General features: G+C 71.6%; 37 protein-coding genes and 1 rRNA gene (1 of these 38 running past the window's edge). 22 read left to right on the plus strand and 16 right to left on the minus strand.

Annotated features, from left to right (window positions below; all coding sequences use genetic code 11):
* A 5S ribosomal RNA gene (gene rrf, locus ACIQM3_RS11830) occupies positions 1-88 on the plus strand; the annotation flags it as partial.
* Between the two features lie 120 nt (positions 89-208).
* Here rrf and ACIQM3_RS11835 read toward each other — a convergent pair.
* The 5 genes from ACIQM3_RS11835 to ACIQM3_RS11855 are packed head-to-tail and all read right to left on the minus strand — an operon-like array spanning position 209 to position 5,674.
* Positions 209-1,522 carry a DUF58 domain-containing protein gene (locus ACIQM3_RS11835; protein ID WP_401622444.1) on the minus strand — a complete coding sequence of 438 codons (1,314 nt, stop codon included), beginning with the start codon at positions 1,520-1,522 and terminating at the stop codon, positions 209-211.
* 10 nt (positions 1,523-1,532) lie between these two features.
* Positions 1,533-2,552, minus strand: coding sequence for an AAA family ATPase (locus tag ACIQM3_RS11840; protein ID WP_401622447.1), 1,020 nt, complete (start codon positions 2,550-2,552; stop codon positions 1,533-1,535).
* The gene (locus ACIQM3_RS11845; protein ID WP_401622450.1) at positions 2,549-3,778 is read right to left on the minus strand and encodes a DUF4350 domain-containing protein; all 1,230 of its coding nucleotides are present in this window, start codon (positions 3,776-3,778) and stop codon (positions 2,549-2,551) included. The genes ACIQM3_RS11840 and ACIQM3_RS11845 overlap by 4 nt, the downstream gene beginning before the upstream one ends.
* A complete protein-coding gene (locus ACIQM3_RS11850; protein ID WP_401622453.1) occupies positions 3,775-4,461 on the minus strand; it encodes a DUF4129 domain-containing protein in 687 nt (228 codons plus the stop codon). The genes ACIQM3_RS11845 and ACIQM3_RS11850 overlap by 4 nt, the downstream gene beginning before the upstream one ends.
* Before the next feature lie 4 nt (positions 4,462-4,465).
* Positions 4,466-5,674, minus strand: coding sequence for a glycerophosphoryl diester phosphodiesterase membrane domain-containing protein (locus ACIQM3_RS11855; protein WP_401622456.1), 1,209 nt, complete (start codon positions 5,672-5,674; stop codon positions 4,466-4,468).
* A gap of 140 nt (positions 5,675-5,814) precedes the next feature.
* On the opposite strand from ACIQM3_RS11855, the gene mtnA reads away from it, so the two are divergent.
* From mtnA to ACIQM3_RS11890, 7 genes are all read left to right on the plus strand, one after another.
* On the plus strand, positions 5,815-6,963 hold the full coding sequence (mtnA, locus tag ACIQM3_RS11860) for an S-methyl-5-thioribose-1-phosphate isomerase (RefSeq protein WP_401622459.1): 1,149 nt from the start codon (positions 5,815-5,817) through the stop codon (positions 6,961-6,963).
* Positions 6,964-6,967: 4 nt separating this feature from the next.
* Positions 6,968-7,657 (plus strand): two-component system response regulator MtrA, encoded by a 690-nt coding sequence (gene mtrA, locus ACIQM3_RS11865; RefSeq protein WP_187281934.1) that lies wholly within the window; start codon positions 6,968-6,970, stop codon positions 7,655-7,657.
* A 1-nt stretch (position 7,658) separates the two neighbouring features.
* Positions 7,659-9,692 (plus strand): MtrAB system histidine kinase MtrB, encoded by a 2,034-nt coding sequence (gene mtrB, locus ACIQM3_RS11870; protein WP_401622462.1) that lies wholly within the window; start codon positions 7,659-7,661, stop codon positions 9,690-9,692.
* Positions 9,682-11,541, plus strand: coding sequence for an LpqB family beta-propeller domain-containing protein (locus ACIQM3_RS11875; RefSeq protein ID WP_401622465.1), 1,860 nt, complete (start codon positions 9,682-9,684; stop codon positions 11,539-11,541). The genes mtrB and ACIQM3_RS11875 overlap by 11 nt, the downstream gene beginning before the upstream one ends.
* 120 nt (positions 11,542-11,661) lie before the next feature.
* Complete coding sequence (locus ACIQM3_RS11880; protein WP_401622468.1) at positions 11,662-12,378, plus strand: ComF family protein; 717 nt, start codon at positions 11,662-11,664, stop codon at positions 12,376-12,378.
* A 329-nt stretch (positions 12,379-12,707) separates the two neighbouring features.
* Positions 12,708-13,397, plus strand: a complete 690-nt coding sequence (gene hpf, locus ACIQM3_RS11885; protein WP_401622471.1) for a ribosome hibernation-promoting factor, HPF/YfiA family — start codon at positions 12,708-12,710, stop codon at positions 13,395-13,397.
* 194 nt (positions 13,398-13,591) lie between these two features.
* Positions 13,592-14,344 carry a response regulator gene (locus ACIQM3_RS11890; RefSeq protein WP_401622473.1) on the plus strand — a complete coding sequence of 251 codons (753 nt, stop codon included), beginning with the start codon at positions 13,592-13,594 and terminating at the stop codon, positions 14,342-14,344.
* A gap of 23 nt (positions 14,345-14,367) precedes the next feature.
* On the opposite strand, the gene ACIQM3_RS11895 is transcribed toward ACIQM3_RS11890, so the two are convergent.
* Positions 14,368-15,543 carry a winged helix-turn-helix domain-containing protein gene (locus tag ACIQM3_RS11895; protein WP_401622474.1) on the minus strand — a complete coding sequence of 392 codons (1,176 nt, stop codon included), beginning with the start codon at positions 15,541-15,543 and terminating at the stop codon, positions 14,368-14,370.
* Between the two features lie 10 nt (positions 15,544-15,553).
* Entirely contained in the window at positions 15,554-16,144 is a 591-nt protein-coding gene (locus ACIQM3_RS11900; RefSeq protein WP_401622477.1) for a GNAT family N-acetyltransferase, read from the minus strand.
* 241 nt (positions 16,145-16,385) lie between these two features.
* Between ACIQM3_RS11900 and secA the strand changes: the two genes are divergently transcribed.
* Positions 16,386-19,208 carry a preprotein translocase subunit SecA gene (secA, locus tag ACIQM3_RS11905; RefSeq protein WP_401622480.1) on the plus strand — a complete coding sequence of 941 codons (2,823 nt, stop codon included), beginning with the start codon at positions 16,386-16,388 and terminating at the stop codon, positions 19,206-19,208.
* A 253-nt stretch (positions 19,209-19,461) separates the two neighbouring features.
* On the opposite strand, the gene ACIQM3_RS11910 is transcribed toward secA, so the two are convergent.
* A complete protein-coding gene (locus ACIQM3_RS11910; protein WP_401622483.1) occupies positions 19,462-19,878 on the minus strand; it encodes an Rv3235 family protein in 417 nt (138 codons plus the stop codon).
* Positions 19,879-20,159: 281 nt separating this feature from the next.
* On the opposite strand from ACIQM3_RS11910, the gene ACIQM3_RS11915 reads away from it, so the two are divergent.
* The 3 genes from ACIQM3_RS11915 to ACIQM3_RS11925 all read left to right on the plus strand — a co-directional run bounded on the left by ACIQM3_RS11915 (position 20,160) and on the right by ACIQM3_RS11925 (position 26,819).
* Positions 20,160-20,666 carry a DUF6912 family protein gene (locus ACIQM3_RS11915; protein WP_401622486.1) on the plus strand — a complete coding sequence of 169 codons (507 nt, stop codon included), beginning with the start codon at positions 20,160-20,162 and terminating at the stop codon, positions 20,664-20,666.
* 63 nt (positions 20,667-20,729) lie between these two features.
* A complete protein-coding gene (locus ACIQM3_RS11920; RefSeq protein WP_401622489.1) occupies positions 20,730-21,401 on the plus strand; it encodes an HAD family hydrolase in 672 nt (223 codons plus the stop codon).
* Between the two features lie 384 nt (positions 21,402-21,785).
* Entirely contained in the window at positions 21,786-26,819 is a 5,034-nt protein-coding gene (locus ACIQM3_RS11925; RefSeq protein ID WP_401622492.1) for an NAD-glutamate dehydrogenase, read from the plus strand.
* A gap of 88 nt (positions 26,820-26,907) precedes the next feature.
* Here ACIQM3_RS11925 and ACIQM3_RS11930 read toward each other — a convergent pair whose 3' ends face one another.
* Positions 26,908-27,708, minus strand: coding sequence for an ABC transporter ATP-binding protein (locus ACIQM3_RS11930; RefSeq protein ID WP_401512176.1), 801 nt, complete (start codon positions 27,706-27,708; stop codon positions 26,908-26,910).
* The gene (locus tag ACIQM3_RS11935; protein ID WP_401622495.1) at positions 27,701-28,642 is read right to left on the minus strand and encodes an ABC transporter permease; all 942 of its coding nucleotides are present in this window, start codon (positions 28,640-28,642) and stop codon (positions 27,701-27,703) included. The genes ACIQM3_RS11930 and ACIQM3_RS11935 overlap by 8 nt, the downstream gene beginning before the upstream one ends.
* A gap of 144 nt (positions 28,643-28,786) precedes the next feature.
* Between ACIQM3_RS11935 and ACIQM3_RS11940 the strand changes: the two genes are divergently transcribed.
* Positions 28,787-29,392, plus strand: coding sequence for a TetR/AcrR family transcriptional regulator (locus tag ACIQM3_RS11940; RefSeq protein ID WP_187355758.1), 606 nt, complete (start codon positions 28,787-28,789; stop codon positions 29,390-29,392).
* A gap of 4 nt (positions 29,393-29,396) precedes the next feature.
* On the opposite strand, the gene ACIQM3_RS11945 is transcribed toward ACIQM3_RS11940, so the two are convergent.
* Positions 29,397-32,828 carry a CDP-glycerol glycerophosphotransferase family protein gene (locus ACIQM3_RS11945; RefSeq protein WP_401622498.1) on the minus strand — a complete coding sequence of 1,144 codons (3,432 nt, stop codon included), beginning with the start codon at positions 32,826-32,828 and terminating at the stop codon, positions 29,397-29,399.
* Positions 32,829-32,928: 100 nt separating this feature from the next.
* Between ACIQM3_RS11945 and ACIQM3_RS11950 the strand changes: the two genes are divergently transcribed.
* The 6 genes from ACIQM3_RS11950 to ACIQM3_RS11975 all read left to right on the plus strand — a co-directional run bounded on the left by ACIQM3_RS11950 (position 32,929) and on the right by ACIQM3_RS11975 (position 44,188).
* On the plus strand, positions 32,929-34,938 hold the full coding sequence (locus ACIQM3_RS11950) for a CDP-glycerol glycerophosphotransferase family protein (RefSeq protein WP_401622501.1): 2,010 nt from the start codon (positions 32,929-32,931) through the stop codon (positions 34,936-34,938).
* A gap of 91 nt (positions 34,939-35,029) precedes the next feature.
* Positions 35,030-35,764, plus strand: a complete 735-nt coding sequence (locus tag ACIQM3_RS11955) for a methyltransferase domain-containing protein (protein ID WP_401622504.1) — start codon at positions 35,030-35,032, stop codon at positions 35,762-35,764.
* 11 nt (positions 35,765-35,775) lie between these two features.
* On the plus strand, positions 35,776-36,648 hold the full coding sequence (locus ACIQM3_RS11960) for a TylF/MycF/NovP-related O-methyltransferase (RefSeq protein ID WP_401622507.1): 873 nt from the start codon (positions 35,776-35,778) through the stop codon (positions 36,646-36,648).
* Positions 36,649-36,747: 99 nt separating this feature from the next.
* Positions 36,748-40,200, plus strand: a complete 3,453-nt coding sequence (locus ACIQM3_RS11965) for a CDP-glycerol glycerophosphotransferase family protein (protein ID WP_401622510.1) — start codon at positions 36,748-36,750, stop codon at positions 40,198-40,200.
* Positions 40,197-43,043 (plus strand): CDP-glycerol glycerophosphotransferase family protein, encoded by a 2,847-nt coding sequence (locus ACIQM3_RS11970; RefSeq protein ID WP_401622513.1) that lies wholly within the window; start codon positions 40,197-40,199, stop codon positions 43,041-43,043. Before ACIQM3_RS11965 ends, ACIQM3_RS11970 begins: the two co-directional genes overlap by 4 nt.
* Positions 43,040-44,188 carry a glycosyltransferase gene (locus ACIQM3_RS11975; RefSeq protein WP_401622516.1) on the plus strand — a complete coding sequence of 383 codons (1,149 nt, stop codon included), beginning with the start codon at positions 43,040-43,042 and terminating at the stop codon, positions 44,186-44,188. The genes ACIQM3_RS11970 and ACIQM3_RS11975 overlap by 4 nt, the downstream gene beginning before the upstream one ends.
* A gap of 83 nt (positions 44,189-44,271) precedes the next feature.
* Here ACIQM3_RS11975 and ACIQM3_RS11980 read toward each other — a convergent pair whose 3' ends face one another.
* The 5 genes from ACIQM3_RS11980 to ACIQM3_RS12000 form a co-directional block, all read right to left on the minus strand.
* Positions 44,272-46,506, minus strand: a complete 2,235-nt coding sequence (locus ACIQM3_RS11980) for a CDP-glycerol glycerophosphotransferase family protein (protein ID WP_401622519.1) — start codon at positions 46,504-46,506, stop codon at positions 44,272-44,274.
* Between the two features lie 180 nt (positions 46,507-46,686).
* Positions 46,687-47,565, minus strand: a complete 879-nt coding sequence (locus ACIQM3_RS11985; RefSeq protein ID WP_401622522.1) for a carbohydrate ABC transporter permease — start codon at positions 47,563-47,565, stop codon at positions 46,687-46,689.
* A 100-nt stretch (positions 47,566-47,665) separates the two neighbouring features.
* Positions 47,666-49,045 carry a carbohydrate ABC transporter permease gene (locus ACIQM3_RS11990; RefSeq protein ID WP_401622525.1) on the minus strand — a complete coding sequence of 460 codons (1,380 nt, stop codon included), beginning with the start codon at positions 49,043-49,045 and terminating at the stop codon, positions 47,666-47,668.
* Between the two features lie 4 nt (positions 49,046-49,049).
* Entirely contained in the window at positions 49,050-50,414 is a 1,365-nt protein-coding gene (locus ACIQM3_RS11995; protein ID WP_401622528.1) for an ABC transporter substrate-binding protein, read from the minus strand.
* A 407-nt stretch (positions 50,415-50,821) separates the two neighbouring features.
* Positions 50,822-54,130 carry an FHA domain-containing protein gene (locus ACIQM3_RS12000; RefSeq protein WP_401622531.1) on the minus strand — a complete coding sequence of 1,103 codons (3,309 nt, stop codon included), beginning with the start codon at positions 54,128-54,130 and terminating at the stop codon, positions 50,822-50,824.
* Positions 54,131-54,549: 419 nt separating this feature from the next.
* Here ACIQM3_RS12000 and ACIQM3_RS12005 point away from each other — a divergent pair, with 419 nt between their 5' ends.
* The 3 genes from ACIQM3_RS12005 to prfB all read left to right on the plus strand — a co-directional run.
* The gene (locus ACIQM3_RS12005; RefSeq protein WP_401622534.1) at positions 54,550-56,199 is read left to right on the plus strand and encodes a serine/threonine-protein kinase; all 1,650 of its coding nucleotides are present in this window, start codon (positions 54,550-54,552) and stop codon (positions 56,197-56,199) included.
* A 146-nt stretch (positions 56,200-56,345) separates the two neighbouring features.
* Positions 56,346-57,584: a protein kinase gene (locus tag ACIQM3_RS12010; RefSeq protein ID WP_401622537.1), complete on the plus strand. Its 1,239-nt coding sequence runs from the start codon at positions 56,346-56,348 to the stop codon at positions 57,582-57,584.
* Between the two features lie 70 nt (positions 57,585-57,654).
* Positions 57,655-57,671, plus strand: partial view of a peptide chain release factor 2 gene (prfB, locus tag ACIQM3_RS12015; RefSeq protein WP_401622540.1) — the beginning only. The gene runs 1,090 nt beyond the window's last position; 17 of the gene's 1,107 nt are visible here — the first part of the coding sequence; it begins with the start codon at positions 57,655-57,657; its stop codon lies off the right edge, out of view.

A 57,671-nucleotide genomic window follows, 5' to 3' on the forward strand; every position in this document is an offset into this window, starting at 1 on the left:
CGGTTACATTCCGAACCCGGAAGCTAAGCCTTTCAGCGCCGATGGTACTGCAGGGGGGACCCTGTGGGAGAGTAGGACGCCGCCGAACAATTATTACGGACTAGCCCCGTGCCCTTGTGGCACGGGGCTTTTCTGCGTTCAAGGGCGGAATCCGAGTCGGCAGGCGGCGCACCATTCCCCGGAACAGTGCGCCGCCTGCCCGTACTTTCTACAGTCGGCCGGCCGCTTTCAGCGCAAGGTAGGCATCAGCGAGGGCGGGGGCGAGGTCGTCGGGGGCGGCGTCGACGACCGTGACACCGTGACGTCGGAGCTGGTCCGCGGTGCGGCGGCGCTGGGCTTGTGCCTGCGTGCCGGCGGCGGCCTCGTAGATCGCGTCCACTGTGCCTCGCGCGTGGGTCATCACTTCTACGTGGGGGTCCGCCACCGCTGCGACCAGAACCGTGTGGCGCTGGGTGAGTTGTGGGAGGACGGGCAGGAGGCCTTCCTCGATAGGCGCGGCGTCCAGACTCGTGAGCAGGACGATCAGGGAGCGGCGGGGAGCGCTTGCCAGCGCGGCCGTGCTGAGACCACGTGCATCGGTCTCCACGAGTTCGGGCTCCAGAGTGGCCAGGGTGCTGACGAGAGTCGACAGGATGTCCCCTCTCGCTGTTCTCCCCTGTACCTGGGCCCGGACACGCCGGTCGTAGGCGATCAGATTCACACGGTCGCCGGCGCGGGTGGCGAGGGCGGTGAGGAGAAGGGTCGCGTCCATGGCTGCGTCGAGTCGAGGTACGTCACCTACCCGGCCCGCCGATGTGCGGCCGGTGTCGAGGATGACGAGGATGTGGCGGTCGCGCTCAGGGCGCCAGGTGCGGACAGCGACTGCGGACTGGCGTGCGGTGGCCCGCCAGTCGATGGAACGGGTGTCGTCTCCCGGAACGTAGGCGCGCAGGCTGTCGAACTCCGTGCCTTCTCCACGTGTGAGAACGCTGGTCCTGCCGTCGAGCTCACGAAGCCGGGCCAGACGCGAGGGCAGGTGCTTCCGGCTCGTGAAGGGCGGCAGCACGCGGACCGTCCAGGGGACGCGGTGGTACCCCTGCCGGGCCGCGAGACCGAGGGGTCCGAACGACCGGACAGTGACACGGTCGGTCTGGCGGTCTCCACGCCGCGACGGACGCAGGAGAGTGGTCAGGCGGTGTCGTTCCCCGGCGGGTAGGCCGAACTGATGGCGGGACGACGCCTGTTCGGACTCCGAGGTCCAACTGCTGGGGGGCCAGGCGTCGCGGAGGTGGGCACGGAGCCGGCGCCGGGACGGATTGGTCACTGTGAGTTGCACTGCTGCGGTGTCGCCGAGTCGAACGGATGTATCACCGGATCGGGTGAACTGCAGCGTACGCACTGGCGCAGCCAGGGCGTAGTCGCACAGAATTGCCAATGAGAGCGGGACATTGACCGCGAGCAGGCCCGTCCAGCTCGGGGCCAGTATGCCTACGGGGAGTGACCCCAGAGCCGCCACCAGGGCGGCCCGTCCGGTGAGGGCCATGGTCACCGCCTCACCGGGGGACGGGGACGTGGGCGAGGACAGAGGTGATGACGGAGTCCGGGGTGACTCCCTCCATCTCCGCTTCCGGCCGCAGCTGTATGCGATGACGGAGTGTGGGCAGAGCGAGGGCTTTCACATCGTCCGGGATGACATAGTCCCGGCCCGTGAGCCAGGCCCATGCCCGTGCGGTGGAGAGCAGTGCGGTGGCTCCTCGGGGGGAGGCTCCGAGGGTGAGTGAGGGGGATTCACGCGTGGCACGACAGATGTCCACGACATAGGCGGCGATCTCGGGGGAGACCGAGGTCTTGGCGACGGCGGCGCGCGCCGCTTCGAGGTCGGCGGGGCCGGCGACGGGCTGTATGCCTGCCGCCTTGAGGTCACGAGGGTTGAACCCGTCCGCGTGGCGGGTGAGCACGTTGATCTCGTCCTCGCGTGAGGGGAGGGGGACTGTCAGTTTGAGGAGGAAGCGGTCCAGCTGCGCCTCGGGCAGCGGGTAGGTGCCCTCGTATTCGACCGGGTTCTGGGTTGCAGCCACGAGGAAGGGGTCGGGCAGCGGACGCGGGGACCCGTCGATGGTGACCTGACGTTCTTCCATGGCCTCCAGCAAGGAGGACTGCGTCTTGGGCGGGGTTCGGTTGATCTCGTCGGCGAGCAGGAGATTGGTGAACACCGGGCCGGGCTGGAAGGAGAACTCGGCGGTGCGGGCGTCGTAGACGAGTGAGCCCGTGACGTCGCTCGGCATGAGGTCGGGGGTGAACTGGACGCGCTTGGTGTCCAGTTCGAGCGAGGCGGCAAGTGCGCGGACCAGGAGGGTCTTCGCCACTCCGGGCACGCCCTCCAGGAGTACGTGGCCTCGGCAGAGGAGAGCGACGACCAGTCCGGTGACGGCCGGGTCCTGGCCGACCACAGCCTTGGCGATCTCGGAACGCAGGGCTTCCAGGGATGCGCGGGCGCTGTCGGAGTTCGCCGGAGCCACAGGGGACCCTGCTGTTGCCGCAAGCTCGGCGGTCTCCGGGGTCGGGGCGCTCATGACGTGCGTACCTCTCTTTCGAGGGCGTCGAGTTGATCGGTCAGAAGAACGAGCGCGGCGTCATCAGCCGGCGCAGCGCCGAAGAGGAGGTCGCTGAGGTCGTCGCCCGGGTTGCTGAGGCGTCTGGCGACGGCGGGAAGGAGCACCGCGCGGGAATCGGTATCACGGGGGGAGACACCGAGGAGGGAGGAGATGCGGTTTCGGGTGGCGGAGCGCAGTTCGGCCGCGGCACGGTCACGGGCGTCGGCCTTGCGGTAGAGGCGGGCCCGTCCTTCAGCGGATTCGGAGGCCCGGACGGCCACCGGCAGGTGCTCGGTGACCAGGGGGCCGAAGCGACGGGCGCGCCAGACGGCGGCGAGCACGGCGGCCAGGGCCAGTTGGAGAGTGCCCCAGAGCCAGCCTGAGGGGATGAGGCCGAGGAAGCCGCTCTCTCCTTCGGTTCCGCCGTCACTGTTGTCGTCCTGGCCGGCCGCGCCGCCTTCGGCCGCGGAGGGATCGTCGAGTGAGGGGAGGTACCAAACGAGATGCGGGCGGGAGCCGAGGAGTTGCAGGCCCAGCGAGGCGTTGCCCTGCTGGTCGAGCCGGTCGTTGTAGAGGAAGTCGGGGGAGCCGAGCAGCACGGTGTCGCCGGTGCTCCGCCCCGGCAGGACAAGGAGGGAGGCGAGTCCGTTGTCCGGGTAGCAGGCGGTGGCCCGGCGTGCGTCCGTCGCGTAGTGGATGCCGCCCATGTCGGAGGTGCCCGCGGTGCGGGCCGCGGGGAGTTCGCAGCGCGGGGGGCGTGCGGTGACCGGTCCGTGGGCTTCCGGGTGCACGCCGGGGGCGAGCCGAGCCACGGAGGGGCTGCCAGGGGCGATGAGGACGGTGCGGCCCGCGGAGCCGGCGGTCGCCGTGTGGAGGCGCCGCTGCTGGTGTGCGGTGAGCACGTTGGGTCCGGTGACCAGCAGGGTGGCGTCGGGGCCCAACGCGCCGGTGGCCTCGTCGAGGGTGGTGACGACATCGACGGATATGCCGCGGTCCTTGAGGAGTTCGGCGACGGCCCGGCTGCCGTAGGGATCCGCGGAGCGGGGATCGAGCCGGCCGTGCTGGCCGCCGGAGCGGACGGCGGCAAGGGCGACCCCGGCGACGACGAGAATGAGGAGTGCGAGCAGCAGCCCCCGGACGCGCCGCCAGATCTGTTGGGGGCTGCGGGACTCCGAGGTGGTGGGAACGGCCGCGAGGGCGGTCATCCGGCGGCCCCTCGGGCCGCGCCGGTGGTCAGCAGGGGCTTTGCGGCCTCGAGTTCCAGGTCGAGGGTGCACAGGGTCAGGTACGCGGCCTCGTCGGCGGTGCGCCCCCCGTATGTGACGTCGTCGAAGACCCGGGCGGCGGCGCGGAGCCGGTCGGCGTGTGCGGGCATCAGCCGGCCGGCCTCGGCGGCCGCCTCGTCCGCGGTGCGGCCGGGGCGTGGGTCGAGCACGGCCCGGTCCTCCAGGGAGCGTACGAGGGCGCGCATCCGTTCCTGGACGGCTGCGGTCCAGCGCCGGGCTTCGGCGTGCGCGGCGGCGTCGGTGCGGTGGTCGGCCGCGCTGCGGGTGGTGCTGTCGAAGAGCGTCTCGGGGGCACGGGGGGCTCGTCGAGGTGTGCCGAGCCTCCACCACAGGGCGGCCCCAAGGCCGACGACGGCCAGGGCGAGTACGACGAGCCCCAGCGGGCCGCCGGGGGCGGCGTCGGCGGCACCGGCGAAGAGGTCACCGATCCAGTCCCAGAAGCGGTCGAGGCCGCGTTCCAGGAGGTTCGGGTCGTGTTCGTGGTACATCGGACGGGACAGTTCGTCCTGCGCCGCCTCGCGGGCGGGGACGCGTGAAGTGTCCACGGGTATGTCCTCGCCCGCCCGGATGAGTCGTACCGCTGCGGTGGTGCCCCCCGTCACCGCATCAGCTCCTGGGGGTGTCGTAGCCGGGCACGCCCGCGGCCCGGGCCAGTTCGAGGTCGAGGGCTTCACGGCGGATGCGCTGGTCGACGTAGAGCAGGGCCATCACTCCGGCGGTGAAGGGGTACGCGACCGTCGAGACGATCACTTCGCCGATGCCCGTGATGATGAGGAAGGGCCAGCCGAACTCCGTCGAGCTGCTGTTGAGGAACTCGCTCAGGCCGTCGCTGTCCACGGTCACCGCGATGATGCCGAACGGAATCGCGATGATCAAGGTCAGGACGATGACCAGCAGGTAGGTGAGGGCCAGGATGCCGAACGTCCGCCACCAGTTTCCTCTGACCAGCTTGGCGGACCGGCGGAGCGAGGTGATCACGGACTGCCGTTCCAGCATCAACGCCGGCGCCGCGAGCGTGAAGCGGATCATCAGCCAGAGAACGACGCCACAGGAGGCGAGGAAGCCGAGGAAGGTCAGAGCGATCCCGCCCGCACCGCTGCCGAGAGCCAGGCCGGGAAGCAGGCCCACCGCCATGATCGCGGCGCTCATCGCGCTCAGCAGAAGGGTCAGCCCGAGCAGGGGGAGAAGCCGGGGGCGGGCCTCGGACCATGCTTCGGAGAGTGTCAGGCTCCGGCCGAGCACGGAGCGGCTGATCACCACGGTGAGGACGGAGGTGGTGATGAGCGTGGCGATCATCGCGACGAGCGTGCCGGGGGCGCTGTTGATCAGCTGGGACTGTGCCGAGTCGGTGGCCTGGCGGAGCGCCTCCGCCCCGGTCGCGTTCGGGTCGACCGACTCCTGCTCGGGCAGTACATAGCGCTGCAGGAGGATGATCACGATCTCGGCGATCACGGAGACGGTGAGGCTGATGCCCAGCACCGTGCGCCAGTGGGTGCGCATGGTGGACACCGCGCCGTCGAGGATCTCGCCGACCCCCAGGGGGCGGAGCGGGATGACGCCGGGCTTCGCAGCCATGGGCGGGCGGCCCCCCCCGGAGCCCTGCGGCATGCCGCCCCAGCCCGGAGCGGGTGGTGGCGCGCCCGGGCCGGTGCCGGGGGCGCTCGGCGGCGACCACTGCCCCGGAGGCGGCTGTGCGGGAGACCACTGTCCGGCGGGCCCGCTTCCGTCGACGGGAGCGGAGGGTTTGGGAATGCCCGTCTCCTGGCCGTCGGAGGGGGCGGATCCGGGCGAAGCCCAGCCCGGAGAGTCGTTCATCGTCGCTCCTTCACAGTCCTGTCCGCTCATCGGGGCGGCAGGTTGCCAGCCATCGTGCCACGCGTCGGTCCGGTGCGGGTCTGGTGCTGTATCTCCTTCTTGCCTTCGTGCACGGGCGGTTCAGCGGGCAGACTGGGCAGATGGCTGATCAGGACGCGCAATCGCCGGTGGGCATCGAGCCTCCGGCCCTCTCCGTACTCCGCTGGGACGAGCCCCCGGAAGGACCTGCGGTGGTGCTCCTCGACCAGACGCGGCTGCCCGCCGAGGAGGCCGAGCTGGTGTGTGCCGATGTGCCCGCGCTGGTGCGGGCGATCCGGACTCTCGCGGTGCGAGGGGCACCTCTGCTGGGTATCGCCGGGGGTTACGGGGTGGCGCTGGCCGCTGCGCGGGGTGAGGACGTGGCTCAGGCCGCGGAGCTGCTGGAACAGGCGCGGCCCACCGCGGTGAATCTCGGGTACGGGGCGCGGCGGGTGGCGCGGGTGTACCAGGCGGCGGCCGGGAGCGGGTCGGGCCCGGAGGCGGCCGCGATGGCGGCCCTGGCCGAGGCGCGGTCTCTGCATCAGGAGGACGCGGCGGCCAGTGGGCGGATGGCGCAGTACGGTCTGGAACTGCTCGGGGAGCTCCTTCCGGGGGGAGGCGGGCACCGGCTGCTGACCCACTGCAACACCGGGGCGCTCGTGTCCGGTGGTGCGGGGACCGCGTTCGCGGTGGCGCTGAGGGCGCACCGGAAGGGCAGCCTGCGACAGCTGTGGGTGGACGAGACCCGGCCGCTGCTCCAGGGCGCCCGGCTGACGGCGTACGAGGCGGCGCGGAACGGGATGCCGTACAGCTTGCTCACGGACAGCGCTGCGGGTTCGCTGTTTGCGGCGGGGGAGGTGGATGCCGTAATCATCGGGGCGGACCGCATCGCCGCGGACGGCTCGGTGGCCAACAAGGTGGGGAGCTATCCGTTGGCGGTGCTCGCGAAATACCACCACGTGCCGTTCCTCGTCGTGGCACCCACGACCACGGTCGATCTGGAGACGGTGGACGGCACATCGATCGTCGTGGAGCAGCGTTCCGCGGCGGAAGTGACAGAGTTCACATCCAGGCCGGGTGCTCCGGTCGGGGGTGAGGGTGGCGGGACGGTCGTCGCGCCCCTGGGAACCCATGCGTACAACCCCGCATTCGACATCACGCCGCCCGAACTGGTCACGGCGATCGTCACGGAGGAGGGCGTCATTTCCCCGGTCACGGGGGTCGGACTGGCAGAGCTGTGTGCCAGGTCATCGCAGGTAACGATTAGCTAATGGGATGATGTCGTTTATGAAGGGACGCGTCCTTGTCGTCGACGACGACACCGCACTGGCCGAGATGCTCGGCATTGTGCTGCGGGGAGAAGGTTTCGAGCCGTCGTTCGTAGCGGACGGCGACAAGGCACTGGCCGCATTTCGTGAGGCCAAGCCCGACCTGGTGCTGCTGGACCTCATGCTGCCCGGAAGGGACGGCATCGAGGTCTGCAGGCTGATCAGGGCCGAGTCGGGTGTGCCGATCGTCATGCTCACTGCCAAGAGCGACACGGTGGATGTGGTGGTGGGCCTGGAATCCGGGGCCGACGACTACATCGTCAAGCCGTTCAAACCGAAGGAGTTGGTTGCCCGGATCAGGGCGCGTTTGCGGAGGTCCGAAGAGCCCGCGCCGGAACAGCTGGCGATCGGTGACCTGGTCATCGACGTGGCCGGTCACTCGGTGAAGCGGGAGGGGCAGTCCATCGCCCTGACCCCGCTGGAGTTCGACCTGCTGGTCGCTCTCGCCCGTAAGCCGTGGCAGGTCTTCACCCGTGAGGTGCTGCTCGAGCAGGTCTGGGGCTATCGCCATGCCGCCGACACTCGTCTGGTGAACGTGCACGTCCAGCGGCTGCGCTCGAAGGTGGAGAAGGACCCGGAACGGCCGGAGATCGTTGTGACCGTCCGTGGTGTCGGTTACAAGGCCGGACCGAGCTGACATGACCCTGGGCAGCGCTGCTCCGCCACCCGGGGTGCCCGGGGCCCGTACGGAGCGGGCTGCCGGTCCGGCACGGGGTGCTCCTCGTTTCGGCCGGGCCCCGTTGGGCGGCCGGTTGTTCCGTGCCCGGACGCCCGGCGGCCCCGTGCCGCGGCTGCTGATGCGGTGGATCCGTGGCCCGCTGCTGCCGGCTGTCCGCCTGTGGCGGCGCAATCTGCAGCTCCGCGTCGTGGCGGGCACGCTGCTGATGTCGATCGCCGTGGTGCTGCTCCTCGGGTTCGTCGTGATCGGGCAGGTCCGTAACGGCCTGCTCGAGGCGAAGGGCAAGGCCGCGCAGACACAGGCGGCCGGTGGCTTCGCGGCCGCCCAGACGAACGCCAACGCGCCTCTCGTCCCGGGTGACCAGAGCGAGGAGGGCGCCGACGGCATGACGGCCAACGCCTCCTGGCGCACCGAGCTCGTCGACCAGCTCGCCAGTGGAGGCACGAACGCCTTCAACGTGGTGGCGCTCAGCCCCGACTCCGCCGGGCAAGGCACCACCAGCCGCGCCCCGCGCGGCTCGGGCAGCGTGGACGCGTCCAGCATCCCGCAGAAGCTGCGGGACGACGTGGGCAAGGGCGCGGGTGCCTTCCAGACGTACTCGCTGATCAAGTACTCGCACGGGAAGCACGCGGAGCCCGGGCTCGTCGTGGGCAAGCGGCTCTACGACGTCGACCACAATCCGTACGAGCTGTATTACCTCTTCCCGCTCACGCAGGAGGAGAAGTCGCTGACGCTGGTGACGACGACCCTGGCCACGGCCGGCCTGTTCGTGGTCGTGCTGCTCGGTGCCATCGCCTGGTTCGTGGTGCGCCAGGTCGTCACGCCCGTACGGATGGCGGCGGGGATCGCCGAGAGGCTTTCCGCGGGGAGGCTTCAGGAGCGGATGAAGGTCACCGGTGAGGACGACATCGCGCGCCTCGGCGAGGCCTTCAACAAGATGGCGCAGAACCTCCAGCTGAAGATCCAGCAGCTGGAGGAGCTCTCCCGTATGCAGCGGCGTTTCGTCTCGGACGTCAGCCATGAGCTGCGCACCCCGCTGACGACCGTGCGGATGGCCGCCGATGTCATCCATGAGGCGCGTGTCGACTTCGACCCGGTCACGGCCCGGTCCGCGGAGCTGCTGGGGGACCAGCTCGACCGCTTCGAGTCGCTCCTCTCCGATCTGCTGGAGATCAGCAGGTTCGATGCGGGGGCCGCGGCGCTGGAGGCCGAACCGATAGATCTGCGTACGGTCGTCCGGCGGGTGATCGGCGGCGCCGAGCCGCTGGCGGAGCGCAAGGGCACCCGGATCCGGGTGCTGGGTGACGAACAGCCCGTGGTCGCGGAGGCCGACGCGCGCCGGGTCGAGCGGGTTCTGCGCAATCTCGTCGTCAACGCCGTCGAGCACGGTGAGGGACGGGACGTCATCGTGCGGATGGGTGTCGCGCAGGGTGCTGTGGCCGTGGCGGTCAGGGACTACGGCGTGGGGCTCAAGCCGGGGGAGGCGACCCGGGTCTTCAACCGCTTCTGGCGGGCGGATCCGGCACGTGCCCGCACCACCGGCGGCAGCGGTCTGGGGCTGTCGATCGCCGTCGAGGACGCCCGGCTGCACGGAGGCTGGCTGCAGGCCTGGGGCGAACCCGGTGGCGGCTCGCAGTTCCGGCTGACCCTGCCGCGCACGGCGGACGAGCCGCTGCGCGGTTCGCCGATACCGCTGGAGCCGGAGGACTCCCGGCGCAACCGGGAGGACCGTGAGCGTGCGGAGGCGGTGCCGGCGGTGAGCGAGCCGCGGCTGATGTCCGTACCGAGCCAGACGGGTTCCACGGCGCGTTCGCACCTGGCCGTGCCGGCGCACGGGCCCGCGGCGCCGCGGGTGGCGACGTCGGTCGACCCGACGGCTCTGCCGGGCAGCGGAGCACGTGTGGTGTCGCGTCCGGCCGGCGGCCGGCCGGGCGGGGGCGCCGATCCAGAGACGCAGGATCCGGAGCAGGAGGACACGACTCGTGGACACTGACCGCCGTCGGGGCGGGCGGGCGGTGCGGGTGTCCGTGCTGTTCGGCTGCGGCGTCATGGTGCTCGCCGGGTGCGGAGCGATGCCGGTCACCGGCGACGTGAAGGCGGTCGACGCCTCGCAGCCCGGCGATTCCCAGGTTCAGGTGTACGCCGTGCCGCCGAGGGAGGGCGCCACGCCCATCGAGGTCGTCGACGGCTTCCTGGAGTCGATGACCAGCGACGACCCCGATTTCGAGACGACCCGCAAGTATCTGACGGCGGAGGCGGGCCGGAGCTGGCGGCCGGGCGAGGGCACCACGGTGCTCGCGAAGGCGCCCAACCGCAACGGGCCCACGATCCACGACAAGGCACGCGGGAGCGCCGAGACCACCTACACGCTGACCGGCGAACAGGTGGCGGCGGTCGACGCGCAGAGTTCGTACCGGCCGCTGGCCCCGTCGGAGTACTCCCAGATGCTTCATCTGGTCCGGGAGAAGGGGACGGACGGCAAGCAGGAGTGGCGTATCGACATCGTGCCGGACGGGCTGGTGCTCGGGCAGTCCGACTTCAAGCGCCTCTACCGGTCCGTGAACAAGTACTACTTCGCCGCCGGGCGGGCGGACGACGAGGCCGCGCTGGTCGCCGATCCTGTCTACGTACGGAACCGCACGGACCCCGTCACGCGGATGGACACCGTCACGCAGACGGTGCGAACGCTGCTGGAGGGCCCGTCGAACTGGCTGCGGCCGGTGGTCGATTCACGCTTTCCCGCGGGTACGGCGCTGAAGAGCGGGGTCACCTCGCTGACGACCGACGACCAGAACGTCCTGAAGGTGCCGCTCAACAAGAAGGCCGACAAGGCCGGGCAGGACGCCTGCCGGATGATGGCGGCCCAGGTGCTCTTCACGCTGCGGGACCTGACGTCCGCCCGGGTGGGGCAGGTGGAGCTGCAGGGGCAGCAGGGTCCGTTGTGCTCCCTCGGGGCCGACGAGGCCGAGGATTTCGCCTCGGCCAAGGGCTTGGACGAGCCCGACAGCCAGTACTTCGTGGACGACAAGGGGCGCGTGCAGCGCATCCCCGGAAGCACCAAGGGCAGTGGCGATCCGGCGCCGGTGACCGGTCCGCTGGGCAGCGGGACGGTGGCCATGAGCGCCGTGGGCGTGGCCAGGGACGAGGAGAAGGCCGCGGCGGTCTCGGAGAACCAGCAGCATCTCTACGTGTCCTCCCTCACCGAGGAGAGCGAGCCGGCCGCCCCCGTGGTGACCAGTAGCGCGAAGAAGGCCGCGGACCGGCTGTCGGCACCGAGCTGGGACGGCAAGGGCGATCTGTGGGTCGCAGACCGTGACCCGTCGGATCCCAGGTTGCTGCGCCTGGTCGACGGTGCCGGAGAGCCGCAGGAGGTGTCGGTGCCCGGTCTGAGCGGCGGGCGGATCGAGGCCCTGCGGATGTCCTCGGACGGGGTGCGGATCGCCCTGCGGGTCTCGAGGGACGGGCACACGACGCTGCTCATCGGCCGGGTCGAGCGTCATGGCTCGGGAGAGACCGAACAGGTCTCGGTGGAGGACCTGCGCCAGGCCGCGCCCCAGCTGGCCGATGTGACAGCTGTTTCCTGGTCCGGCCGCAGCCGTCTCGTGGTGGTCGGCAAGGAGGAGGGCGGTGTGCAGCAGGTGCGTTACGTCCAGGCCGACGGATCCACGTCGTCCTCCGGGGTCCTGCCCGGTGTGAACCAGGTGACGGCTGTCGCGGCTGCCGACGACGACCAGCTTCCGCTGATGGCGGACACCGAGAGCGACGGGATAGTGAAGCTGTCGCCGGGGGACAACTGGCAGACCGTCCTCAAGGAGGGCTCCTCGCTGGTCTACCCGGGCTGAGCGGCTGGGCCTGGGCCCGGGCCTGTCGGGGCTGCCCTTGCCGTCGGCGGGCGGAAAACCCTGTCCACAGGGTTATCCACAGGGATGGCCGAGTGCCCGCCGTCCGGTCACAGTGGGACCGTGCGGGGTTGGTGGCAGGAGGTCGTGGGACTGGTGCTGCCCGTGGCCTGCGGGGGCTGCGGCAGACCGCGGACAGAGCTGTGCGAGGAGTGCGCCGCCGGTCTGGCGGCCGGCCCGCGCCGGGTGAGGCCGACGCCCGAGCCGGCGGGTCTGCCGGCGGTCCACGCGGCGGCGCCGTACGAGAACGCCGTACGCGCGATGCTGCTGGCCCACAAGGAGCGAGGGGTACTCGGCCTTGCCGGGGTGCTCGGCGGGGCGCTGGCGGCTGCTGTGAGGGCCGGAGCGGGGCATGCGGGTGACGCGGGCCCGCTGCTGCTGGTTCCCGTCCCCTCGGCGCGGCGGGCCACGGCCGGGCGCGGCCATGACCCGGCGCGCAGGATCGCGGCCGCGGCCGCGGCCGAACTGCGGCGTGGGGGCACGCGGGCGCGGGTGTCCGCCGTGCTGCGGCAGCGCCGTGCGGTGGCCGACCAGGCGGGGCTGGGGGCCCGGGAGCGGCTGGCGAATCTGGCGGGTGCTCTCGTCGTCGCGGACGGCGCCCGGAGGCTGCTCGACGGAGGCCGCGTCGTGCTGGTGGACGACCTGCTGACGACGGGGTCGTCGTTGGCGGAGGCGGCCCGCGCGGTCCGTGGAGCGCGCCCCGGCGACGGTCCGGCGGAAGGGCTTCGTGCCGCGGTTGTCGCAGCTTCTCCGTCTGCCTTCGAAATAAACCGGAACTGACAGATTTCTTGCGTCGTTGCAGGTGGCGAGTGGGTAATGGGGCCCGATCGGAGGTACGCGTGAGTAGCGGGTGCCGACACAGTGGTGGTCAGGCTATGTTCGGTTGTGAGGGACGGTGAATTCCGTGCCTCCGTGAATGCGCCACCAGGTTTCGGGCAGGTAACTCACCGATGGACCAGAAGCATGGAAATCGGTGGGGTGGAGACCCGGCCGATGGGGGAGGAGGAGGTGACAGCCACCGAGTCCGCGGCTCCGGCGATCACCGGAGCCTGGTGCAAAAGGGAGATGCTCCGCCGCCGAAGCGGAGCGATCCGGGAACGGAGTTCTGCGTGGACATCGTCGTCAAGGGCCGCAAGACCGAGGTGCCCGAGCGGTTCCGCAAGCACGTGGCCGAGAAACTGAAGCTGGACAAGATCCAGAAGTTCGACGGCAAGGTGATCAGCCTCGACGTCGAGGTGTCCAAGGAGCCCAATCCCCGTCAGGCCGACCGTGCGGCAAGGGTGGAGATCACGCTCCGCTCGCGTGGCCCGGTCATCCGGGCGGAAGCGGCAGCAGGCGACCCGTACGCAGCGCTTGACCTGGCCACCGACAAGCTGGACACCCAGCTGCGCAAGGAGCACGACAAGCGCTACAGCAGGCGCGGCAACGGCCGTCGGTCCGCAGCCGAGGTCGGAGAGGTCGTGCCGGATGCCGCCTCGTTCAACGGGGACGGCGAACTCATCCCGACGGAGCCGGAGCCGGCCGTGCCCACGACCAGGATCGGCTCGCTCGAGGTCCAGGGCGAAGGGCCGCTCGTGGTGCGTGAGAAGACGCACGTGGCAGCGCCGATGACGCTCGACCAGGCGCTCTACGAGATGGAGCTGGTCGGGCACGACTTCTACCTGTTCGTCGACTCCGAGACCAAGGAGCCCAGTGTCGTCTACCGTCGGCACGCCTATGACTACGGTGTCATTCACCTGAGGACCGACCCGCTGGCCTCCGACGAGGCGGGCGGCGCGGGCGGTGCGCTCGGCGGCTGACACCCACCGCTCACAGCCGATCCGCGGTGCCCCTGGAAGCGTTTGCGCGCCTCCGGGGGCACCGCGCGTGACGCGGGGGCGCCGCTTCGGCGGCCAGGCATGAAAGCATGGCGCCCCAGGCCAATCAGTGCTCTGTGCACTGGCGTTGGCTGACAGCCTGTGACCTCAGGCAGTGGCCTTCAGGGGGAGGAACGATGGCGGACACCTTCGGGCCCGTGCGCGTGACGAACGATGCCGGCGGCACTGCCGGTGCGGACTCCGTTGCGGACGACGGCAGTTCCCGCAAGGAACCCATCAGGGTTCTTGTGGTGGACGACCATGCGCTGTTCCGCAGAGGTCTGGAGATCGTCCTCGCGCAGGAGGAGGACATCCAGGTCGTCGGAGAGGCGGGCGACGGGGCGGAAGCGGTCGACAAGGCGGCTGACCTGCTGCCCGACATCGTGCTGATGGACGTGAGGATGCCCAAGCGGGGCGGCATCGAGGCCTGCACCTCCATCAAGGAGGTGGCCCCCAGTGCGAAGATCATCATGCTGACGATCAGCGATGAGGAGGCCGACCTCTACGAGGCGATCAAGGCGGGCGCCACCGGCTATCTGCTCAAGGAGATCTCGACCGACGAGGTGGCCACGGCCATTCGCGCGGTGGCGGACGGCCAGTCCCAGATCAGCCCGTCGATGGCCTCCAAACTGCTCACCGAGTTCAAGTCGATGATTCAGCGCACCGACGAGCGCAGGCTCGTCCCCGCGCCGCGGCTCACCGAGCGGGAGCTGGAAGTGCTCAAACTCGTGGCCACAGGCATGAACAACCGTGATATCGCCAAGGAATTGTTCATTTCCGAGAACACGGTGAAGAACCACGTCCGCAATATCCTGGAGAAGCTCCAGCTGCACTCCCGGATGGAAGCCGTGGTCTATGCCATGCGGGAGAAGATCCTCGAGATCAGGTAGCGGGAGGGCGCGGTCCGTCCGGCCTATGCGAGGGCGCGGGCGATTTCCGCCATGAGCGGCTCGCGCAGTTCCGCTGCGCCGACGCGCTCCAGTCGCACATCCGTGCAGCCGACCCAGGACGCCGCCTCCACGAGGGCCTCGGCCATGGGCGCCACGGACTTCCCGCCGTCCAGGGACACCTGGCGGGCGACCAGCGTGGCTCCGTCCCTGGCCGGATCGACCCGGCCCTGCAGCCTGCCGCCGGCCAGCAGCGGCATCGCGAAGTAGCCGTGGATCCGCTTGGGCCTGGGGACGTACGCCTCGAGGCGATGGGTGAAGCCGAAGATCCGCTCCGTGCGCGCCCGTTCCCAGATCAGTGAGTCGAAGGGGGACAGCAGCGTCGTACGGTGCCGCCCGCGCGGCTCCGAGGCGAGGGCCTCCGGGTGGGCCCAGGCAGGCTTCGCCCAGCCCCGCACCGAGACCGGCACCAGACCGGAGTCCGCCACCACGGCGTCGAACTGCTCGGCCTTGAGCCGGTGGTAGTCGGCGATGTCCGCCCGGGTACCCACGCCCAGCGACCGTCCCGCCAGGGCGACCAGTCGGCGCAGGCACTCCGTGTCGTCCAGGTCGTCGTGGAGCACGGCGTCCGGGATCGCGCGCTCGGCCAGGTCGTAGACCCGCTTCCAGCCGCGCCGCTCGGTGCACACCACCTCGCCGAACATCAGGGCCCGCTCCACGGCGACCTTGGACGCGGACCAGTCCCACCACTCCCCGCCGTTCTTCGCGCCGCCGAGCTCGGTCGCCGTCAGCGGTCCCTCGGCGCGCAGCTGTTTGATCACCGTCTCGTACGCGCCGTCGGGCAGGTCGTGGTTCCAGTGGGGGCGGGCCCGGTAGGCGCGGCGGCGGAACGCGAAGTGCGGCCACTCCTCGACGGGCAGGACACAGGCGGCGTGCGACCAGTACTCGAACGAGCGGCCGCCCGACCAGTAGGCCTCGTCGACCGCGCGGCGGCCGAGCGCGCCGAGGCGGGCGTACGGCACGAGCTCGTGCGATCTGGCCAGGACCGAGATGGTGTCGAGCTGGACCGCTCCGAGACGGCGCAGCACTCCCGGGACCCCGCCCCGGCGGTCCGGGGCGCCCAGGAGGCCCTGGGCGCGCAGGGCGATGCGGCGCGCCTGGTCGGCGGAGATTTCCAGGACGGGCGGCGGCACGGACGTCATGTGTCGAACCCTAGAGCGCGCCACTGACATCGGGGGCCGGACGGTAGGGATGGGTGCCGGGCAGTCCCAGATCGGCCGGGAGCAGCGCGGCGTTCCACGTGTCGCGCCGTATCCCCTTGTTGAACAGGGCGGACCGCTGGTCACCCTCCATGCGGAAGCCCGCACGCAGAGCGACCGCCCGGGACGGGGTGTTGCCGATCTCGGTCCGCCACTCGACGCGGTCCGCGGCGAGGGTGGTGAAAGCCCAGCGGGCCACCTCCATCAGCGCTTCCGTCGCGTAACCGGTGCCGCGGTGCTCCTTGGCCGTCCAGAAGCCCACCTCGTACGTGCCCGGCAGGACGCGGCGCATGACGCCGAGCGCGCCGACGAGCTGCCCGTCGTCCCGCCGTAGTACCGCGAAGTTGTACGTCGTGTCCTCCTGCCAGCCCGCGGGCGAGAGCTTCCCGGTGAAGAGCTCCGCGTCGGCACGGGTGTACGGCGAGGGGACAACTGTCCACCGCTGGATGTCGGGGTCCTGGCACGCGGTGTGGACCGCGTCCGCGTCCTCGGGCGCGAAGGGGCGCATGAGCAGGCGTTCTGTGGTGAGCGTGGTGGGTTCCATGCATGGATTCTGGTGACGGGGAGCACGGGACGCGAGCACTTTTCGGTGCTTCCCGGCACCTTCCGTCCACTCCGGCCGTTGTCCTGGAAGGGCGCGGTGGGGAGAACGCGGCGGCAGCCCTCCCGGCGTGGCGGGGTCCTCGCTTACGATGGCCGTTGCGGTGGGGCCCACCTGCCGTGCCCGCGCCAGAGTCCATCACACGACCCAGTGCCAGGCCCGACCGGCAAGGAGACCAGCCTCAGTGTCCGTCTTCAACAAGCTCATGCGTGCAGGCGAAGGCAAGATCCTGCGCAAACTGCACCGCATCGCGGACCAGGTCAGCTCCATCGAAGAGGACTTCGTCAACCTCTCCGACGCCGAGCTGCGGGCGCTCACCGACGAGTACAAACAACGGTACGCGGACGGCGAGAGCCTGGACGACCTGCTTCCCGAAGCATTCGCGACCGTCCGTGAGGCCGCCAAGCGCGTTCTCGGACAGCGCCACTACGACGTCCAGATGATGGGCGGTGCCGCCCTGCACCTCGGCTATGTGGCCGAGATGAAGACCGGTGAGGGCAAGACCCTCGTCGGTACCCTGCCCGCGTATCTCAACGCGCTCTCCGGCAAGGGCGTGCACCTGATCACGGTCAACGACTACCTGGCCGAGCGCGACTCCGAGATGATGGGCCGGGTGCACAAGTTCCTCGGCCTCGAGGTCGGCTGCATCATCGCCAACATGACTCCGGCCCAGCGCCGCGAGCAGTACGCCTGCGACATCACGTACGGCACGAACAACGAGTTCGGTTTCGACTACCTCCGCGACAACATGGCGTGGTCCCAGGACGAGCTCGTCCAGCGCGGCCACAACTTCGCCATCGTCGACGAGGTCGACTCGATCCTGGTCGACGAGGCCCGTACCCCGCTGATCATCTCCGGCCCGGCCGACCAGGCCACCAAGTGGTACGGCGACTTCGCCAAGCTGGTCACGCGTCTCACCAGGGGTGAGGCGGGCAACCCGCTGAAGGGCCTCGAGGAGACCGGCGACTACGAGGTCGACGAGAAGAAGCGGACCGTGGCCATCCACGAGCCCGGCGTCTCCAAGGTCGAGGACTGGCTCGGGATCGACAACCTCTACGAGTCGGTGAACACCCCGCTCGTCGGTTACCTGAACAACGCGATCAAGGCCAAGGAGCTCTTCAAGAACGACAAGGACTACGTCGTCATCGACGGCGAAGTCATGATCGTCGACGAGCACACCGGCCGTATCCTCGCCGGCCGCCGCTACAACGAGGGCATGCACCAGGCCATCGAGGCGAAGGAAGGGGTGGACATCAAGGACGAGAACCAGACGCTCGCCACGATCACCCTGCAGAACTTCTTCCGTCTGTACGGCAAGCTCTCCGGCATGACCGGTACGGCGATGACCGAGGCGGCCGAGTTCCACCAGATCTACAAGCTCGGCGTCGTGCCGATCCCGACGAACCGGCCCATGGTCCGCGCCGACCAGTCGGACCTGATCTACCGCACCGAGGTCGCGAAGTTCGCCGCGGTCGTCGACGACATCGCGGAGAAGCACGAGAAGGGTCAGCCGATCCTGGTCGGCACGACCTCCGTCGAGAAGTCCGAGTACCTCTCGCAGCAGCTGTCGAAGCGCGGTGTGCAGCACGAGGTCCTCAACGCCAAGCAGCACGACCGGGAAGCGCCGATCATCGCCCAGGCCGGCCGTAAGGGTGCCGTCACGGTCGCGACGAACATGGCCGGCCGCGGTACGGACATCAAGCTGGGCGGGAACCCCGACGACCTGGCCGAGGCGGACCTGCGTCAGCGCGGACTCGACCCGGTCGAGCACGTCGAGCAGTGGGCGGCCGCGCTGCCCGCGGCGCTGGAGAAGGCCGAGCAGGCCGTCAAGGCCGAGCACGACGAGGTCAAGGAGCTCGGCGGGCTCTACGTCCTGGGCACCGAGCGGCACGAGTCGCGGCGTATCGACAACCAGCTGCGCGGTCGTTCCGGCCGTCAGGGCGACCCGGGTGAGTCCCGGTTCTACCTGTCGCTGGGCGACGACCTGATGCGGCTGTTCAAGGCGCAGATGGTCGAGCGCGTCATGTCGATGGCGAACGTGCCCGACGACGTCCCCATCGAGAACAAGATGGTGACCCGGGCGATCGCCTCCGCGCAGTCGCAGGTCGAGCAGCAGAACTTCGAGACGCGTAAGAACGTCCTGAAATACGACGAGGTGCTCAACCGGCAGCGTGAGGTCATCTACGGCGAGCGTCGCCGCGTCCTGGAGGGCGAGGATCTGCAGGACCAGATCCGCCACTTCATGGACGACACGATCGACGACTACATCCGGCAGGAGACGGCCGAGGGCTTCGCGGAGGAGTGGGACCTCGACCGGCTGTGGGGCGCCTTCAAGCAGCTCTACCCGGTGAAGGTCACGGTCGAGGAGCTCGAGGAGGCCGCGGGCGACCTGGCCGGCGTGACCGCCGACTTCATCGCCGAATCGGTCAAGGACGACATCCACGAGCAGTACGCGGAGCGGGAGAAGACGCTCGGCTCGGACATCATGCGTGAGCTCGAGCGGCGCGTGGTCCTCTCGGTCCTGGACCGCAAGTGGCGTGAGCACCTCTACGAGATGGACTACCTCCAGGAGGGCATCGGCCTCCGTGCCATGGCGCAGAAGGACCCGCTGGTCGAGTACCAGCGCGAGGGCTTCGACATGTTCAACGCCATGATGGAGGGCATCAAGGAGGAGTCCGTCGGCTACCTGTTCAACCTGGAGGTCCAGGTCGAGCAGCAGGTCGAGGAGGTTCCGGTGCAGGAGGGCGCGACCTCGCTGGAGAAGCAGGACGCGCCGGTGGCGGCCGCGGCCGGGCGCCCGGAGATCCGGGCCAAGGGCCTGGACGCTCCGCAGCGTCCTGACCGGCTGCACTTCTCCGCCCCCACGGTGGACGGGGAGGGCGGCGTCGTCGAGGGCGACTTCTCCAACGGGGACGGTGACGGTGCGCCCTCCGAGGGGGACGGGATGACGCGTGCGGAGCGCCGTAAGGCGCAGAAGAGCGCGAGTGGGCGGCGCCGTAAGAAGTAGCGCGGCTCGCCACCTGGCCCGGACACCTTCGTGGTGTCCGGGCCAGGTGCGTTTCGTGGCCTTCTGCGGCGCTTTCCGGGGCCGGGGGTGAGGCCGGGGCCTTCCCGGGCCTTCCGGGGGCCGAGGGGCGCTCCTATGGCCCTCCGGGGCCGCTGTGCGGCTCTGGTGCGGTGTGTCCTCGGTCCCCAGACGCTGTTCGGGGGACCCCCCCAGGACGCCCAGGACGGGCTTGAACGGCAAGCCCGTCCTGGGGTCATCTGACGGCTGGGAGACGCTCGCCGCCCAGGTCGATCGCGGCGCAGCGCCAGCGGAGGTCGGGGCCCTGCTCCAGGCGGAAGGCCATGGCGCGGACCTGCTCGCCCGTGGCGATGCTGGCGAAGGCCTCGACCACGCCGTCGGCCGGCCGGGTGCCGTGGCAGGTGCGTACGACCGGGCGCCGGCAGCCCGCGCCGAGCGGGGCGTCAGGGGCGAGTTCGCCGAGCTGGTCGTAGGCCTCGCCGATGGTGTGGCCCAGCATCCAGTGCACCGGGCGCTGGCCGCTGAGGACGGCGAGCAGGCGTTCCGCGAACCACTGGTGCGGGCGCAGCGGCCGTCGGGGCCGTTGCGGCGGTACCGTGCCCGGCCTGCTGCTGTCGCGTCGTCCGGCCGGCCTCGTCCTGTCCTTGCTCATGCTCGTAGCCCCCGTGGCTGCTGTCCGGCGCCCGGATGAGTACCGGGCGGTAACTTTTGCTGTGGATCTTCTACGGGGCCGGTCGCCGGCCCCGCAACCGGCGGCCGGGGCCGGTCGGGCACCCGGCGAGATCACCTATCCGGGTGATGGGCCCCTGGCCGCAAGGGAACGGCGGGGGTGACGGCCGTCGCGCTGTGGACAGCGACGGGCGGATCGGTCGCCCCGAAGGGGGACGTCGCACGTATCCTGAGGGCGTCCATCGACTACGAAAGCGGCCAGCCATGCGCGTGTACGTCCCCCTGACCCTCTCCGGTCTTGCCTCGGTGCACAGGGCGGGCGAGGTCGGTCCGGGGCCCCTCACCGCTTATGCCGTGACGCCCGGTCTGCGCGAGTGGTACGTCTCCGACGACATCGAGGAGCTGGAGTACGCGGCGCTCAACCGGGCCGCTTCCGCCTCGCTGCGGCTGATCGCGGGCCGGCCGGAGGAGACCAGGCGCCGGGTCGTCGTCGCCCTCGACGTGCCGGACGGGGCGGCGGTCGCCGATCCGGACCACGTCCTGGACGCGTCCTCGCTCGGCGAGGTGCGGATCGCGCACGCGGTGGCGCTGTCGAAGGCCGCAGCCGTGCATGTGGACGCCGACGACGCGGAGAAGGACGTCGACGCGGCGGCCGCGGCGCTGGGGGCGGCGGACCTCGGCGACGACGACGCCCAGTTCACCGTGGACGGCGCGGAGGACCACGAGCTGCTGTGGTTCGGGATCCAGGAGATCCCCGGCCTGATCGCCTGACCGGCCGGGCGCACGGCCACCTGTGCCCGGGTGACTGTCGTACCGGGCGAGTATTTTCTACTCATGGCGACATCGGGGAAGCACCGGACACATCTGGTCTGGGACTGGAACGGCACACTGCTCGACGACATCCAAGCGGTCCTCGGGGCGTCGAACGCCGCCTTCGCGGAGGTCGACCTGGAGCCGCTCACGCTGGACCAGTACCGCGAGATGTACTGCGTGCCGATACCCAAGTTCTACGAGCGGCTCATGGGCAGGCTCCCCACTCCCGCCGAGTGGGAGCGGATGGACGGCCTCTTCCACCGTCACTACACCGAGCGGCGGACGGCCTGCGGACTGACCGAGGGCGTCGAGGAGTTGCTGGCCCGGTGGCAGCGCGGGGGCCGCAGCCAGTCGCTGCTCAGCATGTACGGCCATGAGCACCTGGTCCCGGTGGTGCGGGGATATGGCATCGAGCGTCATTTCGTACGCGTCGACGGCCGTACGGGCCCCTCCGGCGGCAGCAAGGCCCAGCACATGGAGCGTCACTTCGAGGTGCTCGGGGGCATAGCCCCCGAATCCGCCGTGGTCATCGGTGACGCGGTGGACGACGCCGTGGCAGCGGCCCATGTCGGCGCGCGTGCCGTGCTCTACACCGGGGGTTCGCACAGCCGCAGCAGCCTGGAGGCGGTGGGCGTGCCCGTGGTGGACACGCTGGCCGAGGCGGTCGCGCTGGCCGAGCTGATGGCGGACTGAGCGGATCTGCTCGCCTGTGTGTCCTTTGTGTGTCCGTACGTGCAGCAAAGATTCGGTGCGATGTCCAGAGTGTCAAAGTTCGGGGTCTTCTTTTGTACATATGCGGCTCATGACGGTTGTGGGTGCAGGAGGGATAGCCTGGTGCGGTGATCAGCGCGATACGCCTCGGGGGCAGCGAAGCCCCCGGCCTGCGCCCGGAGTGCCACAGCACCCGGGCGATGCGTGATCTCCGCGTCCCGGGCCCTCCGCCGAAAATGGCCGATATGGTCCCGGACATCTCCCCAGGCGGCATAGCGTCGAGTCAGACCGGAAACCCCGCGTCGTGGCGGTACGTCGCCTTCTTCACCTACGTCACGCAACGGCGCGCGACAGGAGCCAGAGGACATGCAGACCAAGCTGGACGAAGCAAAGGCCGAGCTGCTCGCAAGGGCGGCCCGGGTAGCTGACAACAGTCCGGGCGGTGGTGTCGGTGGCCCGGGAGGTGGCCTCCGGGTGCACCTTGCCGACGGGACCGGCGGCGAAGCAGAGGAAGCCGCCGAGGCCGGCCCGGACGGGCGGTCGGGCAACAGGACGCTGCTCGCCTATCTCCAGCGCTACTACCTGCACACCGCTCCGGAGGACGTCAGCGACCGCGATCCGGTCGACATCTTCGGGGCCGCTTCCTCGCACTACCGTCTCGCCGAGAACCGCCCGCAGGGCACCGCGAACGTCCGGGTGCACACCCCGACCGTCGAGGAGAACGGCTGGACGAACAGCCACTCCGTCGTCGAGGTCGTCACCGACGACATGCCCTTCCTGGTCGACTCGGTCACCAACGAGCTGTCCCGGCAGGGCCGCGGCATCCACCTCGTGATCCACCCTCAGGTCGTCGTCCGGCGCGATGTCGCCGGCAAGCTGATCGAGGTGTTCGCCGACCCGGCCAGGAACAACGGGGCGAAGCGCTCCGGAGGCCGTAAGGAGCCCGGGGCCGAGCTGCCGCACGACGCGCTCGTCGAGTCCTGGATCCACGTCGAGATCGACCGGGAGACGGACCGCGCGGACCTGAAGCAGATCACCGCCGATCTGCTGCGTGTCCTGTCCGACGTACGGGAGACCGTCGAGGACTGGGAGAAGATGCGCGACGCCGCCCTGCGGATCGCCGACGGCCTCCCCTCGGAGCCGCTCGACGAGCTGGACGACGACGAGGTCGAGGAGGCCCGTGAGCTGCTGCGCTGGCTGGCCGCCGACCACTTCACCTTCCTCGGGTACCGGGAGTACGAGCTCCGTGAGTCCGACGCGCTGACGGCCGTTCCCGGCACCGGTCTGGGAATTCTGCGCTCCGACCCGAAGCACGCCGAGGACGAGGCGCATCCGGTGAGCCCGTCCTTCGACCGGCTGCCCGCGGACGCCCGCGCCAAGGCCAGGGAGCACAAGCTCCTCGTGCTGACGAAGGCGAACAGCAGGGCGACCGTGCACCGTCCCAGCTACCTGGACTACGTCGGGGTGAAGAAGTTCGACGCCGACGGCAATGTCGTCGGTGAGCGTCGCTTCCTCGGTCTGTTCTCCTCCGCCGCGTACACCGAGTCGGTGCGCCGGGTGCCCGTGGTGCGCCGCAAGGTCGCCGAGGTGCTGGAGGGCGCCGGCTTCACGCCCAACAGCCACGACGGCCGCGACCTGCTCCAGATCCTGGAGACCTACCCGCGCGACGAGCTCTTCCAGACGCCCGTCGACCAGCTGCGCTCCATCGTCACCTCCGTGCTGTACCTCCAGGAGCGGCGCCGACTGCGGCTCTACCTGCGCCAGGACGAGTACGGGCGCTACTACTCCGCCCTCGTCTACCTGCCGCGTGACCGCTACACCACCGGCGTGAGGCTCCGCCTGATCGACATCCTCAAGGAGGAACTGGGCGGCACCAGCGTCGACTTCACCGCCTGGAACACGGAGTCGATCCTCTCCCGGCTGCACTTCGTCGTCCGGGTCCCGCCGGGCACCGAGCTCCCGCACCTCACCGACGCGGACGCGGACCGCATCGAGGCCCGCCTCGTCGAGGCCGCCCGCTCCTGGGCCGACGGATTCCAGGAGGCGCTGGGCGCCGAGTGCGGCGAGGAGCGCGCCGCCGAGCTGCTGCGCCGTTACGCGCACTCGTTCCCCGAGGGCTACAAGGCCGACCATTCGCCGCGCGCCGCCGTGGCCGACCTGGTCCACCTCGAAGAGCTCAAGAGCGAGCGCCAGGCCTTCGCGCTCAGCCTGTACGAGCCGGTCGGGGCCGCCCCGGCCGAGCGCAGGTTCAAGATCTACCGGATCGGTGAGCAGGTCTCGCTCTCCGCCGTCCTCCCCGCGCTCCAGCGGCTCGGTGTGGAGGTCGTCGACGAACGTCCGTACGAGCTGCGCTGCGCCGACGGCACGCACGCCTGGGTCTACGACTTCGGGCTGCGCCTGCCGACGAAGGCCACGGGCAACGGTGACTACCTCGCCGACGACGCCCGGGACCGCTTCCAGAAGGCCTTCGCGGCCATCTGGACCGGCGAGGCGGAGAACGACGGCTTCAACTCCCTGGTGCTGGGCGCCGGCCTCGACTGGCGTCAGGCCATGGTGCTGCGCGCCTACGCGAAGTACCTGCGCCAGGCGGGTTCCACCTTCAGCCAGGACTACATGGAGGACACCCTCCGCAACAACGTCCACACCACTCGGCTCCTGGTCTCCCTCTTCGAGGCCCGGATGTCCCCGGCCCGCCAGAAGGCCGGCACGGAGCTGACGGACGGTCTGCTGGAGGAGCTGGACGGGGCCCTCGACCAGGTCGCCTCGCTGGACGAGGACCGGATCCTGCGGTCCTTCCTCACGGTCATCAAGGCCACGCTGCGGACCAACTACTTCCAGCTGGCCGACGACCACGAGCCGCACAACTACGTCTCGATGAAGTTCGATCCGCAGGCCATCCCGGATCTTCCGGCGCCGCGCCCGGCGTACGAGATCTGGGTCTACTCGCCGCGCGTCGAGGGCGTCCACCTGCGCTTCGGGAAGGTCGCCCGCGGTGGTCTGCGCTGGTCGGACCGGCGGGAGGACTTCCGTACGGAGATCCTCGGCCTGGTCAAGGCGCAGATGGTCAAGAACACCGTGATCGTGCCGGTGGGCGCCAAGGGCGGGTTCGTCGCCAAGCAGCTGCCGGACCCGGCCGTGGACCGTGACGCCTGGCTCGCCGAGGGCATCGCCTGCTACAAGATCTTCATCTCGGCGCTGCTGGACATCACCGACAACATGGTGACGGGCGAGGTGGTGCACCCGGCGGAGGTCGTCCGTCACGACGAGGACGACACCTATCTCGTCGTCGCCGCCGACAAGGGGACCGCGAGCTTCTCCGACATCGCCAACGACGTCGCCGTCGCGTACGGCTTCTGGCTGGGTGACGCGTTCGCGTCCGGCGGGTCGGCCGGCTACGACCACAAGGGCATGGGCATCACCGCCCGCGGTGCCTGGGAGTCCGTGAAGCGGCACTTCCGCGAGCTGGGCCACGACACCCAGACCGAGGACTTCACCGTCGTCGGCGTCGGCGACATGTCCGGTGACGTCTTCGGCAACGGGATGCTGCTCTCCGAGCACATCCGGCTGGTGGCGGCCTTCGACCACCGGCACATCTTCATCGACCCGAATCCGGATGCCGCGACCTCGTACGCCGAGCGGCGCCGCCTGTTCGACCTGCCGCGCAGCTCCTGGGCGGACTACAACAAGGACCTGCTGTCCGCGGGCGGAGGCATCCACCCGCGTTCCGCCAAGTCGATCCCGGTCAACGCGCACATCCGCGCGGCGCTCGGCATCGACTCGAAGGTCACGAAGATGACGCCCGCCGAGCTGATGCAGAACATCCTCAAGGCGTCGGTCGACCTCGTGTGGAACGGCGGCATCGGTACGTACATCAAGTCGACGGCCGAGTCGAACGCCGACGTCGGCGACAAGGCCAACGACGCGATCCGGGTCAACGGCGCGGAGCTGCGGGCCCGTGTCGTCGGTGAGGGCGGCAACCTCGGGGCCACCCAGCTCGGCCGGATCGAGTTCGCCCGGGCCGGCGGCCGGATCAACACCGACGCGATCGACAACAGCGCCGGTGTGGACACCTCCGACCACGAGGTGAACATCAAGATCCTGCTCAACGGTCTGGTCCGCGAGGGCGACATGACCGTGAAGCAGCGCAACAAGGTGCTCGCGGACATGACCGACGAGGTCGGACAGCTCGTGCTGCGCAACAACTACGCGCAGAACGTCGCGCTCTCCAACGCCTGCGCCCAGGCGCCGTCGCTCCTCCACGCCCACCAGCGCTTCATGCGCAGGCTCGGCCGCGAGGGGCACCTGGACCGGGCCCTGGAGTTCCTGCCGAACGACCGTCAGATCCGTGAGCTGCTGAACCACGGCAAGGGGCTCAGCCAGCCGGAACTGGCCGTGCTGATCGCCTACACGAAGATCACGGCGGCCGAGGAGCTGATCTCCACCAGCCTGCCGGACGACGCGCATCTGCAGAAGCTGGTGCACGCCTACTTCCCGAAGCAGCTGAGCGAGCGGTTCCCCGAGGCGGTCGACGGGCATGCGCTGCGTCGCGAGATCATCACGACGGTGCTGGTCAACGACACGGTGAACAGCGGTGGTTCGACGTTCCTGCACCGGCTGCGTGAGGAGACGGGGGCGTCGCTCGAGGAGATCGTGCGGGCGCAGTTCGCCGCCCGCGAGATCTTCGGCCTCTCCGGGGTGTGGGACGCCGTGGAGGCGCTCGACAACACGGTGGCCGCCGACGTGCAGACCCGGATCCGGTTGCACTCGCGCCGGCTCGTCGAGCGCGGCTCCCGCTGGCTGCTCGGCAACCGGCCGCAGCCGGTCGGGATCGCGGAGACCATCGAGTTCTTCCGGGACGGCGTCGAACGCGTCTGGAGCGAGCTGCCGAAGCTCCTGCGGGGTGCCGACATCGAGTGGTACCAGTCGATCCTCGACGAGCTCACCGCCGTGGGCGTCCCGGCCGAGCTGGCGGGCCGGGTGGCGGGATTCTCGTCGGCCTTCCCGGCGCTGGACATCGTGGCGATCGCCGATCGCACGGGCAAGGACCCGCTGGCCGTCGCCGAGGTGTACTACGACCTCGCCGACCGGTTGGGGATCACCCAGCTGATGGACCGGATCATCGAGCTGCCGCGGGGCGACCGGTGGCAGTCCATGGCCCGCGCCTCCATCCGCGAGGATCTGTACGCCGCTCACGCCGCGCTCACGTCGGACGTGCTGTCCGTCGGCAACGGCACGTCGTCGCCGGAGCAGCGGTTCAAGGCCTGGGAGGAGAAGAACGCGGCGATCCTGGCGCGTTCGCGCGCCACCCTGGAGGAGATCCGGGGGTCGGAGTCCTTCGACCTGGCGAACCTGTCGGTGGCGATGCGGACGATGCGGACGCTGCTGCGCACGCACGCCTGACCCGGAGAGGCCGGCGGGCCGCGACACATCCGTCCGCCGGACGGGCCTCATCGGCCCGTCCGGCGGACGGCGTCACGGCGTCACCGCGTCATTTCTTGGGCTGCTTGGGCTTCGCGGGCCCGGTGAACTCCTCGTACGCGGCCACGACCTCCTTGGCCGGCCCGTCCATCCGCAGGGTGCCCGCCTCCAGCCAGATCGCCCGGTCGCAGGTGTCGGTGATCGACCTGTTGCTGTGGCTGACGAGGAAGACCGTGCCGGCCTCCTCGCGGAGCTCCATGATCCGGTCCTTGCTGCGCCGCTGGAACTTCGCGTCTCCGGTGGACAGCGCCTCGTCGATCAGCAGCACGTCGTGGCTCTTGGCGGCGGCGATGGAGAAGCGGAGCCTGGCGCCCATGCCGGAGGAGTAGGTCCGCATGGGCAGGGTGATGAAGTCGCCCTTCTCGTTGATGCCGGAGAAGTCGACGATGTCCTGGTAGCGCTCACGGATCTGTTCGCGCGTCATGCCCATGGCCAGGCCGCCGAGCACGACGTTGCGCTCCCCGGTCAGGTCGCTCATCAGGGCGGCGTTCACGCCGAGCAGCGAGGGCTGGCCCTGGGTGTGGACCCGCCCCTTCGACGCGGGCAGCAGTCCCGCGATCGCCTTGAGGAGCGTCGACTTCCCGGATCCGTTGGAGCCGATCAGGCCGATGGCCTCGCCCTTGTACGCGGCGAAGCTGACGCCCTTCACCGCGTGCACCTGGCGTGCGCCCCGAGGCTGCCGGCGCGACACGATCCTGTTGAGGGCGGAGGTGGCGCTGCCCTTTCCGGTGCGGGCGCCGTTCACCGTGTAGGTGATGTGGACGTCGTCGACGACGACGGTGGGCACACGGGTGTCGAGGGTGTCAGCCACGTCCGTACCTCTCCTCGGCCTTCCAGAAGTACACGAATCCGCCGATGCCGCAGACGAGCGCCCAGGCCGTCGCCAGGGCCCACACGTGCGGGGGCAGCTGTGCACCGGTGAAGCTGTCGATCAGGGCGTAGCGCATGAGGTCGATGTAGATGGCCGCCGGGTTGCACTCAAGTGCCAGCAGGACGAGCCGCGGCACCCGGTCGGCGGTGAGCAGGGTGTCGAGGCTCCACATGACGCCCGACGCGTACATCCAGGTGCGCAGGATGAAGGGCGTCAGCTGGGCGATGTCGGGGGTCTTGGCGGCCAGCCGGGCCATGACCATCGAGATGCCGGTGTTGAACAGGGCCTGCAGGGCGAGCGCGGGGATCGCGAGCAGCCAGGACGGCCGCGGGTACTGGCCGAACACGAGGAGGATCAGGAAGAGCGCGCCCAGCGAGAACAGCAGCTGCTGGAGCTGCTGGATGGCCAGGGCGATCGGCAGGGAGGCGCGCGGGAAGTGCAGGGCCCGGACGAGTCCGGTGTTGCCGCTGATGGCCCGGGTGCCGGCCGTGATCGAGCTGGCGGTGAAGGTCCAGATGAAGACGCCGGTGACGAGGAACGGCACGTAGTCGGGGACTCCGTGCTTGGTGTTCATCAGGACGCCGAAGATGAAGTAGTAGACCGTCGCGTTGAGCAGCGGGGTCATGATCTGCCAGATCTGGCCGAGCTTCGCCTGGCTGTACTGCGCGGTCAGCTTGGCCGTGGCGAAGGCCGTGATGAAGTGCCTCCGCCCCCAGAGCTGCCGGACGTACGCGCCGAGCGTGGGCCGCGCCCCGCTGACGTTCAGCCCGTGCCGGGCCGCGAGGGCGGCCAGCTCGCCGGGTTCGTACACGGGGAGGAGGGGGGCTGGAGATGCGGTGTCCACCGGGGCCGGCGGGGCTGCTGTCTGGCTCACCACGGTCGCTTTCGACGGGGGGCGGGGGATCAGGGCGGACGGATCCGGCTCGATGGGACGGAACCGTATCGTCGCAACGCTGAGAGTAGGACGTTTGTACGTCGCAACGCAACCGTTTCGTCGTTACGGTCTATCATTCGGCCCATGACCACCCAACGGCGAACCGGGCGCCGCACCCCGGCAGGTGCCGCGGTGCTGCGGGAGGACGTGACCGACGCGATCCGCGGCGCCGTCTTCGAGGAGCTGGCCGCCGTGGGATTCGCACGGATGTCGATCGAGGGCATCGCCCGGCGCGCGGGGGTGGGCAAGACCGCCGTCTACCGCCGCTGGAAGTCCAAGCTGCATCTCGTCCTGGACCTGGTCGCGGCCGTCGCCGCGCAGGGCATGCCGGCGCCGGCGACGGGTTCGCTGTACGGGGATGTGCGCGCCGTGCTGGAACTGGCCGCGTACGCCCTGCGCCACCCCGTCGCCTCGCAGGTGATCCCCGACCTGCTGGTCGAGGCGGCCCGCAACCCGGAGATCTCCGACGCCATCAAGGCGGCCCTGCTGGACCAGCAGCAAGGGGTGGCCGCCGTGGTCGTGCGGGCGGCGGTGGCACGCGGTGAACTGCCCGAGGGCAGCGATCCCGACCGGGCCCTGGACCTCATCGTCGGCCCGCTGTACTGGCGCCTCGTCGTCGTGCGGGGCGATCTGCCCAAGGGATACCTCGACGACCTCGCGGCCTCGGCGGTCCGGGCGCTCAAGGCCTGACGGTTCAGGGCCTGACGGGGCGCGACCTGGCGTCACGAGGCATGACGAGCCGCGGCGAGCCGGAGCCCTCGTCGAGCAGCCGGTCCGCGACGCGGCGGGCGGCGTCGCCGTCGGCCGGCCCGCAGTAGTCGCGCCGGAAGCTCTCGTACGCCTCCGCGTGGACGTCCGCCGAAGCCGGTGCTGCCCGCAGCGCCTGAGCCACCTCCTGGGTGGTAACGAGCAGCGGCCCGGGGGCCCGGGTCTCGAAGTCCAGGCAGAAGCCCCGCACGGTGTCCCGGTAGTGCTCCAGGTCGTACGTGTGGAAGAGCATCGGACGGCCGGTGTGCGCGAAGCCGAACGCCAGGCCCGAGTAGTCGGTGACCAGCACATCGGCGATCAGGAGGAGCTCGGTGGAGTCGGGGTGCGAGGACACATCACGCAGGGCGGGGTGCGCCGGGACGCTGCCCGTCACCCGGGGATGCCTGCGGACCAGCACGGTGGTGCTGCCGTCCAGCGACCGCGCCAGCGCGGGCAGGTCGAGCGCCGGATCCCAGCGGTACAGGGGGGAGGAGCCCGCGGGAACGACGGCCGGCGGGTGGGCTAGGTGGTCGCGGTAGGTCGGCGCGTACAGCACCACGCGGTGGCCCTCCGGGATGCCCAGCCGCCGGCGTACCCGTTCGGCCGTCCTGTCCCGGCCGGGTGCGGACAGCAGGTCGTCGGCCGGGGAGCCCGCCTCCAGCACCTCGCCGCGGTAGGCCAGGGCGCGGCGGAGATGCGCGGTGGCGAAGGCGCTGGGGGAGACCAGGACCGACCACTGGGCGGATCGGTGCTCCAGCGTCGCGAGGTGCTGGTGGTCGGCGTACAGGGTGCCGGTGAGGTCCAGGCCGAACCGGCCGAGCGGGGAGTCGGGCCAGATCTGCACGACCGTCTGGTCGGGGCGGCGCTGGAACCACGCGGGCAGCTGACCTGCCGCCACGATCCGGCGGGCCCGCGCCAGCGCCTCGTACCAGGCAGTGCTGTGCGCCACCACGGGGACCGCGGTGGACGGGACGCGGGTCGCGGCCCCTGGGGAGCCGTCGGTGACCCACAGGTGCTCGGCATCGGTGCCCCGGCGCACGAGCTCGGCATGCACGGCGCGCGGGGAGCCCTCCCCGGTGTAGAGCACGACGTCCCGGAGCGGCAGCCGGCGTTGCGCCGGGTGGTGAGCCGTCCGCAGAACCCCCTGGCGGTACGCGCTCCGCTCCGTGTCGTCGAGCGCCGGCGCACAGTGCACGGTCAGCCGGTCACCGTGGCGGCGGTCGAGGCGGAAGCGGGCACCCGGGGCGCCCACCGGCAGGAGTGCGGCGAGCGCCGCCCCCACGCGCACGGGCCGGCCGTCCAGGAACACCTCCCAGTCGCCTTCGCGGGGAGGTGCCGCGAGCACGGCGGCGAAGCGGTCCCTCTCCCCTCCGGCGGGGACGGCCGGGGGGACGGCCACCGTCTCCCCGAGGGCGCCGTGCCGCAGTTCCAGAGCGCCGGTGCCGGTCCCCTCGATGCGCAGCCCACCGTCCGGAGCGGGCCCGGCGCGGTCCACGCGCGGCTCCCCGGAGACGTCCACCACCAGGTGGCCCGCCGCGTCCGCGAAGGCGGGCGGCGGCAGGTCCGGGGCTGCGGCGAGCGGCACGCGGACGCCGTCGGTCAGGAGCGCCGCCCGCCACCGTGCCCCGCCCCCCGGGGCGGGTTCGTGGGGCACGCCGGAGGCCGGTGCCGCCTCCGCGGCGAGGGCGGCGAGCGGGATACGGGCGCTGAAGCCACCCCCGTCGCCGCACGACACCGGGCAGACGTGCTCCGCGCCCCCCTCGCGGGTCAGGACGAGGGCCCTCGGCCGGGCGTCCCCGTACAGCCTGCCGGTCAGCTCCAGGGTGTCCGGTCCGCCGTCGTGGCCGGTGGCCACCGCGGGCAGCCGGGACACGGCCAGCTCCAGCCGGCCGTCCCGGTAGCCGAGCACCGCGCGCCTCCCTCCGCCCAGGTCGTGGACCAGCGGCTGCGCGGCCGCCGCCTCCACGGCCCGCACCGCCGCCCGCCGTACGACGCCGTGGCCGGCCACCACCACGCCCACCAGCCAGTTGCCCGGCCCCAGTCGCCCGGGGTCGAGGACCATGTCGAAGCCCGCGTGGTCGTAGCGGTGCAGCTCCTGACCCGAGTCGGCGGTCGCGCGGTCCGTCCGTACCGAGCGCACCGGGACGGCACGCGGCCGTCCGCCCCCCACCTCGCGCACCAGGCCCGCCTTCAGCGAGTGCCGGGCCGCCCGGGCCGGGAGGTTGCGGATGTACGCGTATCCGCGGAGCCGCAGCCTGCCGTCCTCGCCCCACGCCGACTCCACCAGCCGTGCCACGGCGGGCAGATCGCCCTTGCCGAGGCGCGCCGAGGCCCTGCCGCCGGCCCCCGGGTGTACGGCGCGCCGCCTTCCCGGCAGGCCCGCGACGGTGAACGTGCCCGTCCCGTTGGCCCGTTCGGACTCCAGGACCGCCAACAGATCGTCGACGCGGCGCTCACGCACCAGCTGCCAGCGGATGCGTGCCTCGGCGGGCAGTCCGGCCAGGGCCGCGTCGCCCGCCCGGTCGAGGAAGGCACCCGCGTCCGCCATGAACGCGGAGCGGTAGGCGGGCCCGCCCATCGGCAGCCCCTCCAGGAAGTACACGAAGTCGTCGCGCAGGCACGAGGCGTCGTAGCGCAGCCGCTGTGCGGCGTCGCGGTCCGCGAGGAAGGCGCTGACCTGTTCACAGGCGGCGATCCGGTCCCGCACGCCCCGGACGTCCGTACGCCGCCGGGTGATCGAGCCCTCCCGCACCCGCCAGTAGTAGACGTGTTCGCGCAGCACGTCCACCGTCCCGGCGAGGTAGTGCGCCGGGATCATCACCGGGGTGTCCTCGTAGAGCTTGCCCACCGGGAAGGTGAAGGCGTGCCGGTCCCAGAAGGAGCGCCGGAACACCTTGTTCCAGGCGACGCGGTCGGCCAGCAGCCGGGCATCGCGGGTGATGTGGGTGCGGGGGCGGTCGGTGGTCAGCCAGCGGTACTGCCAGGCCTGCTGCCTTCCCTGCTCGTTGAGCCGCCACACATTGCCCGTCGCCAGATCCGAGCCCGTCGACTCCAGGGATGCCAGCATCCGTTCGTACGCGTCGGGGACGAGGACGTCGTCGCTGTCGGCGAACGCCAGGTAGGGCACTCCGCCGGTGGTCCGGGCGATCCCCGTGTTGCGGGCGGCGCTCAGGCCCGCGTTGGGCTGATGGACGCAGCGGAAGCGGCCGTCCCGGGCGGCGAAGTCCTCCGCGATACGGCGGCTCCCGTCCGTAGAGCCGTCGTCGACGAGCACCACCTCGATGTCCTTCAGGGTCTGCCCGGCCAGCGAGACGAGGCACTCCTCCAGGTAGTCCTCGACGTTGTGCACCGGGACGACGACGCTGAGGAGTGGCTTCATGCACGGCTCAACCCGGGGGAGCGCCCCGGGTCACGCCACTGACCCGAACGGGTGACGATCCCTGGGGCCGGCCGTACGGTCACCATTACGCTCGGCTGCCATGCTGCTCACAGTCGTCGTGTCCGCCCACCGCGTTCAGGGATACCTGAGGGCGGCCCTGGAGTCCGTGACCGGGCAGCCGTCGGCGGAGGACGGGCGGACGGACCTGGAGCTGGTCGTGGTCTGCGCGCCCGACGGCGGGCTGGACCTCGCCATCGCACGGGAGTTCGCCGGGCGTGACCCCCGGGTGCGCGTGCTCGTCCCCGACGGCCCCTGGGACACGGGCGCGGCCCGCAACGCCGGTGCGGAGGCGGCGCGCGGGACCTACCTGCTCTTCCTCGACGGTGACGACCTGCTGCTCCCCGGAGCGGTGGCGGAGATCTCCGCCCGGCTGGCCGGGGAACGGCCCGACGTGCTGCGTCTGGGCCACGACCGGGTCGACTGGTGGGGCACGGCGGAGCCGGGTGACGCCCTCCCGGCCGCCCGGAACCAGCTCTTCCGCCGCGCCTTCTGGGACGCCCACCGGCTCCGCTTCACCGAGGGCCCGTACGACGACGTCGTGCCCGTCCACCGTGCGCACCTCCTCGCCTCCGACGCGGGCTCCGTCGCCTCGCTCGACCGGGCCTGCGTGCGCCACCGGGTGCGCCGTACCGGCACGTTCGACACGACACCGGGCCGCGCGCACTTCGCGGTCATCGACGCCTACGAGCGGCTGACCGCCGAGACCGGGGGCGACCCGCGGATCCCGGCCGCGCGCGTGGCGCACCTGACCGCCGTGCTCGACGACCCCGGCCGGATCGCACCGGGTGACCGCGCCGCCTTCTTCCGGGCGGCGGGGCTCCCCGGCCGGTACGCCGCCCACCGGGGCAGGGGAGCGGTCCGCGCCGTGCGTGCCCGGGCGCGAGGCGCCGCGCGCGCGGGCAGGAAGTCGCTGCGCGCCGGCGTGATGAGGGCCCTCTACCGCACCGACCTGCGCCGGCCGCTGGACCCCTGCCTCGCCGTCTACGGGGCTTACTGGAACAGGGGCGTCGCCTGCAATCCGGCCGCCGTCTACGCCAAGGCCCGCGAGCTGGTCCCGCACATCCGCGGCGTCTGGGTCGTCTCCTCGCGCCACCGCGACCGGATGCCGCCCGGAGTGCCGTACGTCATCGAGGGGTCCCGCGCCTACTGGCGGACGATGGCCACCGCGACGTACCTCGTCAACAACTCCAGCTTCCCCGGCGGCTTCACCAAACGGCCCGGCCAGGTCTACCTCCAGACCCACCACGGGACCCCGCTGAAGACGATGGGCCTGGACCAGCTCCCGTACCCCGCACTCACCAAGGGCGTCAGCTTCGAACGGATCGTCGCCCACACCGACCAGTGGGACTTCAGCCTCTCCGCCAACCCGCACAGCACCGAGGTCTGGGACCGGGTCTACCCGTCCTCGTACGAACAACTGCCGTACGGATACCCGCGCAACGACGTCCTGTGCAACGCCACAGCCGAGCAGACCGGCAAGATCCGTGCGGAGCTCGGCATCGCCCCCGGATCGACCGTGCTGCTGTACGCGCCGACCCACCGTGACTACCGGGAGGGCTTCCTCCCGCTGCTCGACCTGGAGCGTCTCGCGCGTGATCTGGGGCCCGGCTGTGTGCTGCTGGTGCGCGCCCACTACTTCTACGGGCGTTCGGCCGGGACAGCGGCGGGGGGCCGGGTCGTCGACGTCACCGGACATCCCGTCGTGGAAGAACTCTTCCTGGCCGCCGACGCGTTGATCACGGACTACTCGTCCCTGATGTTCGACTACGCCTGCCTGGACCGTCCGATCATCACCTACGTGCCCGACTGGGAGGCCTACCGGGCCGCCCGCGGCACCTACGTCGACCTGCTGTCCGGCCGCCCGGGAGACACCCCCGGGGCGGTCGCCACCACGGAGGAGGAGCTGCGCGAGGTGCTGGTGAGCGGAGCCTGGAGGTCCCAGGACGCCGACGCACTGCGCGCCGCCTTCCGCCGCCGCTTCTGCCCCTACGACGACGGGCGCGCGGCGGAGCGCGTGGTGCGCAAGGTCTTCCCGGTCCTTTCGAACTGAACACCGGCATCACCCGTACGGGGCGCTCCCTCCGAACGCCGCCGTCGTTGTGCTCAACAGCGCGCGCACACGGCAACGTTGGGAGAAGCTCATGCACCGGTCCGCCTACGAGCAGATGCAGCTCTGCATCGAGGAGTACCTGCCCAGGACCCGCAGGCACCGCGTCGTGGACCTCGGCTCCCGGATCTCCGGCAAGCAGACCCGGACCCACCGCGGGCTCCTGGGCGGCCACGACATCGACTACTTCGGGGTCGACGTCCTCGACGGCCCCAATGTCGACGCCGTCATGGAGCAGCCCTACCGGATCCCCGCGAAGTCGCGCAGCGCCGATGTGGTGCTGTCGGGCCAGGCGTTCGAGCACATCCCCTTCTTCTGGGTGTCGATGATGGAGATCGCCCGAGTGCTCAGGCCGGGTGGTTACGCCTTCATCACCGCGCCCTCGCGCGGCCACGCCCACGACGCGCAGGACTGCTGGCGCTACTACCCCGACGGCTTCCGTGCGATGGCCGCCCACTCCCGCCTCGAACTCTGCGAGGCGTACACGGACTTCCCGCCCGCCAACGGCATCTGGCACGACTACGCCTCCATCGACACCAAGGCCGCCTACTGGGGCGACTCCGTGGGCGTCTTCCGCCGGCCGCTGCCCCACCGCCGGCCGGTGACCCGGCTGAAGAACAGCCTGGCGGACCTCGCCGTGCGGGAGACGGCCGTGTGGTGGGCCAACCGGGCCGGCGGAGTGGACCGTGTGCCGCTGCCGCGCCCGCTGGACGGACGGGAGCGGTGCGGGCGTCCGGACAGCCGTACGGTCCCATCAACCACAGGTTGACGAAAGATGACATGAGCCGCAAAACACGCGTACTGTCCGGCCCCATGGCTTGGCGCAACGCCGTCAACGGCGTCCTTCAGCAACTCACCGGATACCAGCTCAGGCGCGCGACCCTGCCCGCTCCCCGCTCCGCCCCCACGGGGCCGCCGACCGCCGTGCCGAAGCCGCCCGCGGCGCCCGCCCGGAAGGCGGCGGCCAAGAAGCCGCCGCAGTTCCCCGCGGACTACGACGACGAGGCGAAGGACGTCATCCGCGCGGTCAAGCCGTACACGATGACCTCCCCGGAGCGGCTCAACGCCTTCGTCCTCGCGACGCGGCACGTCGTCAAGCACGGCATCCCGGGTGACATCGTCGAGTGCGGGGTGTGGCGCGGCGGTTCCATGCAGGCCTGCGCCAGGACGCTGCTGTCGCTCGGTGAGACGGAGCGCGACCTCTACCTCTTCGACACGTACGAGGGCATGACGCCGCCCACCGCGGAGGACCTGCGGCGGGACGGCAGGCCGGCCCAGGAGCTGCTGGACGCGCAGGGCAAGGACCGGCCCATCTGGGCCGTGGCCTCCCTGGAGGACGTACAGGCCGGGTTCGAGCAGGTCCCGTACCCGAAGGACCGCATCCACTACGTGCAGGGCAAGGTCGAGGACACCGTCCCCGGGCAGGCGCCGGAGCAGATCTCCATCCTCCGCCTGGACACCGACTGGTACGCGTCGACGAAGCACGAGCTCACACACCTGTACGGGCGACTGGTCAGCGGCGGGGTGCTGCTGATCGACGACTACGGCTACTGGCAGGGATCACGCCAGGCAGTGGACGAATTCCTGGAGGAGACCGGGGAACAGCTTCTGCTGCTGCGCATGGACGAGGGCCGCATCGCCGTCAAGCCCTAGGCGCAGTGCCCCGTTGCGAGCCCCGTGCCTCCCCGGCACGGGGCTCGTTCCATACAGAGGAAGTCCGTTCGTCCGTCCGGAAGGATCGTGCGCAGCGTCATGGCACCCCGTCTCACCGTCGTCGTCCCGCTCTTCAACGTCGAGGAGTACCTCGGAGCCTGCCTGGACTCGCTCGCCGGGCAGACCATGGCCGACCTGGAAGTCGTCATGGTCGACGACGGTTCGACGGACGGCAGCGCCGACGTGGCACTGCGGTTCGCCCGTCAGGACTCCCGTTTCCGGCTGATCCGGCAGAAGAACGCCGGGCTGGGGGCGGCGCGCAACGCGGGCGCCGGACAGGCCCACCCGGACGCGGACTTCCTGACGTTCGTCGACAGCGACGACGTCGTGCCACCGGGCGCCTTCGCCAGGATGCTCGGTGAACTGGACGCATCGGGATCGGACTTCGCGACGGGCAACGTACTCAGGCTCCGCGCGAACGGGGCGCTCGAACAGTCCCCCATGTTCCGCAGGCCGATGGAGAAGGCCCGCCGGGCCACCCATGTCACCCGGGACTGGATCCTGCTCGGCGACCGCATCGCGTGCAACAAGGTGTTCCGCAGGTCCTTCTGGGACCAGCACGCCTTCGCCTTCCCGACCGGGGTGCTGTACGAGGACATCGCCGTGGTCCTGCCGGCCCACTTCCTGGCCCGGAGCGTCGACGTCGTGGAGGAGCCGGTCTACCACTGGCGGGACCGCGACGGCTCGATCACCACCCGGCGCGCGGTGGCCCGGGGCATCCGCGACCGGGTCACGGCGGTCTCCACGGCCAGCCGGTTCCTCGGTGACCGGGGTATGACGGAGGCGAAGCGGCGCTACGACGAGCACGCGCTCTCCGGTGACCTGTGGCTGTTCATCGAGGCGCTCCCGGACGGTGACGAGAGCTTCCACGAGGCCTTCCTCACCCACGCCAACGCATTCGCCTCGACGGTCGAACCCGCGGTCCTCGACGCGCTGCCCCTGCATCTGCGGGTCAAGTGGCAGCTCATCCGGGAGCGCAGGACGGCGGAGCTGCTCGCGCTCCTGGCCCACGAGTCCACCGACCGTGACACCTTCCACGTCCGGGGGCGGCTGCGGCCCAGGGCCCAGTACCCGGGGGTCGACGCCCCTCTCCCGCACAAGGTGACCGGACTGTCCGCCGTGGACCTCCCGGTGCACGCGCATCTCACCGAGGCCGTGTGGAGGGACGGGCTGCTGCACCTCAAGGGGTACGCGTACGTCCGCAACGCCCCGGGGAGGTCGGCCGGGGCCGGCTGGCTGAGGTCGGGGCGCCGGCTGATCCCCCTGCGGCTGCGCAGGACGGCGACGGACGAGGCGACGGCCGGATCGGGCCGCTCACTGCACCACTACGAGCGGTCCGGCTTCGAGACCGTCGTCGACCCGCGCCGGCTCGTCACCAGGGGCACGGCACGGGGCACCCGCACGCTCTGGAAGCTGGAATCCGTCGTCGTCGGCGCGGGGCGCCCGCGACGCGGCCCGATGCGGCTGCTCGGCAATCCGGCCGCGCCCGCCGTGCGTTACGTCGACGAGCGCACCCGGGTCGTCCCGCTGCTCTCCGGGAACAAGCTGGAGCTGCGCGCCGAGCGGGTGGACGCCGTGCTCGCCGGACACGGACCGACGGAGGCCGGGGACGGGATCCGGATCGCGGTGCGGCTGCTGGGCAAGGACGCACCGACGGTTCTGCGGCTCCAGGAGTGGCGTACGAAGGAGACCCGTGAGTTCCCCCTGGTGCCCGGCGAGGACACCGACGGCCGTACCCTCCTCGCCGAGGTGCCGCTGGTGGTGTTCGGGGGCTCCGACGGCGACTGGGGTGTCCAGCTGGCCGGCGGAGCGCGACGGCTCACGGTCGCGGCCCGACCGGAGACCGACGCCGGCCGGTATCCGCTGCCCGGCGGCCGTGAGGTCCACGCCGCCGCCAATCCCTCCGGGGACCTGGTGCTCACCGACCGGGACGTGCGGCCCGTCGTCACGCGTGTGTCATGGACGGACGACGCCCGGCTGGTCCTGGAGGGGGCCTTCCCGGCGGCGCGGCACGACCCGGTCGAGCTCGTCCTGCGCCACAGCGGCCACCAGGAGGAGCACACCTTCGCCGTGGAGCGGACGGGTGACGGTTTCCGTACGGTGCTGACCCCGGGGGCGGTCGACGGGGCAGGCGGCGCCCTGCCGCTCGCCGAGGGCCGGTGGTACCCGTTCCTCCGGGAGCGCGGCGAGACCGACCCGGAGCTCTACCTGCCGCTGCGCGTGGTGCACCAGCTGCACGCGGAACTGCCGCTCGGGCGCGCGTCGGGAGGACGTCTCTTCACCCTGGAGCGGCGCTTCCACGACCGGATCTCCCTGCGTTCGGGCAGCGCCCTGCCACCGGCGGACCGGGGGGCGTACGGGCAGCGCCGGCTGCGCGAGCGGTACGTGGGCGCGCGCGGCGGGGAGCTCCGGGACGCCGTGCTGTACTCCAGCTTCGACGGGCGCCAGTACTCGGACTCGCCCCGCGCCGTCCACGAGGAGCTGGTCCGGCGCCGCACGGAGGTCGAGCACCTCTGGGTGGTGCGGGACCAGCAGGCCGTCGTGCCCGCCGGGGTGCGCGCCGTGGCCCTGCACAGCGCCGAGTGGCACGAGGCGCTCGCCCGCAGCCGGTGGATCGTCACCAACACCCAGCTGCCCGAGTGGTTCGAACGGGCGGAGGGACAGTTCGTCGTCCAGACCTGGCACGGCACCCCCCTCAAGCGCATCGGCCGTGACCTTGCGGGCACCGCTTTCGCGGACACCGCGTACATGGAGTCCATGCCCCGGCGGGCAGCCCAGTGGAGCGTCCTCGTCTCGCCGAACCGCTTCTCCACGCCTGTCCTGCGCCGCGCGTTCGGGCACACGGGCGAGGTGCTGGAGTGCGGCTACCCGCGCAACGACCTGCTGTACGCCTCCGACCGCGCGAAGGTCGCAGCCGCGGTCCGGCAGTCGCTCGCCGTCCCCGAGGGCAAGCGCGTCGTCCTGTACGCCCCCACCTGGCGCGAGGACCGGCCGAAGCAGAGCGGGCTGTACGGGCTCGATCTCCAACTGGACCTGGAACAGGCGCGGAAGGCGCTCGGGGACGACCACGTCCTGCTGGTGCGCCGCCACTACCTGGTCGGCGGGAGCATCCCGGAGGACGACTTCGTGCGCGACGTGTCACGCCATCCCGATGTCGCCGAGCTGATGCTGATCAGCGATGTGCTGGTCACGGACTACTCGTCCCTGATGTTCGACTTCGCGCAGACGGGACGCCCCATGCTCTTCCACACCTACGACCTGGAGCACTACCGCGACACCCTGCGCGGCTTCTGCTTCGACTTCGAGAACCGGGCACCCGGCCCGCTGATCACCGACTCGGCCTCCGTCGTCGAGGCGCTGCGCGACCCGGAGGCCGCGACGGCGGGCCACCGGGAGGCGTACGCCGGCTTCCGCGAGGCGTTCTGCGATCTGGACGACGGGACGGCGGCCGCCCAGGTAGTGGACCGGATGCTGAAGGGGGCGCAGGCATGAGTACGCACGACTTCAGCTGTGTGATCACCGCCGCGGAGGGCGGGGAGGCAGCACTGACGGCGTCCGTGGAGTCCGTGCTCGACCAGAGCCTGCGCGCCGTCGAGGCCCTCGTCGTCCTGCCCGCCGGAGCCCCCGCCGCCCTGCGGAGCGCGGCCGGCTCGCTCGCCGGGCGCTCCCCGGACCGCATCCGCGTGCTCGACCCAGGCACGGACTCCGTCGCCTCGCTGCGCAACGCCGGCCTGGACGCGGCGCGCGGCACGTACGTCCTCGTGCTCGACGTCGGCGAGCGCCTCCAGCAGCACGCCTGCCGCAACCTCTGGGAGGCCGGGGTCCGGACCCGCGCCGACCTGGTCGCCGGGCGCTGGGCCCGGCTCACAGGGGAGGGGACGAAGGAACGGGAGCCCTCCTGGCAGCACCCGCTGTTCCTCCGCTCCCGTACGGTCGTCCGGTTCTCCGAGGCGCCCGAACTGGCCGTGCGTGACGCCCTGGTGACCGGGTTCTGCGTGCGGCGCGCGGCACTGGAGCGGCACGCGCTGCGCTACGACGAGGACCTCACCCACAGCGGGGTCCTGTTCGGCCCCCTGGTGGCGTCCGTGGTCGGCCGGATCGCCCTCGTACGCCGCCGGATCGTCTCCGGGCGGGCCGTGCCCGACGCGGGCCGGGACCTCGCCGGGCTCGTCGAGGCGCACCGGCGCGTCTGCCACGTGCTGGTGGCCCAGGGGCTCGCGGAACTGCGTGAGCAGCGGGACGGCGCCTTCCTCCTGGACCACCTCGTGCCGCTGGTGCGTGGCTTCCCCGAACTGCCCGCCGCGGCACGCGAACGCGTCGCGGCGACGGCGGCCCGGGTGCTGGCCGGCTGTGTTCCCGAGCCGGTGCTGCTCACCCTCCCGCCCGTCGAGCGCGTCGGCGTCCGGCTGCTGGAGCGGGGGGACGAGGACGGAGTGCTCACCGCGGCGTACGCGCTGCGCAGGAGGGGCGCCGTGGCCGCGCCCCTCACCACGGCGGACGACGGGCGGGTGTACTGGCCGGGCGGCCCCGACCCCGTGCTGGACGTCACCGAACTCGGCCATCAGTACCGGGCGTTCGGCGAGCTGAAGCTGATGAACAGGCTCACCCGCTACGAGGCCGACGGCCGCCGGGTCCTGTTCGAGGGCCGGCTCGTGCTGCCCGCGCACACCGGGCCCGACCCGGAGGGCCGCCTCACGGCCCATCTGGAGTTCCGTGTACGTGACGGCTCCCGCGCCTTCCGCGCCCCGGTCGACGTGCTGCGGCCGGACGCCACGGGGATCAGCTGGTCCGTCCGGGCCGACCTCACGCGCCTGCTGCGCCCCTTCGGCCCCCGTGACACGGTGTGGGACGCGCGGATGGTCCTGGAGGACGGCCGGACCCGCTCGGTGAGCGATCTCTTCGCCGCCCACGACCTCGTCGGCCCGTCGGAGCGTTCCCCCGCCTCGCCCCGGCTGGGCAGGACGACCGGGGACACCTGGCAGCCGTACATCACGCTCCGGGACCATCTGGCGCTGCGGCTCGAAGCCCGCCACCGGCCCGCCCGTACGGCCCGCCGGCTGGTCCACTACGCCACCCACTTCCGCCCCGCCCGCCGGGCCAGGCTCCTGCTGCGGGCTCTGCGCAAGCGCCGGGACAGGCTGCACGCCAGGGGCTTCAAGGTCTCCGTCTACCGCTCCTGGCTGCTCCGGCTGCCCGTGCGCAAGGGCTCCGTGGTCTTCGAGAGCCACATGGGCACCTGCTACGGCGACAGCCCCCGGGCCGTCCACGAGGAGGTGCGCGCCCGGGGGCTCCCGCTGCGCTGCGTCTGGTCGTACGCCGATTCCCCGGCCGGGTTCCCCGCGGACGCCAGGCTCGTCCGCCGCTGGTCCTGGCGCTATCTGTGGGCCCTGGCACGGGCGGAGTACTGGGTCGACAACCAGGGGTTCCCCCAGCACCTCGACAAGCCCTCCGGTACGGCGTATCTCCAGACCTGGCACGGATCGGCGTACAAGCGCATGGGGTTCGACGAGACCAGGGTGCGCATGCAGAACGCCCCGCAGCGAGAGCGGCTCCAGCAGGCCGTGCAGCGGTTCGACCACTTCCTCGTACGGTCCGAGCACGACGAGCGCACGCTGGCCCGCGCCTACCGGCTGCCCGAGGCCACGCTGCTGCGCACCGGGTACCCGCGCAACGACGCGCTGCTCGCCGCTCGGGCCCGGGACGAGGACCGGGGGAGGTTTCCGCGCCCGGCGCTCGCGGCCGAACTCGGGCTGCCCGACCACCGCAAGGTCGTGCTGTACGCGCCGACCTTCCGGGGCGGGCCGGGCAAGCGCAAGCGGCAGCGGCTGCTCCTGGACGCGGCGCGCTTCGCGGAGCGCTTCGGCGACACGTACACGCTGCTGGTGCGGGCGCACTACCTGGAGGCGGCGACCCTGCCCGCCTGCCCGCCCGGGACGGTGGTGGACGTCTCGCGCCACCATGACGTCAGCGAACTCCTCGCGCTCGCGGACGTCCTGGTCACGGACTACTCGTCGATCATGTTCGACTACGCCCTCCTGGACCGCCCGATCGTCCTCTTCGCCCCCGATCTCGACACCTACGCCGCCGAGCGGGGCAGCTACTTCGACCTGCGGGAGAAGGCGCCGGGCCCGGTGACGGCGACCGAGGAGGAGCTGTTCGCCGTGCTGGCCCGGCTGAAGACCGCGGACACCGGCTTCCAGGAACAGCGCGGCGCCTTCGCCGAGGAGTTCGGAGCGTACGACCGGGGAGACGCGGCCCGGGCGGTCGTCGACACCGTGTTCGCCCGGCATCTCGTCCCGTCCCGTACCGCTCGCACCGGGGAGCCCCGTCGATGAACCGCAGCCGTGATGTCTTCATCGTCTCCAACAGCACCGACGAACTCGGCGGTGTGACCGGGTGGATGCACCGGACCGCCCAGCTGTTCCAGGAGGCCGGCCACCGGGTGCACACCATCGGCATCCACGCCGCCGAGCGGAAGATGGCCCTGCCGGAACCGCCGGGTTACCCGGTGACCGCCCTGTACCCGGCGCATCCGCCGACACCGTGGGCGCCCAGGGGTGTACGGGACCGCTTCCGGTTCGCCGCCCGGCGCGCGGAGGCCGGCCGTGCGGCCCGGAAGCGGCTGGCGGTCGACCAGCTCTCGGAGATCTTCCGGGCGGCCCGGCCCGGAGGTGTGGTGATCGTCAGCCAGGTCTGGGCGATGGAGTGGGTCGGCGAGGCGGACACCGGCGGCATGCGGGTCATCGGGATGAGCCACGAGTCCTACGACTACTCGCGGGCGAGCCATCGCTACCGCTGGATCAAGAACCACTACCCGCCGCTCGACCGTTGGCTCGTCCTCACGGAGGAGGACGCCGACAAGTGGGCGGGCGACGGGATGAACAACGTGGGCTTCATGCCCAACGCCCTGGCCGCGCTGCCCGAAGTGCCCTCCCCGCGCCGCGAGAAGTCGGTCGCGAGCATCGGACGGCTCACCGACCAGAAGGGCATCGACATGCTCCTGGACACCTGGGCGCTGGTCGCTCCGCAACGCCCGGACTGGCGGCTGGACGTGTACGGGGCCGGAGAGGACGAGGCGGACCTCAGGGCGCAGTGCACCCAACTGGGGCTCGATTCCTCGGTCGGGTGGCGCGGGCGCACCGACGACGTCCCCGGGGCGCTCGCCGCGTCTTCCGTCTTCGTCCAGTCCTCACGCGGTGAGGGCTTCCCGCTGGCGCTCCTGGAGGCCATGGCGAGCGGGGTGCCGTGCGCGGCGTTCGACTGCGCGCCGGGTGTACGGGAGATCGTGCGCGACGGTGAGGACGGGCTGCTCGCGCCCGCGGGCGACATCGCCGCGCTCGCCGACCGGCTGCTCCGGCTCACCGGCAATCCCCGGATGCGGGACGCGATGGGGGACCGGGCGCGGACCAACGTCCAGAGGTTCTCCGAGGCGGAGATCATGGGCCGCTGGGAAGAGCTGTTCGCCTTCCTGGAGCGCTGAAGTTCCCGGGGTCTCCGGGGCATCCGGTCACCCCGGGGATGCCCGGATGCCCCCGGGGCGTCCAGTCCCCCGGGGCAGGGGCCTCACCCGTTGCTGTACTCCCTGACGGTCACCTGCCGGGGGACCCCCGCCGGCCCGCAGCTCGGCAGAAGGGCGGGCTGCGGCAGGCCAGAGGTGTCGTCCAGGAAGACCCGGCGCACCACCCGCTCCGCCGCGTGCCCGTCGTCGTACGGGCAGAACCTGGCCCGGAACGCCGCCCGGCGCTGCGCGGAGCGGGGCCCGCGCCAGTGGTCCGTGGCGAAGATCTCGTGCAGCTCCTCCTGGTCACGGGCGACCGCGCCGGGCGGGAAGGCCGCCGGATCGAAGTACGTGCCACGGGCCGCCTCGTACGCCTGGGCGTCCTCCAGGTGCAGGACGACCGGCCGGTCCAGGTTGACGTAGTCGAACATCAGCGACGAGTAGTCCGTGATCAGCCCGTCGGAGGCGAGACAGAGCTCCTCGACGGACGGATGGGCGCTGACGTCGATGATCCGCGGGTTCCGGATGTGCCCGGCGGTGGCCCGGGCCGTCGCGTCCAGGTAGTGGGAGCGGGCCAGGATCACGAAGTGCGGCCCCAGGACGCGGACCAGCTGTTCCAGGTCCAGGGAGTGCCGCTGTGCGCGCAGGTAGTCCCGGTGGGTCGGCGCGTACAGCAGGGCGGTGCTGCCCTCCGGGACACCCAGGCGCTCGCGCAACCGCGCGGCTTCCTCGGGGCTCGTGCGGCGGAAGACGTCGTTGCGCGGGCTGCCGTACTCCAGCGTGGTGTAGCCCGACGGGTAGGTGCGCTCCCAGACGAGGGTGGAGTGCTGGTTGGCCGAGAGCGAGTAGTCCCACTTGTCGACGTTGCGCAGCAACTGGTCGAAGTCCATGGAGCCGGCCGCCGCCGGGCGGTGCACGAGGTCGGTCCCCATGGTCTTCAGCGGGGTCCCGTGATGGGTCTGCAGCAGCACCTGGCCGCGTCTCTTCACGAGCCTGCGGTCGAAGTTGACGTTGTTCACGAGGTACTTGGAGCGTGCCAGCGCCGTCCAGTAGGCGGCCGTCCCCGGGTGCAGCACGCGGGTCGCCTCCGGCACCGAGTGGGCGTCCTGCGGGCGGCAGATCCAGGACGTGCGCAGCCCGGGCACGAGGGCCCTGGCCGTGGCCTCCAGCGCGGCGGGACTGCAGGTGTAGCCGCGGTGCCAGTAGGCGGCGAACACGGCGTCCCCGCTCCGGACGGGCAGCCGCAGCTGGACGCGGTAGTGCAGCTGGAGCGCCGCCGCGCGCACCGCCCGGCGGGTCGCCGAGGCCGCGCGCCCGAGCCTGCCGTGCAGCCGCTGTGCGGCCCACAGGGCGCGGTACGTGCGGTGGGCGCCCAGCCGGAACAGCGCGTGCCGCAGCCGGGTGCGGCGGGGCACGGGGGCGCCGGGGACGCGGTAGCGGCGGCAGTGGGCGCGGGCGCGGCGGAAGAACTGGGCCCGGCTGCCGCGCGGCAGCCGGCCCCGGGAGGTGAAGAGGGTCGAGAAGTGGTCGAGCATCCGGCGGAATATCACCGGGCGCCAGACGGCGAGTTCGGGGCGGTCGTCGATGAAGGCGAAGACCCGGTCGTACTGGTCGAAGACGTCGAAGTGCCGGCGGGTGGTGGTGGAGAGGATGTTGCCCCGGCGCCGCTGGCGGTACTGCACGCAGACGCTGTCCAGCACGGCGATCGACCCGGCGGCCATCAGCACCGGGTAGGTCCAGGGGGTGTCCTCGTAGTAGCCGGGCGGGAAGGTGAAGCCCTCGGCCTCGACGAACTCGCGGCGGTACGCCTTGTTCCAGACGACCATCAGGACCTTGAGCAGCTCGGGCCGCTCCGTGAGCCGGAAGGAGGCGGGGCCGGTCTCGGCGAGGTGGTGGGCGAAGGTGTTGCGTACGCTCTCGCCCGACCAGTACGTACGGGCGTAGTCGTAGACCAGGACGTCGGGGCCGCCGGTGGCTTCCAGACGGTCGGCGATGGCCTGGAGCGCCTCGGGGGAGAAGGTGTCGTCGCCGTCGAGGAAGAGCAGGTAGTCCCCGGTCGCCCGGGCCACCCCGGCGTTGCGGGCCGGTCCGAGTCCGGAGTTGCCCGGCAGGTGGACGGCGCTGACCCGGGGGTCGCGTACGGCGTACTCATCGGCGATCGGGCCGCAGGCGTCCGGCGAACAGTCGTCGACCACGATGATCTCGTAGTCCTTGAAGGACTGGTTCAGCACGGAGTCGAGACACGCGTGCAGATACGCCTGGACCCGGTACGCGGGCACGATGACACTGAACCGGGGCACAACACATCCAGGGGTCGCTCGCGGGAGGGCAGGTGGCCCGCAAACGGCCGATGGGGTGACTTGGTTACGTGGAATATGGCATTCGGGGGAAGTACGAGGTAGGGCGGCCCGATCACGAGTGAACGGGCCGCCCTGGTGTTGACGAACGTATGTGCTGACGTGCCGTTTCGCGGCCGCGCGCTACTTGACGGCGCCCGCCATCACGCCGGAGACGAACTGCCGTTGGAAGGCGAAGAACACCGCCAGCGGGATCACCATGGACACGAAGGCGCCGGGCGCCAGCACGTCGATGTTGTTGCCGAACTGCCGGACCTGCTGCTGCAGGGCCACGGTGATCGGCGGGGACTCCGAGTCCGCGAAGATCAGTGCGACCAGCATGTCGTTCCACACCCAGAGGAACTGGAAGATCCCGAGCGAGGCGATCGCGGGGCCGCCGAGCGGCATCACGACCCGGGTGAACAGGCGGATCTCGCCCGCGCCGTCCAGTCGCGCGGCCTCCAGGAGTTCGCGTGGGATCTCGGCGAAGAAGTTCCGCAGCAGGAAGATGGCGAACGGCAGGCCGAACGCCGTGTGGAACATGATCACGCCGAAGGTCGTCTCGAAGATCCCGATGGTGCCGAAGAGCTCGGAGACCGGGATCAGGGCGACCTGCACGGGGACCACCAGCAGCCCCACGACCACCAGGAACCACCAGTCGCGGCCGGGGAACTCCATCCAGGCGAAGGCGTATCCGGCGAGCGATCCGATGACGACCACCAGGAAGGTGGACGGGACGGTGATCATGACCGTGCTGAAGAGGGAGTCGGTGAAGGTCGAGTTGTCCAGCAGGCGCTGGTAGTTGTCGAAGGTGAGCTCGGTGGGCGCGGTGAAGACCTTCCACCAGCCGCTCGCCGCGATGTCCTCGGCCCCGCGCAGCGAGGAGAGCAGCAGCCCGATGGTCGGCATCAGCCAGAACAGGCCCACCAGGATGAGGAAGACCCGCATGGCACCGCCGCCCGCCCGGGCGGCGATCCTCGCCCCGAGGGACTGCTTGGCCTCTGTGGTCCCGGTCGTCGTCACCGGCGTCCCTCCTTCCGCATGCGGCGGATGTTGCTGTGTCTCCCCGGGGGGCGGCCCCCGGACCCCCGGCAGGAGGCTGGTGTTGTGCAGGCCTGAGCCGTCACCGGCGCCCCTCCTTCCGCATGCGGCGGATGTTGAACAGCATCACCGGGATCACCAGCAGCAGCAGGAGCACGGCGATGGCGCTGCCGACCCCGAGGTCCGCGTCCGTGCCGAACGAGGAGCGGTACAGCTGGAGCGCCAGGACGTTCGCGTCGTCCTGGGAGGAGCCCGGCGCGATGATGAAGACCAGGTCGAAGATCTTCAGGACGTTGATCATCAGTGTGACCAGGACCACCGCGAGCACGGGCGCCAGCATGGGCACCGTGATCCGGCGGAACACCTGCCACTCGTTCGCACCGTCCACCCGCGCCGCTTCGAGGAGTTCGCGTGGCAGTCCCGCCAGGCCGGCGGCGATCAGCACCATCGCGAATCCGGCCCACATCCAGACGTAGCTGCCGATGATGCCCGGCGTCACGAGGGACGGTCCGAGCCAGTCGACCCCGTTGTACGGCTCCCGGAAGTTGTCCGCCGGCAGTCGGAGCAGGGACCCGTCGGCCGAGGCGGGCAGGGTGAACACCCCGTCCGCGCCGGCCGTCGCCGAGGCGACGACCTTGCCGTCCTTCACCGCCTCGACGGTGATGCCCTTGAGGCCGAGCTCCTTCGGATCGACGACGTTGGGTTTGCCGCCGCCGCCCTTGGTGAAGTCGAGCCACGCCGTGCCGGTGATGCCCTCACCCGACGCGGTGGGCGCCTTCGCGGGCTTCGCGTCGCCCGGCATCTTCGCCGGCACCACACCGACCAGCGGCAGGCTCACCGGTTCACCGGCCCGCGCCGGTTCCTTCGTGACGAAGGAACCCCCGCCCCCGGCCTTCAGCGGATGGACGGGCAGCGGATGCGCCTTCGGGAAGCCCGAGGACTGCGCGAACGTGTCGTGGACCCCCACCGCCACGGCGTTGGCGACGCCGCGCTCCGGCGCCTGCTCGTACACCAGGCGGAAGATGATGCCGGCGGCGAGCATGGAGATCGCCATCGGCATGAAGACGATCAGCTTGAACGCCGTGCCCCACCGGATCCGCTCGGTGAGCACCGCGAAGATCAGCCCCAGCACGGTGGCGACCGTCGGCGCGAACACGACCCAGATCGCGTTGTTCTTGACCGCGGTCCGGATGGTGTCGTCCGTGAACAGCGCCTTGTAGTTGTCGAGGCCCGCGAAGCCGGTGCCGGACTGGTCGAGGAACGAGCGGTAGACGGAGTACACGATCGGATAGACGACGAGTGAGCCGAGCAGCACCAGGGCCGGCAGCAGGAACGCCGCCGCGATGGCCCTCCGGGTGCCGGTCACGCTTCCGCGCGGGCGCTTGCCCTTGGCCGTTCCCGTGTCAGGACGCTTGTCGGCGGGGGGCGCGCTGTCCGCGCTCCCCGCTGTCGCTGTGGTCATCCCGTCAGCTCGTGAACGCCTTGGCCGCGTCGGACTCCAGTTTGGCCTGGGTCCCCGCGATGTCCTTCGGGTTCTTCAGGAAGTCCTGGAGCGTCTTCCACTCCCCCTTGCCGGGCGTCCCGCCGAACGACTGCGGGGCCTGGTCGGACATGTCGAACCGGACGTCGTCACCGGCGTCGATCAGCGCCTCGGCCATCGTGCGCTGGACGTCGTTCGGGTACGCGGCAGTGTCCAGCGACTTGTTGGGCGAGATGAATCCGCCCGCCTCGGCCCAGATCTTCGCCGAGTCCTTGGAGGCCAGCCAGGTCAGCAGCGCCTGGGCGCCCTTGCTGTCCTTCAGCGCCACGGCCGCGTCCCCGCCCGTCACCACGGGGGAGTCCGCGCCGACCGCCGGGAACGGGAAGACCTTGGCGTCCGTGCCGATCTTCGCCTTGGTCTGCGCGATGTTGATGGAGACGAAGTCGCCCTCGAAGACCATGGCGCCCTTGGGCTGGTCGCCGCCGGTGAACGTCTGCGTGACGGATGCCGGGAACTCGGTCTGCAGCGCGCCGTCCGCGCCGCCGGAGATCAGGCTCGGCTTGCCGAAGAGCTCGGCGAGCGTGGTCAGGGCGTCCTTGACGGACGGGTCCGTCCACTTGATCTCGTGCTTGGCCAGCTGGTCGTACTTCTCCGGGCCGGCCTGCGAGAGGTAGACGTTCTCGAACCAGTCGGTGAGCGTCCAGCCGTCCGCGCCGCCGACCGAGACCGGGGTGACACCGGAGGCGGAGACCGTCTCGGCCGTGGTCAGGAAGTCCTTCCAGGTCTTCGGCTCGCTCGCGCCCGCGTTCTCGAACGCCTTGGTGTTGTACCAGACCAGGGACTTGTTGGCGGCCTTGAAGTAGACGCCGTACTGGGTGCCGTCGACCGCGCCCAGGTCCTGCCAGACCTTCGAGTAGTTCTGGCCCAGCTGGGCCCGCGCCTCGTTGCCGACCGGCTTGGCCCACTTCTTGGCCACGGCCTGCTGGATCGCGCCCACCTGCGGGATCATCGCGACGTCCGGGGGCTGGCCGCCCGCGATCTTCGTACCGAGGAAGTTGACGATCGGGTCCTGTGCCGGGACGAAGGTGACCGTGGCACCCGTCCGCTTCTCGAACTCGTCCAGGACCTTGGTGAAGTTGGCCTGCTCGGGTCCGGTCCAGACCGCGGCGACCGATATCTTCTCGCCGTCCAGCTTCGGCAGATCGACGCTCGACGCGCTGTCCCCGCTCTTCTCCGTGCCCTTGTCCGCCTTGTCCTTGCCGTCGCTGTCGCCGCTGCATCCGGCGAGGGCCAGCGCCCCGATCGCGGTGAACACCATTGCGGCCCTACGCATTCGAAGGGTTGTGCGCATCCCTGCCCCGTCTCTCCTGCGCGCGCATGAGCGCCGACCGGCACCAACGGTGGCAGTGTGCGGTGCCGTTCACGTCTCACATCGTGCGGTTCACGTCGTCCGTGCGCACAGTCCTATGCCCGGCACCCCGAGGCCGCAATACCGCCGCCTGGGCCAACTCCGTGATCGTGATGGGCTCGTGACGTCGTAAGTGAACGCGGACCGGGCTTAGGGCCTCTCGTTTGGATCATGCCGGGCTCGCGGGGTCTGGCACCGCACCTCGCGGCGTTGTCGTCAGTCTTCCCCAAGCTCTCAACTTCGTTCGAGCAGGGGAGACCCCAATCGCTCCGCGTTGCCTCAATCCTCCGCCTTGCGATGCACGGCACCAGACCCCGCTCCCTGATCCGGCCTGATCCAAGCGAAAGGCCCTAGGGGATCAGCGGAGGGAGGGGCACCGCGTGCACCGAACGGGCCGCCCTCTCCAGGGCGCTGGCCAGCAGGGCCAGGTCGGTCGGGCCGTTGCCCAGCTCGCGGACCGGCCGGCGGGTCGGCGGGTCCCCCATCCGCTCCCACTCCAGCGGTACGACCGTGGGGCGGAGAGTCGCCGTGCGCGGGATGCGGCCGGTGACCCGGCCGCCCTGGAACGGAGTCACCCGGCCGTCGGGGTGCCCCAGCCGCCCCCGGCCCGGCGAGGCCTCGTCCGGGGACGGGGGGACGACGGGCGGGTCGAGCACGATGCGCAGCCGGGCGCCTCGCGCCAGCTCCGTGTCCTCGGTGCGGTCCGGACGGGCGGAGGTGGCGACCAGATGGACGCCGAGCCGGCCGCCGTCCCTGGCCACGGCCTCCAGCACCCGGACGACGGATCCGGCGGACGGGCGGCCGGGGCTCCCCAGCGCCGGGGCCACCAGGGCGTCGAAGTCGTCGGCCAGGACGACCAGCCGGGGAAGGGGGGAGGGCCCGGGGTCCACCGGGCGGGCAGAGGCGGGCCGCAGCCGCAGAGTGCCGGTGGCGGGCGATTCCAGGTCACCGCGCTGTTCGGCGGAGCCGGCGGCGCGACGGCCGGTGAGCCCCTGCGACTCCTCGTACCGCGCATGCCATTCGGTGAAGTCCAGCGTGCCGAGCAGCTCCGCCCGACGCTTCAGCTCGCCGCCCAGCGCCTGGGCGAACTCCCGCATCCGTACGGGGTCGGAGGCCACCAGGTGCGTGAAGACGTGCGGGAGCTCCGTGCAGGGGCGCAGTCCCTCGCCCCGCTCCCCGTGCTCGCCGCCCGCCCCGTCGATGAGGAGGATGCCGAGCCGGTCGGGACGGGCGGCGGAGGCCAGGGAGGCGGCGGCGGCGCGCAGCAGCTCCGTACGCCCGCTGCCCGCGGGGCCCTCGATCAGCAGATGCGGTCCCTCGTCGGCCAGGTCGACGGAGAGCGGGCCCCGGGGACCGGCACCGAGGACGATCACGGGCCGGCCCGCGTAACCCGAGGACGTGGCCGCGGAGCCGCTGTCGCGTCGCTGCGCGCCGATCCGGGGGGAGGAGCCGCTCCCGGCCGCGGGGCTGTAGGAGGAACGGCCCGAGCCCGAACTGGTCGGCCCGCTGCTCCGGTAGGGGGTGTGCCCGGCGTCCGGGGACTCGCGCTGCGCGCCCACCCGGGGCCCGGTGCTCAGGGTGCGGCCCGAGCCCGTCGTGTCCAGGTCCGCGGAGTCCGGCGCCGGGGTACGCACCGTCGCGCCCGGCTGGTCCTCGGCCGTGGAGGCCCAGCGGGCCATCAGGGAGGCCGGGGTGGCCCTGGCGAGGCCCAGCTCGTCCAGCAGGCGCGCGGAGGGCGGCAGGGCCGCCGCTACGGGCCGGCCCGGCAGGGCGGCCGCGCCCTCGTCGCGCAGCGGGGCCAGGGCGCGGCCGAACCGCTCGGCCCAGGCCGCCGACACGGCGTCCACCGCGGCGACCGTGCCGTGGCCGGCGGCCTGGCCGCCCGCCGTGCGCAGGAGCCGGAGCGCGGTCGCGACGTCGCCGCTGAGCATGGCCACCGCACCGCACTCGCGGAAGGCGATCGAGGCCCGGCACGCGGTGTCGTAGGTCGCGGCGACCGGGGAGGTCGGGGAGGCGGCCGGGGTCTCCGCCAGGCAGATGAGATGGATTCCGGCGGCGGCTCCGGCACCGGCCAGGCCGGCAGTGGTCTCGCGCAGGGCCGCGGAGCCGGGATCGCCGTCCACGATCACCACGGTGTACGGCCCGGTGTGGAGCCGGGCCGCCTCGGCCACGGAGCTCCGGTCGGCGCTCGCCCAGCCGGGTCCCAGCGGCCCCTCCTCCATGCGGCGCACCAGCTCCGCCGCGCGGGCGCCCGCCTGCTCACGGTCGTAGGCGAGGAGGAGTCGGCAGTCCTGGCCGTGCATCGGGCGCAGATGGGGCAGCCAGCCGAGCCAGGACCACTCGCGCCGCCGCTCCTCCAGGCTCCGGGTCCGGTCCGTGCTGATCAGCACGATCTCCAGGTCGAAGGGGGAGTGCAGCGCGGCGAGCTGCGCCACCGTCGAGCGGGCGAGGCCGGAGAGCCGGGCCCGGGGCCCCGCGAGCCCGAGGGAGCCGGCCTCCCGCAGTCCGACGGTGACCGGCACGGCGGGCAGATCGGCCCGCTCCGTCGTCCCGAGCCGTACGACCAGGCACTCGGGGTGCGCGGTGTCGCGCTCCCACAGCCGGGGGCCGGGGCCGAGCGCCGTGAGGAGCACGGTCGCGGGGTCCGGCCAGGTCCCGGCGGGGGCGGAGGGGGAGTGCGGGGGTACGGAGGGGGCGTGCGGGGCGGACGCGGGCTCCGGGCCGGCCGCCGGCGAGCCACCGGACGGCGTGCCGTGTCCCTGCTCGCCCTTGCCGCTCGTGAGCCGCCGGGCCCAGGCGCCTATGCCGCGCCTGGGGGCCTCCCCGGGGGCGAGCGCGGAGCCGCGGCCGTGGGTGACCTGCCCGAGGGGCTCGCCCGGGTGGGCGTCGTGGCCGGACGGGCCGTCGTCGTACGCCTGGTGCCCGGTGGGGGCGGAGCCGTACGCGTGGCCGTGTCCGCCGGCCGGGCCCGCGCCGGGCTCCCCGGCCGGTCCCGGGGCGCCGCCCGCGTCCGGGCGGGCCACCCGCAGATGGCCCTCGCCGTCCGGCGTCGTCGTCAGTGTGGGCGTGCGGTCGCCGGGGGTGAGCCGGAGCGTCGACTCACCGAGCCGCAGCAGGGCGCCCGGGACGAGCCGGACCGGACGGTCGTGGACGTCCGTGCCGTCCAGCGAGGTGCCGTTGGTGGAGCCCAGGTCGGCGACGGAGACGCGGCCGTCGTCCGAGACCGTCACCGCACAGTGCAGCCGTGACACGTCGGGGTCGTCGAGCGGGACGTCCGCGTCGGCGGAGCGGCCGATGCGGATCTGCCCGCCGTGCAGCAGGTGGACCCCGCCGGCATCCGGTCCCGCGATCACGTGCAGCCGGGCCGGGACGGCGTCGTCGGCCGCCTCGTCCTCGCCGGGCACCTGGAGCGAGAGCACCGTGCCGTCCACCAGGGGCGGCTCGCCGAGGGCGCAGCGCTGCGGGTCGAGCCGCTCGCGCCCGGCGTACAGCACGGTGGCGCCGCCGCCCAGGGAGTTCTCCGGCCCGGACACCGCTGTGGCCAGGGCGGAGGCGACGGCCGCGAGAGCCGTCCCCGCCGGGGCGGTCACGAGCACGTCGCAGGCGCGCGCCGGGGTCTGGCCGCTGCGCGGCGCGAGGACGGTCAGCCGGATCTGCATCGCCGTCAGCGGTCCCTTCTGCGCGGGGTGCCCGGCAGGGGAAATGCCCTGTGATTCCCCCCACCCGGCACGGACGCGTCGTCCGGTACAGGTCGTCACGGAACGTGAGGCTCCCGACCCCACAGTTCTGTGCTGGAGGCATCCTCGCACCTGCCACTGACAACACGCCCGGGGGTGGCCGCTAAGTGATCTTGAATGGCCGAGTGTGGGTGCAAAAGTGCCTGCTTGGTCCTGCCGGGGTCGTGCTGCACACTCGTTCGGCAACCAACTCTTCCGTGTGGGCGTCTTCCCGTGAACACAGCGGCAACACGACCGGAGGACGACCGACCGGTGCCCCGTACGGCGGCACTAGAGTGGGCCGGAACATCCGGCGGGCCCCGGGGGACCGCAAGCACAACGATCAGCAGGGAGCGCGTGACGTGCGGCCAGTCGGCAGCAAGTACCTGCTCGAGGAGCCGCTCGGACGCGGCGCCACGGGCACCGTCTGGCGAGCCCGCCAGCGGGAGACCGCGGGCGCCGAGGCGGCCGTCGCCGGGCAGCCCGGCGAGACCGTTGCGATCAAGGTGCTCAAGGAGGAGCTCGCCAACGACGCGGATGTCGTGATGCGGTTCCTGCGCGAGCGCTCCGTGCTGTTGCGGCTCACCCACCCGAACATCGTGCGCACCCGGGACCTCGTCGTCGAGGGCGATCTCCTCGCCCTCGTGATGGACCTGATCGACGGTCCCGACCTGCACCGCTACCTCCGCGAGAACGGCCCGCTGACCCCGGTCGCCGCCTCGCTGCTCACCGCCCAGATCGCGGACGCGCTGGCCGCGAGCCACGCCGACGGCGTCGTGCACCGCGACCTGAAGCCGGCCAACGTGCTCCTCGACGAGCGCGACGGCGGCATGACGCCGATGCTCACCGACTTCGGTATCGCGCGCCTGGCGGACTCCCCGGGCCTGACCCGGACCCATGAGTTCGTCGGTACGCCCGCCTATGTGGCGCCCGAGTCGGCCGAGGGGCGTCCGCAGACCTCGGCCGTGGACGTCTACGGGGCGGGGATCCTGCTGTACGAGCTGGTCACCGGCCGTCCCCCGTTCGCGGGCGGCACCGCGCTCGAGGTCCTGCACCGGCACCTCAGCGAGGAGCCGCGGCGTCCCAGCACCGTCCCGGAGCCGCTGTGGACGGTCATCGAGCGCTGCCTGCGCAAGGACCCGGACCAGCGGCCCAGCGCCGTGAACCTCGGCCGTGCGCTGCGTACGGTCGGCGCCGGTATCGGCGTGCACGCGAACTCGGCGCAGATCGCGGCCGCCGAGGGTGTGGGCGCCCTGCTCGCGCCCGACCCGGCGCCCGCCGCCGTCCCGGAGACCCCGGGCGCGGCCGACCCGACCCAGGTGCTGCCGAGCAACGCGGGCTCGTACGACCCGTCGGCCGCGACCAGCGTGATGCAGCAGACCCCGGGCGGGGGCGGCCAGGCGGACCCGACCGCGATGATGCCTCCCGTGCCGCCGCGCCCCGACGGCCCGCCGGGGCCCGACGAGCCGCACCCGTGGCAGTCCCAGCTCCGGGCCGCCCGGGACCGCAACGAGCAGACGCAGGTCCAGTACCTCGACCCGAGCCAGGACCCGCTGCGCCGCCGCCCCCAGCGTCAGCAGGCGCCGCAGGACAGGCAGCCCCAGCGTCAGCAGCCGCCGCAGGACAGGCAGCCGCAGCGCGCCCAGCAGTACCCGCAGCAGCAGCCCCAGCGCTACCAGCCGCAACCCCAGCAGCAGCGGCCCCCGCAGCCGCAGCGGCAGCAGTACGCGCCCCCGCAGCAGCCCCCGCCCCAGGCGCCGGCCCCGCGCCAGCCCCGGCAGCGCAGCGCCAACCCGATGCGCATCCCCGGCCTCGGCTGCCTCAAGGGGTGCCTGTTCTCGGCGGTGCTGCTGGTCGTCGCCGCCTGGCTCATCTGGGAGCTGACGCCGCTGCAGGACTGGGTCGCCCAGGGCAAGAGCTTCTGGGACGCCATAGGGGACGGCATCAGCGAGGTCACCGGCTGGTTCGAGGACCTCGGCGGCAGCGGCTCCGGCGGCTCGACCGGCCAGTAACAGCCCCTACTCTGTGTCTTTGTCGACTTCTGCGGGCCCAATTCGCCCGCAGAAGTGAAGGTTGGCGCCATCCAGGGCACGCGACACCCCGTTCGCCGCGTAACTTTGTCGACCGGGGGTCAACGCCAGCCGCTGAGGGAGCAGTCTTGGCACGGAATATCGGCAGCCGGTACACCGCCCACCAGATCCTGGGGCGCGGCAGCGCCGGCACGGTGTGGCTCGGCGAGGGGCCCGAGGGCCCGGTCGCCATCAAGCTGCTCCGTGAGGACCTCGCGTCCGACCAGGAGCTCGTGGGCCGCTTCGTGCAGGAGCGCACCGCCCTGCTCGGGCTCGGGCATCCGCACGTCGTCGCCGTCCGCGACCTCGTGGTGGACGGCACCGACCTGGCGCTGGTGATGGATCTGGTGCGGGGCACCGATCTGCGCACCCGCCTGGACCGGGAACGCCGCCTCGCGCCCGAGGCCGCCGCGGCGATCATCGCGGACGTCGCCGACGGTCTCGCCGCCGCGCACCGCGCGGGAGTGGTCCACCGCGACGTCAAGCCGGAGAACATCCTGCTCGACATGGAGGGCCCTCTCGGCCCCGGCGGTTCGCACCCCGCGCTGCTCACCGACTTCGGTGTCGCCAAGCTGATCGACACCCCGCGCCGCACCAAGGCCACCAAGATCATCGGTACGCCGGACTACCTGGCCCCCGAGATCGTCGAGGGCCTCCCGCCGCGCGCCGCCGTGGACATCTACGCCCTCGCCACCGTGCTCTACGAGCTCCTCGCCGGCTTCACCCCCTTCGGCGGTGGCCACCCAGGGGCCGTCCTGCGCCGCCATGTGACCGAGACGGTCGTCCCGCTCCCGGGCATCCCGGAGGAGCTCTGGCAGCTCCTCGTCCAGTGCCTGGCCAAGGCCCCGGCCTCCCGGCTGCGCGCCTCCGAGCTCGCGACCCGGCTGCGGGAGCTGCTCCCGCTGTTGTCCGGGATACCCCCGCTCGACGTCGACGAGCCGGACAACGAGACCGAGCCGCAGGCATACGACGAACAGCAGTACACGCCGGCCCCCGAGGAGCCCCGCCGCCGCGGCGCGGTCCCGCTGGTGCCCGGCTCCTCCCCGGACTCCAACCGGGACACCCACACGAGCATGCGCGTCCCCGCCCCCGACGAGCTCTCCGGCGGCCCCCTCGGCACGGCCCGCGCGCCGCGCGCCCCCGGCCGTCCGCGCCCCGGCTCGGCCCGGAACAAGTCGGCCGCCGTCCGGAAGCGGAGGATCACCCTGGGTGTCGCGGCTGTCGCCCTGTGTGCGGCGATAGGGGTGGGCGGCTGGTTCGCCATGAGCGGTGACGACGCGGGGGGTTCGCCCGAGGACTCCCGGAACTCGGCGCCCGCAGCGCCGTGAGAGGTGGCCCCGGAAGGGCCGGAACCCGGGGGAGGGGCTGGTTCACTCGTCCAGCCGTTACGCTGGTCCTGTGGCAGTCGTCGATAT

It is taken from the genome of Streptomyces sp. NPDC091271 (assembly GCF_044757505.1).
GTDB lineage: Bacteria > Actinomycetota > Actinomycetes > Streptomycetales > Streptomycetaceae > Streptomyces.

Bases quoted from the DNA above. Each gene is read 5' to 3' on its own strand.
- ACIQM3_RS11915 (WP_401622486.1), top strand. From the start codon at position 20,160: ATGCGCGTGTACGTCCCCCTGACCCTCTCCGGTCTTGCCTCGGTGCAC.
- ACIQM3_RS11940 (WP_187355758.1), top strand. From the start codon at position 28,787: ATGACCACCCAACGGCGAACCGGGCGCCGCACCCCGGCAGGTGCCGCG.
- ACIQM3_RS11890 (WP_401622473.1), top strand. From the start codon at position 13,592: ATGGCGGACACCTTCGGGCCCGTGCGCGTGACGAACGATGCCGGCGGC.
- ACIQM3_RS11970 (WP_401622513.1), top strand. From the start codon at position 40,197: ATGAGTACGCACGACTTCAGCTGTGTGATCACCGCCGCGGAGGGCGGG.
- ACIQM3_RS11965 (WP_401622510.1), top strand. From the start codon at position 36,748: ATGGCACCCCGTCTCACCGTCGTCGTCCCGCTCTTCAACGTCGAGGAG.
- ACIQM3_RS11910 (WP_401622483.1), bottom strand. From the start codon at position 19,878: ATGAGCAAGGACAGGACGAGGCCGGCCGGACGACGCGACAGCAGCAGG.
- mtrB (WP_401622462.1), top strand. From the start codon at position 7,659: ATGACCCTGGGCAGCGCTGCTCCGCCACCCGGGGTGCCCGGGGCCCGT.
- ACIQM3_RS11950 (WP_401622501.1), top strand. From the start codon at position 32,929: ATGCTGCTCACAGTCGTCGTGTCCGCCCACCGCGTTCAGGGATACCTG.
- ACIQM3_RS11960 (WP_401622507.1), top strand. From the start codon at position 35,776: ATGAGCCGCAAAACACGCGTACTGTCCGGCCCCATGGCTTGGCGCAAC.
- mtrA (WP_187281934.1), top strand. From the start codon at position 6,968: ATGATGTCGTTTATGAAGGGACGCGTCCTTGTCGTCGACGACGACACC.
- ACIQM3_RS12000 (WP_401622531.1), bottom strand. From the start codon at position 54,130: ATGCAGATCCGGCTGACCGTCCTCGCGCCGCGCAGCGGCCAGACCCCG.
- mtnA (WP_401622459.1), top strand. From the start codon at position 5,815: ATGGCTGATCAGGACGCGCAATCGCCGGTGGGCATCGAGCCTCCGGCC.
- ACIQM3_RS11995 (WP_401622528.1), bottom strand. From the start codon at position 50,414: ATGCGCACAACCCTTCGAATGCGTAGGGCCGCAATGGTGTTCACCGCG.
- ACIQM3_RS11945 (WP_401622498.1), bottom strand. From the start codon at position 32,828: ATGAAGCCACTCCTCAGCGTCGTCGTCCCGGTGCACAACGTCGAGGAC.
- ACIQM3_RS11990 (WP_401622525.1), bottom strand. From the start codon at position 49,045: ATGACCACAGCGACAGCGGGGAGCGCGGACAGCGCGCCCCCCGCCGAC.
- ACIQM3_RS11845 (WP_401622450.1), bottom strand. From the start codon at position 3,778: ATGACCGCCCTCGCGGCCGTTCCCACCACCTCGGAGTCCCGCAGCCCC.
- ACIQM3_RS11835 (WP_401622444.1), bottom strand. From the start codon at position 1,522: ATGGCCCTCACCGGACGGGCCGCCCTGGTGGCGGCTCTGGGGTCACTC.
- ACIQM3_RS11900 (WP_401622477.1), bottom strand. From the start codon at position 16,144: ATGGAACCCACCACGCTCACCACAGAACGCCTGCTCATGCGCCCCTTC.
- ACIQM3_RS11920 (WP_401622489.1), top strand. From the start codon at position 20,730: ATGGCGACATCGGGGAAGCACCGGACACATCTGGTCTGGGACTGGAAC.
- ACIQM3_RS11840 (WP_401622447.1), bottom strand. From the start codon at position 2,552: ATGAGCGCCCCGACCCCGGAGACCGCCGAGCTTGCGGCAACAGCAGGG.
- ACIQM3_RS11975 (WP_401622516.1), top strand. From the start codon at position 43,040: ATGAACCGCAGCCGTGATGTCTTCATCGTCTCCAACAGCACCGACGAA.
- ACIQM3_RS11955 (WP_401622504.1), top strand. From the start codon at position 35,030: ATGCACCGGTCCGCCTACGAGCAGATGCAGCTCTGCATCGAGGAGTAC.
- ACIQM3_RS11925 (WP_401622492.1), top strand. From the start codon at position 21,786: ATGCAGACCAAGCTGGACGAAGCAAAGGCCGAGCTGCTCGCAAGGGCG.
- ACIQM3_RS11855 (WP_401622456.1), bottom strand. From the start codon at position 5,674: ATGAACGACTCTCCGGGCTGGGCTTCGCCCGGATCCGCCCCCTCCGAC.
- ACIQM3_RS11895 (WP_401622474.1), bottom strand. From the start codon at position 15,543: ATGACGTCCGTGCCGCCGCCCGTCCTGGAAATCTCCGCCGACCAGGCG.